Origin of the sequence: Rhizobium sp. BR 249 (assembly GCF_047445895.1) — a bacterium.
GTDB lineage: Bacteria > Pseudomonadota > Alphaproteobacteria > Rhizobiales > Rhizobiaceae > Rhizobium.
Map to the genome: position 1 here is coordinate 114934 of NZ_JARWKX010000004.1, position 56376 is coordinate 171309.

At 62.6% G+C, this 56376-nt stretch carries 56 protein-coding genes (2 of these 56 cut by a window edge); 31 read left to right on the top strand and 25 right to left on the bottom strand.

The annotated features are described in order from the left end of the window. The 12 genes from QD408_RS05795 to QD408_RS05850 form a co-directional block, all read right to left on the bottom strand. Positions 1 to 916: the 5' portion of a flagellar motor protein MotA gene (locus tag QD408_RS05795; protein WP_414138635.1), read on the bottom strand. The gene continues 182 nt to the left of window position 1, outside the view; the window shows 916 of its 1098 coding nt (coding positions 1-916); it begins with the start codon at positions 914 to 916; its stop codon lies beyond the left edge, outside the window. Positions 917 to 1028: 112 nt separating this feature from the next. Beyond that, on the bottom strand, positions 1029 to 1829 hold the full coding sequence (locus QD408_RS05800; protein WP_414138636.1) for an inositol monophosphatase family protein: 801 nt from the start codon (positions 1827 to 1829) through the stop codon (positions 1029 to 1031). A 196-nt stretch (positions 1830 to 2025) separates the two neighbouring features. Further along, positions 2026 to 3123, bottom strand: a complete 1098-nt coding sequence (locus tag QD408_RS05805; RefSeq protein ID WP_414138637.1) for a protein-glutamate methylesterase/protein-glutamine glutaminase — start codon at positions 3121 to 3123, stop codon at positions 2026 to 2028. An 8-nt stretch (positions 3124 to 3131) separates the two neighbouring features. Next, entirely contained in the window at positions 3132 to 3986 is an 855-nt protein-coding gene (locus tag QD408_RS05810; RefSeq protein ID WP_088683133.1) for a CheR family methyltransferase, read from the bottom strand. Between the two features lie 29 nt (positions 3987 to 4015). Continuing rightward, positions 4016 to 4492 carry a chemotaxis protein CheW gene (locus QD408_RS05815; protein ID WP_088683134.1) on the bottom strand — a complete coding sequence of 159 codons (477 nt, stop codon included), beginning with the start codon at positions 4490 to 4492 and terminating at the stop codon, positions 4016 to 4018. Positions 4493 to 4494: 2 nt separating this feature from the next. After that, a complete protein-coding gene (locus tag QD408_RS05820) occupies positions 4495 to 6303 on the bottom strand; it encodes a methyl-accepting chemotaxis protein (RefSeq protein WP_414138639.1) in 1809 nt (602 codons plus the stop codon). Between the two features lie 223 nt (positions 6304 to 6526). Beyond that, entirely contained in the window at positions 6527 to 8449 is a 1923-nt protein-coding gene (locus QD408_RS05825) for a methyl-accepting chemotaxis protein (protein WP_088683136.1), read from the bottom strand. 270 nt (positions 8450 to 8719) lie between these two features. Beyond that, a complete protein-coding gene (locus tag QD408_RS05830) occupies positions 8720 to 10429 on the bottom strand; it encodes a methyl-accepting chemotaxis protein (RefSeq protein WP_414138640.1) in 1710 nt (569 codons plus the stop codon). A 31-nt stretch (positions 10430 to 10460) separates the two neighbouring features. Then, positions 10461 to 10970, bottom strand: a complete 510-nt coding sequence (locus QD408_RS05835; RefSeq protein WP_414138641.1) for a chemotaxis protein CheW — start codon at positions 10968 to 10970, stop codon at positions 10461 to 10463. Next, the gene (locus tag QD408_RS05840) at positions 10967 to 13018 is read right to left on the bottom strand and encodes a chemotaxis protein CheA (protein ID WP_414138642.1); all 2052 of its coding nucleotides are present in this window, start codon (positions 13016 to 13018) and stop codon (positions 10967 to 10969) included. The genes QD408_RS05835 and QD408_RS05840 overlap by 4 nt, the downstream gene beginning before the upstream one ends. Continuing rightward, positions 13015 to 13383, bottom strand: coding sequence for a response regulator (locus tag QD408_RS05845; protein WP_088683140.1), 369 nt, complete (start codon positions 13381 to 13383; stop codon positions 13015 to 13017). The genes QD408_RS05840 and QD408_RS05845 overlap by 4 nt, the downstream gene beginning before the upstream one ends. Further along, positions 13380 to 13709 (bottom strand): STAS domain-containing protein, encoded by a 330-nt coding sequence (locus QD408_RS05850; protein ID WP_088683141.1) that lies wholly within the window; start codon positions 13707 to 13709, stop codon positions 13380 to 13382. Before QD408_RS05850 ends, QD408_RS05845 begins: the two co-directional genes overlap by 4 nt. Before the next feature lie 340 nt (positions 13710 to 14049). Here QD408_RS05850 and QD408_RS05855 point away from each other — a divergent pair, with 340 nt between their 5' ends. Beyond that, entirely contained in the window at positions 14050 to 15792 is a 1743-nt protein-coding gene (locus QD408_RS05855; RefSeq protein WP_088683142.1) for a methyl-accepting chemotaxis protein, read from the top strand. Between the two features lie 80 nt (positions 15793 to 15872). On the opposite strand, the gene QD408_RS05860 is transcribed toward QD408_RS05855, so the two are convergent. Continuing rightward, positions 15873 to 16955: a tetratricopeptide repeat protein gene (locus QD408_RS05860; protein WP_088683143.1), complete on the bottom strand. Its 1083-nt coding sequence runs from the start codon at positions 16953 to 16955 to the stop codon at positions 15873 to 15875. Between the two features lie 10 nt (positions 16956 to 16965). Continuing rightward, a complete protein-coding gene (locus tag QD408_RS05865; RefSeq protein WP_088683144.1) occupies positions 16966 to 17619 on the bottom strand; it encodes a thiamine phosphate synthase in 654 nt (217 codons plus the stop codon). 106 nt (positions 17620 to 17725) lie between these two features. On the opposite strand from QD408_RS05865, the gene QD408_RS05870 reads away from it, so the two are divergent. Together QD408_RS05870 and QD408_RS05875 are read left to right on the top strand one after the other, a co-directional pair. Continuing rightward, positions 17726 to 18493 (top strand): sulfite exporter TauE/SafE family protein, encoded by a 768-nt coding sequence (locus QD408_RS05870; protein ID WP_414138643.1) that lies wholly within the window; start codon positions 17726 to 17728, stop codon positions 18491 to 18493. Positions 18494 to 18560: 67 nt separating this feature from the next. Beyond that, complete coding sequence (locus QD408_RS05875; RefSeq protein WP_003542830.1) at positions 18561 to 18821, top strand: ArsR/SmtB family transcription factor; 261 nt, start codon at positions 18561 to 18563, stop codon at positions 18819 to 18821. Between the two features lie 203 nt (positions 18822 to 19024). Here the strand turns inward: QD408_RS05875 and QD408_RS05880 are convergent, their stop codons facing one another. After that, positions 19025 to 19198, bottom strand: coding sequence for a YdcH family protein (locus QD408_RS05880; RefSeq protein ID WP_008533139.1), 174 nt, complete (start codon positions 19196 to 19198; stop codon positions 19025 to 19027). Positions 19199 to 19426: 228 nt separating this feature from the next. Between QD408_RS05880 and QD408_RS05885 the strand changes: the two genes are divergently transcribed. From QD408_RS05885 to QD408_RS05920, 8 genes are all read left to right on the top strand, one after another. Next, on the top strand, positions 19427 to 19630 hold the full coding sequence (locus QD408_RS05885; RefSeq protein ID WP_010028538.1) for a YdcH family protein: 204 nt from the start codon (positions 19427 to 19429) through the stop codon (positions 19628 to 19630). A gap of 16 nt (positions 19631 to 19646) precedes the next feature. Beyond that, complete coding sequence (purE, locus tag QD408_RS05890; protein WP_088683145.1) at positions 19647 to 20141, top strand: 5-(carboxyamino)imidazole ribonucleotide mutase; 495 nt, start codon at positions 19647 to 19649, stop codon at positions 20139 to 20141. Next, positions 20138 to 21214 (top strand): 5-(carboxyamino)imidazole ribonucleotide synthase, encoded by a 1077-nt coding sequence (locus QD408_RS05895; RefSeq protein ID WP_414138644.1) that lies wholly within the window; start codon positions 20138 to 20140, stop codon positions 21212 to 21214. The genes purE and QD408_RS05895 overlap by 4 nt, the downstream gene beginning before the upstream one ends. A 140-nt stretch (positions 21215 to 21354) precedes the next feature. Next, positions 21355 to 21480 (top strand): type B 50S ribosomal protein L36, encoded by a 126-nt coding sequence (gene ykgO / locus QD408_RS05900; protein ID WP_003582204.1) that lies wholly within the window; start codon positions 21355 to 21357, stop codon positions 21478 to 21480. A gap of 111 nt (positions 21481 to 21591) precedes the next feature. Further along, the gene (locus QD408_RS05905) at positions 21592 to 22206 is read left to right on the top strand and encodes a tetratricopeptide repeat protein (protein ID WP_088683147.1); all 615 of its coding nucleotides are present in this window, start codon (positions 21592 to 21594) and stop codon (positions 22204 to 22206) included. A gap of 68 nt (positions 22207 to 22274) precedes the next feature. Continuing rightward, complete coding sequence (locus QD408_RS05910; RefSeq protein ID WP_414138645.1) at positions 22275 to 23330, top strand: alpha/beta fold hydrolase; 1056 nt, start codon at positions 22275 to 22277, stop codon at positions 23328 to 23330. A gap of 103 nt (positions 23331 to 23433) precedes the next feature. After that, the gene (ggt, locus tag QD408_RS05915) at positions 23434 to 25170 is read left to right on the top strand and encodes a gamma-glutamyltransferase (protein WP_088683149.1); all 1737 of its coding nucleotides are present in this window, start codon (positions 23434 to 23436) and stop codon (positions 25168 to 25170) included. A 113-nt stretch (positions 25171 to 25283) separates the two neighbouring features. Beyond that, a complete protein-coding gene (locus tag QD408_RS05920; protein WP_414138646.1) occupies positions 25284 to 26258 on the top strand; it encodes a threonine ammonia-lyase in 975 nt (324 codons plus the stop codon). A gap of 107 nt (positions 26259 to 26365) precedes the next feature. Here QD408_RS05920 and QD408_RS05925 read toward each other — a convergent pair whose 3' ends face one another. Continuing rightward, complete coding sequence (locus QD408_RS05925) at positions 26366 to 27253, bottom strand: LysR substrate-binding domain-containing protein (protein WP_414138647.1); 888 nt, start codon at positions 27251 to 27253, stop codon at positions 26366 to 26368. Between the two features lie 116 nt (positions 27254 to 27369). Here QD408_RS05925 and QD408_RS05930 point away from each other — a divergent pair, with 116 nt between their 5' ends. The 3 genes from QD408_RS05930 to QD408_RS05940 are packed head-to-tail and all read left to right on the top strand — an operon-like array spanning position 27370 to position 28738. Continuing rightward, positions 27370 to 27789, top strand: a complete 420-nt coding sequence (locus QD408_RS05930) for a tautomerase family protein (RefSeq protein WP_414138648.1) — start codon at positions 27370 to 27372, stop codon at positions 27787 to 27789. Further along, complete coding sequence (locus QD408_RS05935) at positions 27786 to 28187, top strand: cupin domain-containing protein (RefSeq protein ID WP_414138649.1); 402 nt, start codon at positions 27786 to 27788, stop codon at positions 28185 to 28187. Before QD408_RS05930 ends, QD408_RS05935 begins: the two co-directional genes overlap by 4 nt. Next, positions 28184 to 28738, top strand: a complete 555-nt coding sequence (locus QD408_RS05940; protein WP_414138650.1) for a DUF4865 family protein — start codon at positions 28184 to 28186, stop codon at positions 28736 to 28738. Before QD408_RS05935 ends, QD408_RS05940 begins: the two co-directional genes overlap by 4 nt. A gap of 2 nt (positions 28739 to 28740) precedes the next feature. On the opposite strand, the gene QD408_RS05945 is transcribed toward QD408_RS05940, so the two are convergent. From QD408_RS05945 to QD408_RS05955, 3 genes are all read right to left on the bottom strand, one after another. Beyond that, positions 28741 to 29376, bottom strand: coding sequence for a LysE family translocator (locus QD408_RS05945; protein WP_414138651.1), 636 nt, complete (start codon positions 29374 to 29376; stop codon positions 28741 to 28743). A gap of 121 nt (positions 29377 to 29497) precedes the next feature. Beyond that, positions 29498 to 30937: a pyruvate kinase gene (gene pyk / locus QD408_RS05950; protein ID WP_414138652.1), complete on the bottom strand. Its 1440-nt coding sequence runs from the start codon at positions 30935 to 30937 to the stop codon at positions 29498 to 29500. After that, entirely contained in the window at positions 30937 to 31422 is a 486-nt protein-coding gene (locus QD408_RS05955) for a DUF1036 domain-containing protein (RefSeq protein ID WP_088683157.1), read from the bottom strand. Before QD408_RS05955 ends, pyk begins: the two co-directional genes overlap by 1 nt. 202 nt (positions 31423 to 31624) lie before the next feature. Here QD408_RS05955 and QD408_RS05960 point away from each other — a divergent pair, with 202 nt between their 5' ends. From QD408_RS05960 to QD408_RS05970, 3 genes are all read left to right on the top strand, one after another. Then, positions 31625 to 32413, top strand: coding sequence for an N-formylglutamate amidohydrolase (locus QD408_RS05960; RefSeq protein WP_414138710.1), 789 nt, complete (start codon positions 31625 to 31627; stop codon positions 32411 to 32413). Positions 32414 to 32447: 34 nt separating this feature from the next. Then, positions 32448 to 32753, top strand: coding sequence for a DUF1244 domain-containing protein (locus QD408_RS05965; RefSeq protein ID WP_088683159.1), 306 nt, complete (start codon positions 32448 to 32450; stop codon positions 32751 to 32753). 88 nt (positions 32754 to 32841) lie between these two features. Further along, positions 32842 to 33105 carry a DUF2312 domain-containing protein gene (locus QD408_RS05970; RefSeq protein ID WP_003585771.1) on the top strand — a complete coding sequence of 88 codons (264 nt, stop codon included), beginning with the start codon at positions 32842 to 32844 and terminating at the stop codon, positions 33103 to 33105. 159 nt (positions 33106 to 33264) lie between these two features. Here the strand turns inward: QD408_RS05970 and QD408_RS05975 are convergent, their stop codons facing one another. Continuing rightward, positions 33265 to 35109, bottom strand: coding sequence for a DUF882 domain-containing protein (locus QD408_RS05975; protein WP_414138653.1), 1845 nt, complete (start codon positions 35107 to 35109; stop codon positions 33265 to 33267). A gap of 178 nt (positions 35110 to 35287) precedes the next feature. Further along, positions 35288 to 36832, bottom strand: a complete 1545-nt coding sequence (locus QD408_RS05980) for a sigma-54-dependent transcriptional regulator (protein ID WP_414138654.1) — start codon at positions 36830 to 36832, stop codon at positions 35288 to 35290. Between the two features lie 310 nt (positions 36833 to 37142). Between QD408_RS05980 and QD408_RS05985 the strand changes: the two genes are divergently transcribed. The 11 genes from QD408_RS05985 to QD408_RS06035 all read left to right on the top strand — a co-directional run bounded on the left by QD408_RS05985 (position 37143) and on the right by QD408_RS06035 (position 48862). Then, positions 37143 to 38996 (top strand): M3 family oligoendopeptidase, encoded by a 1854-nt coding sequence (locus QD408_RS05985; RefSeq protein ID WP_414138655.1) that lies wholly within the window; start codon positions 37143 to 37145, stop codon positions 38994 to 38996. 216 nt (positions 38997 to 39212) lie between these two features. Further along, a complete protein-coding gene (locus QD408_RS05990) occupies positions 39213 to 40400 on the top strand; it encodes an aminodeoxychorismate synthase component I (RefSeq protein WP_414138656.1) in 1188 nt (395 codons plus the stop codon). Then, a complete protein-coding gene (locus QD408_RS05995; protein ID WP_414138657.1) occupies positions 40397 to 41026 on the top strand; it encodes an aminotransferase class IV family protein in 630 nt (209 codons plus the stop codon). Before QD408_RS05990 ends, QD408_RS05995 begins: the two co-directional genes overlap by 4 nt. Before the next feature lie 2 nt (positions 41027 to 41028). Next, positions 41029 to 41313 (top strand): YciI family protein, encoded by a 285-nt coding sequence (locus QD408_RS06000; RefSeq protein ID WP_414138658.1) that lies wholly within the window; start codon positions 41029 to 41031, stop codon positions 41311 to 41313. Between the two features lie 167 nt (positions 41314 to 41480). Beyond that, positions 41481 to 42932, top strand: a complete 1452-nt coding sequence (locus QD408_RS06005) for a homospermidine synthase (RefSeq protein WP_414138659.1) — start codon at positions 41481 to 41483, stop codon at positions 42930 to 42932. A gap of 169 nt (positions 42933 to 43101) precedes the next feature. Further along, a complete protein-coding gene (gene omp10 / locus QD408_RS06010; RefSeq protein ID WP_414138660.1) occupies positions 43102 to 43470 on the top strand; it encodes an outer membrane lipoprotein Omp10 in 369 nt (122 codons plus the stop codon). Between the two features lie 39 nt (positions 43471 to 43509). Then, the gene (locus tag QD408_RS06015) at positions 43510 to 43830 is read left to right on the top strand and encodes a hypothetical protein (RefSeq protein WP_088683169.1); all 321 of its coding nucleotides are present in this window, start codon (positions 43510 to 43512) and stop codon (positions 43828 to 43830) included. Between the two features lie 276 nt (positions 43831 to 44106). Then, entirely contained in the window at positions 44107 to 46062 is a 1956-nt protein-coding gene (locus QD408_RS06020) for a 5'-nucleotidase C-terminal domain-containing protein (protein ID WP_414138661.1), read from the top strand. A gap of 125 nt (positions 46063 to 46187) precedes the next feature. Beyond that, positions 46188 to 47222 carry a ferrochelatase gene (hemH, locus tag QD408_RS06025; protein WP_414138662.1) on the top strand — a complete coding sequence of 345 codons (1035 nt, stop codon included), beginning with the start codon at positions 46188 to 46190 and terminating at the stop codon, positions 47220 to 47222. 146 nt (positions 47223 to 47368) lie between these two features. Next, complete coding sequence (locus tag QD408_RS06030; RefSeq protein WP_414138663.1) at positions 47369 to 48403, top strand: SPFH domain-containing protein; 1035 nt, start codon at positions 47369 to 47371, stop codon at positions 48401 to 48403. 3 nt (positions 48404 to 48406) lie between these two features. Continuing rightward, a complete protein-coding gene (locus tag QD408_RS06035; RefSeq protein ID WP_414138664.1) occupies positions 48407 to 48862 on the top strand; it encodes an NfeD family protein in 456 nt (151 codons plus the stop codon). Here QD408_RS06035 and QD408_RS06040 read toward each other — a convergent pair whose 3' ends face one another. Further along, on the bottom strand, positions 48863 to 49858 hold the full coding sequence (locus tag QD408_RS06040) for a KpsF/GutQ family sugar-phosphate isomerase (RefSeq protein WP_414138665.1): 996 nt from the start codon (positions 49856 to 49858) through the stop codon (positions 48863 to 48865). Positions 49859 to 50000: 142 nt separating this feature from the next. Between QD408_RS06040 and QD408_RS06045 the strand changes: the two genes are divergently transcribed. Beyond that, on the top strand, positions 50001 to 51539 hold the full coding sequence (locus QD408_RS06045) for an outer membrane beta-barrel protein (protein ID WP_414138666.1): 1539 nt from the start codon (positions 50001 to 50003) through the stop codon (positions 51537 to 51539). 58 nt (positions 51540 to 51597) lie between these two features. Here the strand turns inward: QD408_RS06045 and galU are convergent, their stop codons facing one another. Beyond that, the gene (galU, locus tag QD408_RS06050) at positions 51598 to 52485 is read right to left on the bottom strand and encodes a UTP--glucose-1-phosphate uridylyltransferase GalU (RefSeq protein ID WP_088683175.1); all 888 of its coding nucleotides are present in this window, start codon (positions 52483 to 52485) and stop codon (positions 51598 to 51600) included. A 203-nt stretch (positions 52486 to 52688) separates the two neighbouring features. Between galU and QD408_RS06055 the strand changes: the two genes are divergently transcribed. Both QD408_RS06055 and QD408_RS06060 read left to right on the top strand, forming a co-directional pair. Continuing rightward, a complete protein-coding gene (locus tag QD408_RS06055; protein WP_414138667.1) occupies positions 52689 to 53912 on the top strand; it encodes a lytic murein transglycosylase in 1224 nt (407 codons plus the stop codon). 61 nt (positions 53913 to 53973) lie between these two features. Continuing rightward, complete coding sequence (locus QD408_RS06060; protein ID WP_414138668.1) at positions 53974 to 55212, top strand: SGNH family hydrolase; 1239 nt, start codon at positions 53974 to 53976, stop codon at positions 55210 to 55212. A 31-nt stretch (positions 55213 to 55243) separates the two neighbouring features. Here the strand turns inward: QD408_RS06060 and QD408_RS06065 are convergent, their stop codons facing one another. Then, positions 55244 to 55867 carry a hypothetical protein gene (locus QD408_RS06065; protein ID WP_414138669.1) on the bottom strand — a complete coding sequence of 208 codons (624 nt, stop codon included), beginning with the start codon at positions 55865 to 55867 and terminating at the stop codon, positions 55244 to 55246. Positions 55868 to 56147: 280 nt separating this feature from the next. Next, on the bottom strand, positions 56148 to 56376 hold the 3' portion of the coding sequence (locus tag QD408_RS06070; RefSeq protein WP_414138670.1) for a glutamate synthase subunit beta. Its footprint extends 1226 nt past the window's final position; the window shows 229 of its 1455 coding nt (coding positions 1227-1455); the start codon falls outside the window, past its right edge; its stop codon occupies positions 56148 to 56150.

The window sequence follows — 56376 nt, forward strand, 5'->3', positions numbered from 1 at the left end:
TCTTGACGAGCCCCTGAATGCCTTCGGCAAGGCTCGCCATGGCGGCGACGGAACGCTGGCTGCCGACGCCGCCCTCTTCGGAGGCCTTGCGCAGATAATCGGAGAGCGCACGCATATCCTCCGAGCCGGAAACGGCGTCGAGGGCTGGCGCGAGATCGGAGCCGACATCGGTGACCGAAGAGAGCCAGTTTTCCAGCTCCATGTAGAAGCGGTTCTGCGCGCGGCCGGCCTGCAGGTCGAGGAAGCCGAGAATGAGCGAACCGGAAAGGCCGAGCAACGAGGAGGAGAAGGCTTGGCCCATGCCCGAAAGCGGCATGGAAAGCCCTTCCTTCAAAGCCGAGAGCACGTCCCCCGTGCCGTTCGAGCCGGCATCGAGCGACTGGATGACGGTGCTGATCGAGCCGATCGTGCCGATGAGGCCCCAGAAGGTGCCGAGCAGGCCGAGGAAGACCAGAAGGCCGATCAGGTAGCGCGAGACGTCGCGCGATTCGTCGAGGCGGGTGGCGATCGAATCGAGGATCGAACGCAGTGCCGTCGTCGACAGCGCCACCGAGCTCTTACGGCTGCCGATCAGGGCCCGCATCGGCGCAAGCAGCCGCGGATTGCGGTTGACCTTGTCGGCACTGCCGGCGGCACGGAAGGAATTGAACCAGCGCACTTCGGGGCGAAGCGCCAGCACATGGTTGAAAACAAGGATGATTCCGACCGCGAGAACGCCGAGAATCAGGCCGTTGAGGCCCGGATTGTGCATGAAGGCGGTCTGCGTCTGCCGGAAGAGGATGGCGGCGATGAAACCGACGATGACGAGGAAAAGAAGCATCGTCCAGAGGAAAGGCATGGGGCTCGAAAGCCTGTGGGCATAGCCGCCCGTCGTCTTTTCGGTGGAGCCGATCTCCGCCACATTCACATTTTCCATAGGTTCAGCAGCCTCCGAACTCATCGCTGGCGGAGACTAGAGCAACATTGTGCCGAATTGAAGTATGCCGGGGCGAAAAGCGTGACTTTACAACAGCCGGTTTTTCATTCGCTCACTTGGCGGGGATCGGCCGCTTGATGACTTCGATCAGCGCCTTGTGGATGGCTTCGTTGCCGGCAACGATCGCGCCGCTCTCCAGAATGGCCGTCCCGCCGTCCCAATCGGTGGCAAAACCGCCGGCTTCGCGGATGAGCAGGATGCCGGCCGCCATATCCCAGGGCGCAAGCTCCGCCTCCCAGAAACCGTCGAACCGACCGGCCGCGACATAAGCGAGATCGAGCGTCGGTGAGCCCAGGCGGCGGATGCCCGCCACTTCGCCCATCACGTGGCGAAGCTCCACCAGGAACTTGCCGTGATTGCGCTTGCCGAGCGCCGGCACGCCGCAGCCGATGACGCAATCCGACAGCACCCGGCGCGCGGCGACACGCAGGCGCCGGTCGTTGAGGAAGGCGCCGCCGCCGCGTTCGGCGGTATAGAGTTCGTCGGTCGCCGGATTGAAGACGACCGCGGCGACGATCTCGCCATTGCGTTCGAGCGCGATCGAAACGGCGAAGGCCGGGATGCCGTGCAGGAAGTTCGTCGTGCCGTCGAGCGGATCGACGATCCAGCGATGCGCGCCGTCCGTGCCCTTGATCTCTTCGCTTTCCTCGCCGAGGAAGCCATAGGTCGGGCGGGCCTTCATCAACTCTTCGCGGACGATCTTCTCGGCCTTGCGGTCGGCGGTGGAAACGAAATCGCCCGGTCCCTTCACGGAAACCTGCAGGTTCTGCACTTCGCCGAAATCACGCCCCAGCGATTTTCCTGCCTTGAGGGCAGCCTGAACCATGACATTGAGAAGAGCTGAACGGGCCATCTGCGCATTTTCCTTGGGACTGATACGGGGCGCGCGCTGCCAGGGCCGGGAAATGTCCCTGAACATGCATGACAGGCAGCGCTGCAAAGATTGGCGGCCTCAAGACCACAAAATCGCGGAAATTTCAAGGGGAGGCGCGCATGGCTGCCCTGCAGCATCGCAAATCGCTCGCTTTGCCGGCCGGTGGGCGCCGATCTCAGAATTTCTGCTGCGTTATCAGCACTTCGCGGGCGATCTGATCGAGCGGCAGGACGCGGTCGACGCCGCCCTTGGCGATCGCCTCCTTCGGCATGCCGAAAACGACGGATGTCGCCTCGTCCTGCGCCACCGTATAGGCGCCGGCCTGATGCATTTCCAGCATGCCGCGCGCGCCGTCGTCGCCCATGCCGGTCATGATGATCCCCATGGCGTTCGAGCCGGCCGAACGCGCCGCCGAACGGAAGAGCACGTCAACGGAAGGCCGGTGGCGGGAGACCAGCGGCCCGGTCTTCACGCTCACATGATAGCGCGCGCCCTGGCGTTCGAGCAGCGTGTGCCTGTCGCCGGGCGCGATCAAGACATGGCCGCGCAGCACCGGATCGCCGTCGGCGGCCTCCTTGACCTCGACCTCGCAGAGCCCGTTCAGCCGGTTGGCGAAGGCGGCGGTGAATTTCTCCGGCATATGCTGGACGATGACCATGCCGGGCGCATTGGCCGGCAGTTCCTCCAGGAACTCGCGCAGTGCTTCGGTTCCGCCGGTGGAGGCGCCGACGCAGACGACCATCTCCGTCGTCTTCGCCATGGCCTGCCCTGTCGGCGGCGGCAGCATGGCATCGGCCGTCAGCTTCTTGGCCGGCCCCTCGGCGGAAGCGGAGCGAATGGTCCCGGCCGCGCGGCGGACTGTGGAAAGCCGCGCCTGCGAGGCGCTCTTGACGACTTCGCGAATGCGCATGGCGTCATCGGCAAGGCTGTCGGCGGCGCCGATCTTCGACTTCAGAATGACGTCGACGGCGCCCGCCTCCAAAGCCTGAATCAGCGTTTCCGAACCCGCCTCGGTCAGCGACGAGCACATCACGACCGGGATCGGCCGCTGCGCCATCAGCTTGCGCAAGAAGGTGATGCCATCCATGCGCGGCATCTCCACGTCGAGCGTGATGACATCGGGGACCTCGTCCAGCAGCCTGCGCGCCGCCACGAAGGGATCGGACGCCACTGCCATGATCTCGATATCGGGATCCTGCTCCAGCACGTGGGCCAGCGTCTGCCGGACGCTGGCGGAATCGTCGATGATGAGGACGCGGATTTTCTTGCGCATGAACGCCTCTAGATACGCTGGAACACCGTGTTCGAGACCTGTTTCAGCGGCAGGTCGAAACCGGTGATCGACTCGGAGTGGCCGATGAACATGTAGCCACCCTTCGCCAGGCAATCGCAGAGGCGGTTGAGCACGCCGGCCTGAGTCTGCTTGTCGAAGTAGATCAGCACGTTGCGGCAGAAGATGATATTCATCAAGTCGCCGACCGGATATTTGTCGTCCATCAGGTTCATCCGGGCAAACCCCACCCTGCTGCGCAGCTTCGGGTTTATGCGCACCTCCTTGCGGCCTTGCTGCTTGGCGACCAGCACATATTTGCGCTGCAGATCGCGCGGCACGGGCGCGATCAGGTCTTCCGGATAGATGCCCCGGCGCGCCGTCTGCAAGACGTCGGTGGAAAGATCGGTGGCAAGCACGCTGTAGGAAACGTCGTTGCGACCTTCCGCGAATTCCGCCAGCACCATCGCCATCGTATAGGGTTCGGCCCCTGTCGAGCAGGCCGAACTCCAGGTGCGGATGGTGCGCACGCCGCTATTGGCGATCGTCGGCAGCGCCACGGTCTGCATATATTCGAAATGCTTGGCTTCCCGAAAGAAGTCGGTCTTGTTGGTCGTCACCACGTCGATCAGATAGACGGTTTCCTGGGCAAGCCCGTCGTGATTGAACAGGAAGTCGCAATAATCGTCGAAGGTCGAATGGTTGGTTGCGCGAAGGCGGCGCCGCAGCCGCCCTTCGAGCATCGTCAGCTTGGTCGGCGGCATCTTGATGCCGCTGTAGTCGTAGATGAACCGGGCAAGCTTTTCGAAATTGCGCTTGCTGATCCGATCACCCGGCAATTGGGTTTCCACCGCTGCCATACTCATAGAAAGCAGTACTCCGGGTTGATGCGCGCTCAGGCGGCCGATTGCAGTGCCGAGGTATCCTCGCGCGACAAGAGCCGCGCGAGATCGATGATGACGACGAAGCCGTTTTCACGGCGAACGACGCCTGCAATATAGTCCGAGCGCCAGCGCACGCCGATGTCGGGCGCCGTCTCGATCTGGTCGTGCCGGAACGGCGTGACTTCGAAGACGCGGTCGGCGACGAGGCCGAGCGTCAGCAGCCGGCTTTCCATCGGCACGTCGAGGACGAGCACCCGCGTATGCGGCGTCGGCACGGTCTTCGTCATGCCGAGCTTCAATCGAAGATCGATCGTCGGCACGCCCTGCCCGCGCACGTCGCGCAGGCCGAGCAGATAGTCGGGACCGTTCGGAATCTTGAACGCTTCCGCATAGTCGAGGATTTCCCGCACGACCTCGACCGGCACGGCGAAGATCTCCTCGCCGAGGCTGAAGGTCACGAATTGCGCTTCCAGAGATGTCGGAGCCATGATCACGCGCTTTCCTTGAATTCGGCGTCCCCATCATCGGGACCGCCCATGGAGAGATCGAGAGCGAAACCCTTCGCCCGCGCTTGCTGGCCGGCGACGCTGTTGGCGGCGGGGGTCCTGACACCGAGCTTGCGGCCGGTGAGGGGAGCCGAACTGCGGACAGTGACCTTCGCAGCCGGCGTCCGGGATTGGCGGTCGCCTGCCGCATCGATCTTGAAGAAGGCGATCGACGCCTGCAGTTCTTCGGCTTGGGAGGCGAGTTCCTCGGAAGTTGCAGACATCTCCTCGGAAGCGCCGGCATTCTGCTGCGTCACCCGGTCGAGCTGCTGGATCGCTTCATTGATCTGCGACGCGCCGATATCCTGCTCGCGGCAAGCGGCGCTGATTTCGGAAACCAGTTCGGCCGTCTTGCGGATGTCGGGCACCAGCCGGCCGAGCATGTCGCCGGCGTCCTGGGCAGCCTTGACCGTATCGCCCGACATCGAGCTGATTTCGGCAGCGGCCGACTGGCTGCGTTCGGCAAGCTTGCGCACCTCGGAGGCGACAACCGCAAACCCCTTGCCGTGTTCGCCGGCACGCGCCGCTTCGACGGCGGCGTTGAGCGCCAGAAGATCGGTCTGGCGGGCGATTTCCTGAACGATGCTGATCTTCTCGGCGATGGTCCGCATCGCCTGGACGGCGCGCGACACCGCTTCGCCGCTCATCTCGGCATCCTTGGCCGACTGGCGGGCGATCTTTTCGGTCTGCGCGGCGTTGTCGGCGTTCTGCTTGATGTTGGCGGCCATCTGCTCCATTGAAGCGGAAGCCTCCTCGGCGGAAGCCGCCTGTTCGCTGGCGCCCTGCGACACCTGCTCGGAGCTCGAGGACAGTTCCTGGCTGCCGGCCGAAACATTTTCTGCGGCAGCAGCCGCATCGGCGACGACGCCACGCAGGCGCTCGACCATCTGCTCGAGCGCAATGCCGAGCGTATCCTTCTCCGAAAGCGGCTTCGGTGCGACAGTCAGATCGCCGTCGGCGATCTGCGCCGCAATGTTCGCGGTGATGCGAAGGTTCTCCGTCATGGTGTTGATCATGTTGACCAGATCCTTGATCTCGTCATTGCTTCTGATCTCGACCTTCTGGTTCAGGTCACCGATCGCGACAGCGCTGGCAACGTTCATGATCTTGCGCAAGCCGCTGTTGACGCCGAGCGCAATCCAAAGGGCAGCGGCGAAAGCAATGACGGAAGCCCCGATCGCTACACCGATCAGCGTATTCTTCGTCGAGCTGTAAAGGATGTCTGTGTCGTTATCGGCTTGAGCCATCGCTTTTTGCTGAAGCGTGACGAGCGTCTCGAAAACATCTTCCAACTCCAGGACGAGGCCGCGAACCTCCCCTGAGGAAAGCGCCACGGCCCCTGCCCTGTCGCCGCCTTCCTGGGTAGAGGCGACTCTGTTGGAGCCTTCGTCGAAGCGTTTGGCGAGATCGAGCAGCCTGTCCCAACTGGGCTTGCCCTCGGGAGTTGCGAGCTGTTGGCCGGTTGTCACCAAAGCGATCATTTCATCCACACTCTTTGCGGCATTCTGATAGTGCTTCCTGACCATTTCAGGATCCATCTCCAGAAGGGCGTTCTTCTGCCAACGAACGGCATCGAGCTCGGCGGTCTTCGCTTCCATTGCCAGTTCCAGTCTTTTCGCGGGACCTGCAACAAGGTTGCTGACGGCGTCGTTCAGTGAACTAAGGCTCAAGATTCCATAGACCGCGCTGCCGGCCAGCAAGACTATGACAAAGCCGAAGGCGGCTGCGAGTTTAAGTTTGATCGTAATACGCATCTCAATATTCCTCTCTGAGAGCGAGGCAATAAATATGGTCCAGGCGGCGCGGCATCATGCAGCAAAGAAATTCCGTCAGGCGAAAACCTGTTACAGGGAGAAGTACCGGCACCCCCAAGCGCCGGAAGCGTGTGTCATGGGCCATGTGGCTGGCCCACGACAGTTTCGAACGGAGATAGCGCTCATGCACGTCTCCAGAGGAGCATTCTCCCCAAGGAGAGCGCTAGGCGCTCTCCCTAAACTCGTCGTCAACGGTGTCGGGACCGCCCATTGACATGTCGAGGGCAAACCCTTTCACTCGCGCCTGTTGAGCAGCGACGCTGCCGGCGGCCGGTTTCCTGGCCGCAGGCTTGCGGGCGGCGGGAGCGGGGCTCCGCACCGTCGTCCTGGCCGCCGGCGCGCGATCACGGCGGCTGCCTGCCGTATCGACCTTGAAGAAGGCGATCGACGTCTGCAGTTCTTCAGCCTGGCTCGCGAGCTCTTCCGAGGTAGCGGACATCTGCTCGGAGGCGCCGGCATTCTGCTGCGTTACCTTGTCGAGCTGCTGGATCGCCTCGTTGATCTGCGCCGCGCCGATATCCTGCTCGCGGCAGGCCGCACTGATCTCCGAAACCAGCTCGGCCGTCTTGCGGATGTCGGGCACCAGGCGGCCGAGCATTTCGCCCGCTTCCTGGGCTGCCGTCACGGTGTCGCTCGACATCGAGCTGATTTCGGCCGCCGCCGACTGGCTGCGCTCGGCAAGCTTGCGCACTTCCGAGGCCACGACCGCAAAGCCCTTGCCGTGCTCGCCGGCGCGGGCCGCTTCGACGGCCGCGTTGAGGGCGAGCAGGTCGGTTTGGCGGGCGATTTCCTGGACGATGCCGATCTTCTGGGCGATCGTGCGCATGGCATCGACCGCGCGGGAGACGGCCTCGCCGCTCGCTTCCGCATCCTTGGCGGACTGGCGGGCGATCTTTTCCGTCTGGGCCGCATTGTCGGCATTCTGCTTGATGTTCGAGGCCATCTCTTCCATCGAGGCGGAAGCTTCTTCGGCGGAAGCCGCCTGTTCCGTGGCGCCCTGCGATACCTGCTCGGAGCTTGCCGAAAGCTCCTGGCTGCCGGCCGAAACATTTTCGGCGGCCGAGATCGCGTCGGCGACGACGCCGCGCAACCGCTCGACCATCTGCTCCAGCGCAAGGCCCAAGGCATCCTTGTCGGAGAGGGGCTTCGGGGACACCGTCAGGTCGCCATTGGCGATCTGGTCGGCGATCCCTGCCGTGGTCCTGAGGTTGGCGATCATGCTCTGCATCGCGATGCCGAGCGTATCCTTGTCCGAGAGCGGCTTGGCATCGGTCGTCAGGTCGCCCATGGCGATCTGGTCGGCAAGGGCCGCCGTCGCGCGCAGGTTGGCGGTCATGGTGTTGACGGTATCGATGAGATCCTTGATCTCGTCATTGGTCCTGACGTCGACCTTCTGATTGAGATCGCCGATAGCCACGGCGTTTGCGACGCTCGTGATCTTCCGCAGGCCATTGTTGATTCCGAGCGTGATCCACAAGGCGGCGCCGAGAGCCACGAGCACGGCGATACCCGATGCCGTGGTGAGGATGAGCTTGGTCGAATCGTAAAGCTCGGTATTGGCATGGTCGGTCGCCTGCATGCTCTTGCGCTGGATCTCGATCAGGGAAGTGATCGCGCCAGCCATATCGTCGGTCATCACCCTGAGATCGCCGAGCGAAAGCGCAAGCGCGCCTGCCTTGTCGCCTCTGGCGTCGAGCTGCTGCAGTTCGGCGGATTTTTCGCGGAATTTTCCGCCGATCGCCCGCAGCTTCTCCCAATGGACCTTGCCTTCTGTCGTGGCGATGGCAAGGCCGGCATCGACGGTGTCGAACATGGCCTGCAGGTTCTGGTCGGCTTCCTTGTAAAAGCCGGCGGCGGTCTCGGGATCGGTGGAGAGCAGCGCGTTCTTCTGCGCGCGGATCGCGTTGACTTCGGCAATATTGGCATTCAGCGCCAGCTCCAGGCGGCGCACCGGCCCATCGATCATATCGCCGCTCGCCTCGTTCAAGGTGCCGAGGCTCAGGCTTCCGTAAACTGCGATGCCGATCAGAAGCAGCGTCATGACTGAGAAGGCAAGGCCGAGTTTGAGCTTAATGGTGAAACGCATGTGATACCCCGTTCTATGCGCAAAACGATTGGATAGAGAGACGTTCCGGTCCAAGGAACGCCGAACTTCAGAGTGATGTGTCTGAAAGGGGGAAAGCGACTACATTCACTTCCCGGCGGCCGGACATCTATCGGTCGCAGCGCCAACGCCTACACGCGTTGGGATATTTCCCGCCTCGGGCCACCAGGGCAGCCCGAGGGATCACATGAAGGCGAAGGCTGAGGCGCTTCACCCGGGAGAATGCTCGGCACTCTCCTCCAAGAGGCGCATTTATGCGCTCTCTCTGAAATCGTCGTCGCCGTCGTCAGGACCGCCCATCGACATGTCGAGAGCGAAGCCCTTGAGGCGCTGCTGCTGGGCCGAAACCGTCTGGCCGCGGCCCTGGCTTTGGGCGTGCGGAGCAGGCTTGCGGGCAACGGCCGGAGCCTTGATCACCTTGGCCGGGCCTTTCGGCTGCGTCTTCTGGGCACCGGGCCGTGCGCTGCCTGCCGTATCGACCTTGAAGAAGGCGATCGACGTCTGCAGTTCTTCGGCCTGGCTCGCGAGTTCTTCCGAGGTAGCGGACATCTGCTCGGAAGCACCGGCATTCTGCTGCGTCACCTTGTCGAGTTGCTGGATCGCCTCGTTGATCTGGGAGGCGCCGATATCCTGCTCGCGGCAGGCGGCGCTGATCTCGGAGACGAGTTCCGCCGTCTTGCGGATGTCGGGCACCAGACGGCCGAGCATCTCACCGGCATCGGCGGCGGCCTTGACGGTATCACCCGACATCGAGCTGATTTCGGCGGCGGCCGACTGGCTGCGTTCGGCAAGCTTGCGCACTTCCGAAGCGACGACCGCAAAACCCTTGCCGTGCTCGCCGGCGCGTGCTGCTTCCACAGCCGCGTTGAGTGCGAGAAGGTCGGTCTGGCGGGCGATTTCCTGGACGATGCTGATCTTCTGGGCGATCGTACGCATGGCATCGACAGCGCGCGTGACGGCTTCGCCACTGGCTTCCGCATCCTTGGCGGACTGGCGGGCGATCTTTTCGGTCTGCGCGGCGTTGTCGGCGTTCTGCTTGATGTTGGCGGCCATCTGCTCCATTGAAGCGGAAGCCTCCTCGGCGGAAGCCGCCTGTTCCGTGGCGCCCTGCGATACCTGCTCGGAGCTTGCCGAGAGCTGCTGGCTGCCGGACGAGACGTTTTCGGCGGCCGAAAGCGCGTCGGCGACGACGCCACGCAGGCGTTCGATCATGATGTTGACGTTGCCCAGAAGTTCGCCGATTTCGTCATGGCTGGTGATGTCGGCCATCTTCGTCAGATTGCCTTCCGCCACTTCGCGAACCACGGTGTTGGCGCGGCTGAGACCCTTGCTGATCGTGCTGGCAATCCAGAAGGCCGTAATCGCGGCAATCAGCAGTGCAACGGCAGCGACGGCGATCATCGTCGTGCGTGTCGTCGCATACTGCTGGTCGGCCTCGGCGTCGGCACTCTTCATGCGCTGCTTTTCAAGAGCCAGAATTTCGGCGAGCGTCGAGTCGATATCGTTGGCCGCGGCACGCGCCGCCGTGATGGAGACGGTGTTTGCCCCCTCGGCATTGCCGGCCTTCAGATAGTCGCGGATCTGGTCGTCGGCTGCATTGAAAGCCTTGGAAAGCTCGGCGATGCGCGCCCAACGAGCCTTGCCTTCTTCCGTCGCGAGCCCCAGCACATGGTTGAAGGCCTCGCTGAAATCCTTGCGAGCCTGGTTGCCCTTGTCGATCGCACCGGCGCTTTCTTCGGGTGTGCGGGCGGTCAGCAGGTTCTTCTGCTGGCGGATGGCTTCGAGCTGCGCGATGTTGATCTGCTGCGCAAGGTCGAGGCGGGCCGCCGGGCCGGCAAGAAGATTGCCGATCGTATCGTTCAGCGACCCCAGGCTAAAGATACCGTAAGCGGCGGTGCCCAAAAGCATGAGGATGATAAAGGTGAACGCAGTCACCAGTTTCGTCTTGATTGTCAGTCGCATGGTCCAAAACCCCCGTTGAATTCATCCGGCGTCAATTGACGGCCCCCGCCGCGTCATGCCTGGATGAAAAAATCGCCTGCAGGTTCGGGAGAATGATGAACTCTCCGCCCCTCTTCACCAGGCAGTTGATGTAGTCGGCGCGCCAGCGCATGCCGACGCTCGGCGGAGCCTCGCTCGCCGTCTTGGCAAGCGTCGTCACCTCGTTCACCTTGTCGGTTCTGAGGCCGACGAGCGTCGGCTCACCGTGCAGATCGATCTCGATGACGATGAAACGGCTGTCGATCGTGGCCTCTGCCGCCTCCATCCCGAAGGCGAGGCGCAGGTCGGCGAGTGGAATGACCTTGCCGCGAAAGTTGATGACGCTCGCGACGAAGGGCTGGCTGCCCGGCACCGCGGTTTCCGGAAGCAGGTCCAGGATTTCCTGGACGATGACCGCTTCCAGCGCGAAGGTCTCGCCGTTGAGATCGAAGGTCAGGACCTCGACTTCCTCGGCATAGCTCCAGTGATTGTCAAATCGTTCGACTGTTGCTGCTGCGCTCATCCTGCTACCCGCAATTGCGCCTCCTGTTGCTGACCCGCGGCAACCAGGTGCCCGACGTCGAGAATGAGGGCGACGCTGCCGTCGCCGAGAATGGTCGCGCCCGAGAAGGTCGCCACGTTGTCGTGCAGTTTCGACATCGACTTGATGACCGTCTGGTGGTCGCCGATGATCTGGTCGACGACGAGGCCGACGCGCTCCGTGCCGGTCGAGATCACCACGACCTTCTGATGCACGTCGGGTTTCGTGCCGGTGCGGAAGAGATCGCGCAGGCGCAGGAACGGCACCAGGCTGTCACGCAGCGAGATGAAGCTGCGGCCGCGCGAGCGGAGATCTTCCTCGAGCGACAGTTCGAGGCATTCCTCGACCGCCGAGAGCGGAATGACGTAGCGGCCGGAACCGACACGCACCAGCAGGCCGTCGATGATGGCAAGCGTCAGCGGTATGCGCAGCGACACTTCCGAACCCTGACCCGGCACGCTGACGATATCGATTGCGCCGCGCAGCGCCTCGACCGTCTTCTTGACGACGTCCATGCCGACGCCGCGCCCGGACAGATTGGTGATCGCCGCGGCCGTCGAGAAGCCGGGAGCGAAGATCAGTTGCAGCAGCTCCGAGTCCGAAAGCGGCTGACCGGGATGGATCAGCCCTGAGGATTCGGCCTTGGCGCGGACCCGTTCACGATTGATGCCCCGGCCGTCGTCCTTGATCGAAATGATTACCTCGCCGCCGGCTTGGCGGGCCGAAAGCGTCACGGTGCCCGCTTTGGCCTTGCCGGCAGCCAGGCGATCGGCAGGCATTTCCAAGCCATGATCGATCGAGTTGCGCACCAGATGCACCAGGGGATCGGCCAGGCGCTCGATGACCGTCTTGTCGACCTCGGTCGTTTCGCCCTCCGTCACCAGTTCGATCACCTTGCCGGTCTCGCGGGCGAGATCGTGGACGAGGCGGCGGAAGCGCGAGAAGAGGGTTGCGACCGGCACCATGCGCAGCACCATCATCGTGTCGCGCAGTTCGCCGGAAAGGCGTTCGATTTCTTCCGAGACGGAGCGCAGCGCGATATCGGTGCTGGCGCTCGCAAGCTGGCTGAGGCGCGATTGCGCGATGACGAGCTCGCCGACGCGGTCCATCAGTTCGTCCAGGCGTTCGGCCGGAACGCGTACGTTCTCGGCGGCCTTCGCCTGGCTTGCGGCAGCGGGCGCCTCGCGCCTGACCGGAACCGCCTCGACCGGGCGGAACTCCGGCACCACAGCCGGCGGAACCGGGATCGTCATTGCTGCAGCGACAGGAGCAGCCGCCGGCTTTGCTTCGACAGCAGCGGCGGTTGCCGTTGCCGCGCCGTCGATCTCCTCGACGCTGAGTTCCATGTCGTCGAGCACGAAGATGAAGACGTCGTCGATCGCCGACCGGTCCTGCTCGCTGGTCAGCGTCACATCCCAGGAAACGTAGAGTTCCGTCGGAGTGAGCCCGTCGAGAGGCGGAATGGCCGAAGTGTCGGCGCGCACGGTGCATTCGCCGAGATCACGCAGCTCGTCCAGAAGGCCGAGAGGATTGGTGCCGTTGGCCATCGAATTGGCCGGCAGGCTGAAGCGAATGCGCCAGCTGTTCCTCTTCTTTGCCGGAACTTCGCGCACCGATGCGGGAGCGGCAGCAGCCGCTGCTGCGGGTGCCGCAGCCTTGCCGCCGACGGCAGCCTGCAGCTGCGCCAGAAGCTTATGCCCGATATCCCCGTGATCGGCGTCCGGCTGATCGACGAGGGCTCGCATGTGGTCCTGGGCGGCAAGAACCGCGGCGACGAGTTCACTGGTCGCCCCGACCTCGCCCTTGCGGACGCGGTCGAAGGCTGTTTCGCAATGATGGGTGAAGGCGGCGAGCGCCTCGAAGCCGAACATCGCGCCCGAGCCCTTGAGCGTGTGAAGCCCACGGAACACGGCGTCGACGAGATCCTTGTTGTCGAGATCGTGAGTGAGGTCGAGAAGGCCGGTCTCGATCGCTTCGAGGCATTCGGCAGCTTCCATGCGGAAGACGGCGACGGGATCGAGCGTGCTCATCTTCCTAAGACCTTCTTGACGATCTTGACGAGGCTTTCCGGATCGAACGGCTTGGTCAGCCAGCCGGTCGCGCCGGCCGCCTTGGCGCGGGCCTTGAGATCGGCATCCGATTCCGTCGTCAGGAAGATGATCGGGACGCCTGCCTGGCCCGGCAGCTTGCGCAGCTCCTCGATCATCGTCAGCCCGTCCATGACGGGCATGTTGAGATCAGTCACGATCAGATCGAAGCTGCCGCCCTTGGCCGCGGCAAGGCCCTCTGCCCCGTTGACCGCCTCGGTGACGCTGTAGCCGGCATTCGTCAGCGTGACCTTGGTGGTCAGGCGGATGCTGGCGGAATCATCTACGGTCAGGATATTTGCACTCATAACGTCACCTCTTTATGCAACCAGAAATTTAAGTCTTCTTGATCGAAGGATTCTATAAAACCTGCGCGCTCAAGTACCTTCAGGACCGAGCCGCTGGCCGGCGAAGAAAGTTTGAACGTCTTTCCCTTGGCCTTTGCTTGACGACGCGAGGATTCGAGGAGTTGAACGAAACTCAGATCCGCTTCCGCGCCTTCGGGAATGCTGAGAGTAACTGCATCTCGACTGCGAAATTCATCAGTAATCTTGGAATATAATTCGGACGAATTGCGAATACTCAGCGCCTCCGGCAAATTTATAGATTCGTAATATTGTTTTGGAGTACCCAACGCAGCCCCCTCGGCCAGAGAAATACTTGATGACCCTAAGAGGACTCTCACGGCAGCGTTAATGGCGGGTAAACAGCGGTTGTATGAAACTGTCGTATAACGAGTCCCATGACTCCCAATTCTCATCGGGGATAAGTTGTATTTCCCCCTCAGCAATGGGAATTAAGCAAAGAAAAACAGCAAGTTGGACAATAATTGCCGGCTATGTGGTCTCGCACGGAGCGTCGTCCACATCTTTCGTTAATCACAACGCAGGCGAGTCTGGCGCGTTTACCGGTCGTTTCCATCCTGCCCGTAAAAATAGAGTCAAATTGCCTGTGTTTTAAGAAAAGGTATAAAGTTGGCACACGCTCAGGTATCACCGCACGCTGCAGCCTACACACCGGGACGGGACGTCAGCCAGAGCCTTGAATCCGCCCGCAGTCAGGTCGAGGAACGTTTTCTTGAAGGCGGAACGGTGCTGCTGTCGGTGATGGATGTTCTCAACCGGCTATTGAATTCTCTCGAAAGCGTCACCACGGCGCTCGACAACAAGGAGTCGAGCGATACCGGTGCCGATCTCCGCGCAACGGTGGAAAGCCTGACGGCACTGCCGGTCACCGAGGAAAACCGCCAGCAGGCGCTCGTCTCGCTTGCGCAGACCGGCAGGGATCTGCGCAAGCACGTCGCCGACATGCAGGAGACGATGCGTTATCTCAGAACCTTCGCCGTGACCGTAAAGATAACGGGCGCGGGCCTTCCCGAATTCGCCGGCTTCGCCCAGGAAATTCTGGAGCGCATCTATTCCGGCACCGATGAGGTCAACCGTTTCGCCACCCATCTCGACAGCCTCGAGAAAGAGGTCAAGCTCGCCGCCTCGCTCGGCGCCAGCGTTTCCCGAGGTTATGCCGATACCGTTCCGGCTGTCGCCGCGGCGCTGCGCGACGATGCCGCCAAGATCGCCGGGCACCGCAAGGATCTGGGCGTCGTTGCCCGCGAAGTCGGTGCGATTGCCCGCGGCGTCCAGGCCAAGGTCGCCTCGACATTATCCGCCCTGCAGATCGGCGACATCACCCGCCAGCGCATCGAGCATGTACAGGCGACGTTTTCGCTGCTCGAGGATTTCTTTGCCGGCGAGGAGGGCTCCAGGCTCGACGCCGGCGCGCGCCGGCGCCTCCAGAACGTCATTCATCATCTGACCGCGGCGCAGATGAGCGAGATGTGCGCCGATTTCCAGCGGGATTCGGAAAACGTCGTGAAGACGATCGCAAGCTTCGACCACGACATGCGGGAAATTCTCAAGCTGCGCGATCAGATGAGCGGCGCGGGCGGCGAGGCCGACGGCAACTTCATGCGTGCGCTCGAATCGAGCGTTTCCGCCGCCCATGAGATCGTCAAGCAGGTCGACACGGCGAGCCGGCAGGCCGACACGGTGAGCCAGTCGACAATCGGCACGGCCGCCAAGCTCTTCGAAGCGATCGGCAACATCCGCGCCGTCAAGACCGATATCCACTATATGGCTTTGAACACCAACCTGCGTTGCAGCCGCTTGGGCGAGGAAGGCAAGTCGATCAACGTCGTCACCGCCGAACTGCGCATCTTCGCCGGCAAGCTCGACGATTCCGCCGACGCCATCGTCAACGGCCTGCCGGCGCTCGAAGCCGCGGCCGGCCGCGTCGCCCCCGCCACCGATGCCGGAGCCGGCGGCCTGGACGAGAGCCTGACGGCGGCCGTCGACAACATCCGCTCAGCCGCCAACGTGATGGAAAATGAGCTGAAGGCGCTTGCCGAGAACGGCCGCGAGGTCGCCACCAAGATCAGCCTGCTGATCGGCAAGCTCGATTTCCAGCATGATCTCGGCGACGTCCTTGCCCGCTCTGCCAATCTGCTCGAAAACGTCGCCGGTGCGGAGGTCGCCGATATCTCCGATCTCGCGGAGACGATCGCGCCGCTCGACCGCAAGATCTTCAAGCTCTACACGATGGTCCAGGAGCGCAACACCCATCGCGGCATCATCCCGGCGGGCAACGACGATACCCCGGCTCCCGTCGAGACCGCCAAAACCGAAGACGACGAGGACCTTTTCGCCGACGCGCTTTTCTGATTCACGCCGCCTGGGAGCGGCAAGCGCTTTAAACTGACAGGCGAGGCCGCTTGCCTGTCGTCAGAGGCGAAGAACGATCGCTATCGCCGCCGGAACTTGTTGGCCGCGTCGATCGCCGCCTTCTGCTGATCGTCCTCGATGCCGAGATAGAAGTCCTCGAGCGAGGGATCGGAAAGCCCGGCACGGCGCGACAGCACGTACCATTTCGCCGCCTCGATCGGATTGGGCGGCGTGCCGATGGCGTTGATGTAGAGATGGGCGAGCTTGTTCTGCGCGACGACGTTACCGCCATTGGCGGCAAGCTTCAGCCATTCGAAACCCTTGACGTAATCCTTCGGCCCGCCGACGCCGTTAACCAGCCAGATGCCGAGATCGAGCTGGGCCGTGTCGAAGCCGGCACGCGCGGCGCGCACCATCCACTCGCGGGCGAGTTGCTTCTTTTCCTCCGGCAGGTCTTTTAGCGTCGCATAGATCTGCGCCACGGCATATTGCGAATCGGCAATGCCCTGCTCGGCCGATTTCTCGTAGAAGGGCAGCGCGAGCTTCAGGCCTTTTTCACCGGGATTGTCGGCGACGAGAAGCTGCGCCCAGTTGAATTCCGCCGATGGATTGCCGGCCTCGGCCGCCTTGTGCATGTAGCCGTCCGCCTTGGCCTTGTCACGCGGCACACCCTGGCCTTCCATCAGCATCAACGCATATTTGAACATGGCCGCCGCATCGCCGCCCTCGGCCGCCTTGCCATACCAGAAGGCGGCGTTCTTCACGTCCTTCTTGACGCCGAGGCCTTGCGACAGGATCTCGCCGATCAGCGTCTGCGCCGCCGGATCGCCGAGCTGGGCGCGCGGCAGCGCCTTATCCATCGCGGTCAGGTAATAGCCGCGCTGATAGGCACCGTAAGCCTCGTCGACCGGCCCCTTGTAATCCTTCTCGGGCGGCAGATCGGGCAGCTTTGCCCCCATGCGGTCGAATACGCCGACGCCATCGGAAGGCTTTACCTCCCCGCCGTCGAGCCGGTCGGTGCGGAAGGTCGACGCCGGTGCCGTGCCCGGCTGGCTGATGACGCTGTCGGGCGCCTGCGCCAGGACGATATCCGGCCCGGCCGCCGTGAAGGCGACCATGCTGGCGAGGGAATATTTCAAAAGGCGGGCGGGCGGGATCGGCATGAGCGGGATTTCAATCCTCAAACCGTGGCGCTTTTTCGTCAAGCAGGGCGTTGATCTCGGCAACGATGGACGGCGCCCGGCCGGCTTCGCCGAAAACCGCCAGCCGCAGCGCCACGAACTCCGCCCCGGTTTCGGCGACCGCGAGCGCCGATGCGGGATCGGTGCCGCCCATGACGATGCAGGGGATCTCGATCATCGAGGCCCACCATTCGCCGAGCGCGAGGTTTTTCGGATGCGCTTCCGGCTTGATATCCCCGTCGAGCTTGCCGAAAAAGATATAGTCCGGCCTGGCCTCGCCGATCTCCAGCGCCGTATGCCGGTCGGCCGCATTGCCGCCGCCGACGATCAGCTTCGGCGCATGCTTGTCGATCGCCTCCGAAAGCGCCTCCGCATTGGCAGAAAGGTGCAGGCCGTCCGCCTTTGCCCGCCCCGCCACACGGCTGTCGCCAGCAATCAGCGCCGCAGCACCTGCATCCTGGATCACCGGCACCAGCTTCTCGGCATGTTTCTGGAAGGTCCCGTCGTCGAGCCCGTATTGCGGCACGATCACGGAAGCGACGTCGCCGCCCTTCAGCGCGTCGGCGACGATCTTTGCCTGTTCATCGGCATCGGCGATATCAGGCACGATGAGCACAAGGCGGCAGCGATTTTCCGGTTCGGTCATGAGGTCTTCCCGTTTCCTGCGAATTCCCTTTGAAAGGGCGGATCCGCACTCGTTTTGTGTGAGTAGTTCCGTTAGAGGAGGCTTGCAAGAGGAGGACGTCGAAAGCATGCCGCAGGATCTGTCATTCTACTACGCCGCCGTGCCCGCCGTTCTGCTGGTAGGGCTCGCGAAAGGCGGCATGGGCGACGCTTTGTCGCTGATCGGCCTGCCTTTTCTCGCCCTCGTCGTCTCGCCGGTCGAGGCAGCGGCGATCCTGCTGCCGATCCTGGTCTTCATGGACATGATCTCGCTCGTCATCTGGCGCAAGCACGGCGACTGGGCGACGCTGAAAATCATGCTGCCCGGGGCCATCTTCGGCATCGGCCTCGGCTGGGCGACATCGGCGCTCGTTCCGGGCAATATTCTGCGCATCGTCATCGGCGCGGTGACCATCCTCTTCTGCCTGCGCTATTTCTGGAACAATTTCGGGCCCGGCGTCGGCAAGGTGATCCCGCCGCGCGGCCAGCGGCCGGTCGCGGCCGGCTTCTGGGGCGCGTTTTCAGGTTACGGCAGCTTCGTCGCCCATGCCGGCGGCCCGCCCTTCCAGATCTATGCCCTGCCGCTCAAACTACAGCCGCGCGAATATACCGGCACCAGCGTCCGCTTCTTCGCGATCCTCAATGCCATCAAGCTCATTCCCTATTTCGCGCTCGGCCAGCTCGGCACGCAGAACCTTGCGACCTCGGCGACCCTTCTGCCCTTTGCTCCGCTCGCCACCCTTGCCGGCGCCTGGTGCGTGCGGCGCATGAAGCCGGAGATCTTCTATCCCTTCATGTATGCGATGGCCTTGATCGCCGCTTTCCTGATCGTGCGTGAAGGCCTTGCCGGCTGGTAAAGGCCGCAGCTCGCTGCAATGCACAATTTCCTTGCTGGAACGGCTGGTTTGACGTAGCTTTCCCGGCATGTCGAACACGGACCCTTTCTCTGCGATTGCCGATCCGAACCGGCGGTTTCTGCTGGAGGAGTTGCGCCGTGCGCCACGCACGGTCAACGAGCTCGCCGAAGGCCTGCCGATCAGCCGACCGGCCGTGTCGCAGCATCTGAAGGCGCTGCTCGACAGCAACCTCGTCTCGGTGACGTCGGAAGGCACGAAGCGCATCTACACGGTCAACAACCGCGGCTTCGACAAGCTCAATTTATGGCTGGATCAGTTCTGGGCCTGATACGCACCCCGCAACCTGTGGGCACAATGCGAATTGCGTGAACCATTATGAGGCGCATCTCGCAAAAGCGCCAGCCGCGATACCCCAAGCATCGGACTGGCGCAATTCTGGTGTCAAATCACCGGGTCTTGCAGATTTTAGGCGGAATGGATTGGTTTTACCTCTTCTAACGCAAGATGATCGCCCGGCGACTCTTGGGAAGATTAATGGACGGATGACTTGAGACGCTGAATCTCGTCCTTGATGCGCAGCTTACGGCGCTTGCATTCGGCAATTTCGGTATCAGAAATAGAGGGAGCTGTCCTGAGCGCGTGCAACTCCTCCTCGAGTGCTACATGCTTCTTCTGGAGTGATTCAAGATGAGCTTCAACTGTCATTTGACCCTTCCTTCCTCTTACCTTTCCCCGACCATCTTCGTTGGGGACCAAGGTGTCAACCGCCGGACTGTGACACATTTTTGAAGGCTTGTCGAAGGCCAAAAGATGGAGATGAGATGGCAAATTCATGATCAAGACTAACTAGCCGTTACCCGTATTTGATGATAGGAGCTTGCGGAAATCATCGGCAGATCGGACAAGATCCGAGGACGATAACGGGGAATGCATATGGCCGATCAGGAACAGGCGGAAATCAGGCTCATGGTGGCGCGTCTGCGTCAGGAGCACGAGGATTTCGACGCCGCGATCAATGCCATGATCGAAACCGGATGCGACGCTCTGCGAATCCAGCGCATGAAGAAGAAGAAGCTGGTCATCAAGGACAAGCTCTCGAAACTGGAAGACCAGATCGTCCCTGACATCATCGCCTGAGAGGAACGGCCTAGAGATGACAGACAGACCGCCCGTCGCCATTATCATGGGCAGCCAATCGGATTGGGAGACCATGAAGAATGCGGCCGACACGCTGGAAGCCCTAGAGATCCCTTATGATGCGCGCATCATGTCAGCGCACCGCACGCCCGAGCGCATGATGAATTTCGCCAAGGGCGCGCGCGCGGAGGGCTTCAAGGTCATCATCGCCGGCGCCGGCGGCGCAGCACACCTACCGGGCATGACGGCATCGATGACGCCGCTGCCGGTCTTCGGCGTGCCGGTCCAGTCGAAAACCATGTCCGGCCAGGACAGCCTTCTTTCCATCGTGCAGATGCCGGCCGGCATTCCTGTGGGAACGCTCGCCATCGGCAGGGCGGGCGCGGTCAACGCCGCCCTTCTCGCCGCAGCCGTGCTTGCCCTCTCCGACGAGGAAATCGCCGAGCGTCTCGACGAATGGCGCGAGCGCCAGAGTGCCGCCGTCGCCGAATATCCAATGGACGACCAATGACCATAGCAACGATCGGCATTATCGGCGGCGGCCAGCTCGGCCGCATGCTGGCGATTGCCGCCGCGAGACTGAATTTCCGCACGATCATCCTTGAGCCGCAGGCCCATTGCCCGGCCGCCCAGCTCGCCAACCGGCAGATCGTCGCCGCCTATGACGACCCGGCGGCGCTCGCCGAACTGGCGGAAGCCTGCGATGTCGTCACCTACGAATTCGAGAACGTGCCCGTCGCAGCCGCCGAAGCGCTCTCGGCAAGCATTGCCGTCTATCCGCCTGCGAAAGCGCTGGAAGCCGCCCAGGATCGGCTCGTCGAAAAGCGCTTCCTCAACGGCTGCGGCATATCGACCGCCCGCTTTCATGCGGTCGACAGCCAGGCCGATCTCCAAGCCGCGCTGAAAGATTTCGGCGGCCAGGGTGTCTTGAAGACGCGCCGCCTCGGTTATGACGGCAAGGGTCAGAAGGTTTTCCGCTCGCCGGCCGATAGTCCCGACGGCGCCTATGCCGCTCTCGGCTCCGTGCCGCTGATCCTCGAAAGCTTCGTCGCCTTCGAGCGCGAGGTCTCGATCATCGCCGCGCGCGCTGCCGATGGGACGGTCGTCTGCTTCGATCCTGCCGAGAATGTCCACCGCAACGGCATCCTCCACACCTCGACGGTTCCCGCAACGCTCTCTGCACAAACGGCGGACGCCGCCCGCCAGGCGGCCGAAAAGATCCTTGCCGCCTTGAACTATGTCGGCGTCATCGGCATCGAATTCTTCGTGCTCGCCGATGGCGGCCTGATCGCCAACGAGATGGCCCCGCGCGTGCACAATTCCGGCCACTGGACGGAAGCCGCCTGCGTCGTCAGCCAGTTCGAGCAGCATATCCGCGCCGTCGCCGGCCTGCCGCTCGGCAATGCCGACCGCCATTCCGACTGCGTCATGCAGAACCTGATCGGCGACGATATCCTTGCCGTTCCCGACTGGCTGCGCCGCCCCGATACGCTGGTTCATCTCTACGGAAAGACGGAGTGGCGCACCGGCCGCAAGATGGGGCATGTCACCACCTTGACGCCTAAATCGCCGATTTCCCGGTGAGAAAACGCGGCCAAGTCCCGGGAAAAACACCGTCACGCGGTTGACATGGTGGAGGTGACGGGGTATCTGCTCCCCCACCTAAGAGCGCGCCCCGACGGCGCGCTTTTCATTGTTAAAGATCAACATCGCGGATCACAAAAATGAAGATCAAGAATTCGCTCAAGTCGCTCAAGGCGCGTCACCGTGACAACCGTCTGGTTCGCCGCAAGGGCCGCATCTACATCATCAACAAGCTGAACCCGCGTTACAAGGCTCGCCAGGGCTGAGTTCGCGCGTCCGGATCGCCTTGCCGCGCAAACCGCGCCTGCAACCATATCCGGTGGGTCGCTACGGTGATCACGTCAAATTTGTTTGATCTTCGGCGTTGGCGGACTAATATGTCCGCCATGCGCTTTTTTGCTTTGACATCAGCGGCGCTGCCGCTCGCCCTCATTCTGCTCACCTCCGTCTTTCCGGCCGCAGCCGCGGAAAAGGACGTCATTGTCGAGCAGACGAATGTCAACAGCTCGCCGAAACAACGCCTCGACCAGCTCTTCAGCCAGCTGAAGCGCGAACGCGACCCTGAAAAGGCCAGCGGCATCGCCAACGAGATCCGTCTGGAATGGAGCGATTCCGGCAGCGCCACCATCAATCTCTTGATGCAGTGGGCCGACAAGGCGATCGAGGAAAAACGCAATCCCGCCGCCCTCGATTTCCTCGACGAGGCGATTGCGCTGAAGCCCGATTACGCCGAGAGCTGGAATCGCCGCGCCACGCTGAATTACGCCATGGGTAACTATCGCAAGTCGATGTCCGACATCGAGCGGGTCTTGGATCTCGAGCCTCGCCATTTCGGAGCGCTCGCCGGCCTCGCGGCGATTCTCAGCAATGCCGGCAACGACCAGCTGGCATTGAAGGCCTGGCAGCAATTCCTCAATGTCTATCCCGCCGAACGCACGGCGCAGGAACAGGTCAACACGCTGTCAGAAAAACTCGCCGGCAACCGCACCTGATTCCGGCTCACCGCGCTTGACCTCGGGTCGGGCCGCGCAGGTACCACCGTTGCTCATCCGTTAAGATCATGCTTGCAGAAATTTCCGCTCTTCTCGCCCCGCTCGCCGCCGCCATCGGCTACTCCTCCTACAAGGCGCGGCAATTCGAACAGACCTATCCCAACATCGGCGAGTTGACTGATGTCGGCGGCTTCCGCATGAATGCTCTCCACATCAAACGCCCTGAAAATGCGGATCTGCCGGCGCTGGTCTTCATTCATGGCGCGAGCGGCAATCTGCTCGATCAAGCCGGCGCCTTCCGCGCCGCACTCGAAGGACGGGCGGAAATGCTCTTCGTCGATCGCCCCGGCCATGGCTATTCCGAGCGTGGCGGGCCGGAAAACGCAATTCCTTCCGGCCAGGCCGATGCGATCGCCACGCTGATGGAGAAGCGAGGGATTGAGAGGGCGATCATCGTCGGCCATTCCTTCGGCGGCGCGATCGCCGCCGCCTTCGGCGTGCGCCACCCGGAGAAGACGGCCGGGCTGCTCTTCCTCGCACCCGCCACCCATCCCTGGCCGGGCGCCATCGACTGGTATTATCACGTCGCGACGGCGCCACTCGTCGGCTGGCTCTTCAACCACGTAGTCGTCGTGCCGCTCGGGCTCAGCCGCGTGGAGCGCGGCACGCTGAACGTCTTCCGCCCCAATTCGCGGCCATCCGATTACATCGAGAAAACCGGTCCCTCGCTGGTGCTGAGGCCGCGGACCTTCCGCAACAATGCCGTCGACTTCAAAAGGCTGCTCGCTTACGTGAAGGAGCAGTCGCCGCTTTATTCGCGTATCACCGCTCCGACCGTCATCATAACAGGCGACAAGGACGAGATCGTCTGGGAACACCTGCATTCGCGCGGCCTTGCCCGCGACATAGAAGGCTCCGAACTCGTCACCATCAGCGGCGTCGGCCATAAGCCGGATTATCTCGCCACCGATGTCGCCATCGCCGCCATGGAAAAGATCGCCGGCGCGTCGCGCGACCTCCAGGCTGCCGCCCGCCGGGCCGAGGAAAGGCTCGCCTCCTCTCTCGGCGATCAAACGATCGCAATCCAGCCGCCGCTGATGCCGGGCGCCCTGCACGGCATTTGATCCTTCCGGCTGCACCCTCCTCACACAAAGCCAATTTCCCGCATTGCCGCGAGCCGCGGCAGCCCCATATGTCTTTGCGGTATTGTCCATAGGAGGGGAAATCATGGGCCGTCTGCATATCGGGGCGATCTCCGTCTTTACAGCACTGTCGCTGAGCCTGACCACGGCTTTCGCCGCGTCACCGGCGCCGGTTGAAGCCGAGCACGGCATGGTCGTCACCGCCCAGCATCTGGCGACCGATGTCGGCGTCGAGGTGCTGAAGAGCGGCGGCAATGCCGTCGATGCTGCGGTTGCCGTCGGTTATGCGCTGGCGGTGGTCTATCCCTCGGCCGGCAATCTCGGCGGTGGCGGCTTCATGACCATCCGGCTGAAAGACGGCACGAAGACCTTCCTCGATTTCCGCGAACGCGCGCCGCTCGCCGCGACGAAGACCATGTATCTCGATGCCAAGGGCGATATCGTGCCCCGCGCCAGCCTCGACGGCTATCTCGCCATCGGCGTTCCCGGCTCCGTCATGGGCCTGGAGACCGCGCGCGAGAAATACGGCACCCGGCCCCGCGAGGATCTGATCGCGCCGGCGCTCCGCTTCGCCAGGGAAGGTTTCACGCTGGAACAGGGTGACGCGGCAATTCTCGCCGGCAGCGCCAAGCGCCTCGCCAAGGATGAAACGGCCGCAAAGATCTTCCTGAAACCGGACGGCAAGCCCTATGCTTCGGGCGAAAAACTGCAGCAGCCGGATCTCGCCGCTGTGCTCGCGGCCATTTCCGAAAAAGGCCCCGACGCCTTCTATAAGGCCGCGCCCGCCGAGGCGATCGTCAAGGCGAGCCAGGCCAAGGGCGGCATCCTCGCCAAGGAGGATTTCGAACAATATGCCGTACGCGAATTGAAGCCGATCGAGTGCAACTATCGCGGCTACGACATCATCTCCTCGCCGCCGCCCTCCTCCGGCGGCGTCATCATCTGCGAAATCCTCAATGTTCTGGAGGGATACCCGCTCTCCTATCTCGGCTACAACTCGGCCGAAACGGTCCACGTGATGACCGAGGCGATGCGCTACGCCTATGTCGACCGAAACGCGGCGCTCGGCGACCCCGATTTCGTCGAGAACCCGGTCGAAAAGCTTTTGGACAAGACCTATGCCAAGGAGATTGCCGCGAAGATCGATCCCTACAAGGCCGGCGTGTCCGCGAACCTGAAACCGCTCGGCGGCAAGGAAAGCACCGAGACGACGCATTATTCGATCATCGACGATGAGGGAAATGCGGTTGCCGTCACCTATACACTGAACGGCTCCTTCGGCGCTGCCGTCGTGGCGCCCGGCACCGGCGTGCTCCTCAACAACGAGATGGACGACTTCACCTCCAAACCCGGCGTGCCGAACCTCTACGGCCTCGTGCAGGGCGAGGCGAACGCCATCGCGCCGAAGAAGACGCCGCTCTCCTCGATGAGCCCGACGATCGTCACCCGCGACGGCAAACCCTTCATGGTGATCGGCAGCCCCGGCGGCTCGCGCATCATCACCATCACGCTGGAGGCGATCCTCAATGTCGTCGATTTCGGCATGGATATCAGCCAGGCGGTCAACGCCCCGCGCTTCCACCACCAATGGCAGCCCGACAAGATTTATCTCGAACCCTATGCGCTTTCGCCGGATACGGAAAAGGCGCTCGCCGCCATGGGCTACAGCTTCGACGGCGGCAATGACGGGCCGGTCTGGGGCCAGGCCGCCGGCATCCTCGTCGGCGGCAAAAGCCTCGCGGCCATCGAAAAGGGGGGCGGCGCCCGCTACAACGGCGCCATGGACAGCCGCGCGGTGGAAGGCTCGGCCAACGGCTATTGATGGCCGGCGGCAGGCGCGATGTTCCATTCATGTCACGGTGACAAAGTCGCCGTTCACAAACCGTCTGCCGCATCCTATGCATGAGCGTAGCCCGCAAGCAGGACGATTTCCGAATGGCCAGCATTGAAATGATTGTCGCCGCCCGCGCCCGTCTGCGCGGCCATATCAGACGCACGCCGCTTCTCTCCTCCCCCTTCCTGAACGAGATCGCCGGCCGGCGCCTGTTCGTCAAGGCGGAATGCCTCCAGCATACCGGCTCGTTCAAGTTCCGCGGCGGCTGGTCTGCCGTCTCCGGCCTCGATCCGTCCGTGCGCGCGAGCGGCGTCATCGCCTTCTCCTCCGGCAACCATGCCCAGGGCGTCGCTCTTGCCGCCAAGCTGCACGGCGTACCCTCCGTCATCATCATGCCGGGCGATGCGCCGAAGCTGAAGATCGACAATACCCGCGCCTTCGGCGCGGACGTCGTGCTCTATGACCGCGCCAATGAGGATCGCGACGAGATCGGCGCGAAGCTCTCGGCCGAGCGCGGCCTGACGCTGATCAAGCCTTTCGACGAGCCGTTTGTGATCGCCGGCCAAGGCACGACCGGCCTCGAAATCTCCGAGCAGGCTGCAGATGAAGGCATCGCATCAGCCGAAGTCCTCGTTCCCTGCGGCGGCGGCGGCTTGACATCCGGTATCGCGCTCGCCCTCGAAGCCAGCGCTCCGGGCTTTCGCGTGCGTCCCTGCGAGCCCGAGAATTTCGACGACACCACCCGTTCGCTCGCCTCCGGCAGGATCGAACGCAATGCTTCGATGTCGGGTTCGATCTGCGATGCGATCGTCACGCCGCAGCCCGGCAACATCACCTTCCCCATCCTCAAGCGCCTCGTCGGCGCCGGCATCGTCGTCACCGACGAGGAGGCATTGCGCGCCATGGCGCTCGCCTTCGTCAGGCTGAAAATCGTCGTCGAGCCCGGCGGCGCAGTAGCGCTCGCCGCCGCCCTCTTCCACGGCGACGCACTGGAAAGCGACACGGTCGTCGCCGTCACCTCAGGCGGCAACGTCGATGCCCATATCTTCGCCATGGCGCTCGAACGCTTCGGCTGAGACCTGGGTCGGCGCGGCCTTGGGAAGGCCGAGACGAAGCCGACAACATGATCTTCCTGTTGTTCGCGGCCAGTGCACGCGCCGGAGCGGTCAACAGTGATATCAGCTTACGCGCGCAGGGTGTCATGCACGGACTGAAGCACGAGTTCGGCAAGCCGCGCTCCCGCCGGCTGCAATTCGGCTTCCGCCCGGTGCAGGACCAGGCCGAGCTTCGGCAACTCAGGCAGGCCGATCGCCGCGGGCTCGAGTGCGCGGACCTTCGCCGGCAGGCCTACCGGGGTACGGATGGTCAGACCGAGACCTGCCGCTGTCGCGGCCCAGAGGCCGCCGAGACTGGGGCTGACGAAGGCGAGCCGCCAGGAGATGCCCGCCTCATCGAGTGCCCGCGTCGCCGCCGTTCGCAGCAGGCAAGGCGCTTCCAGCGAGGCGAGCGGCATCGGTTCGCCGCTTACCGCATGCCAGCCGGGCAATCCCTCGGCAGGGCCGATCCAGCGCATCGGCGCCTCGCCGATCACCTCGCAATGCGCCGTCAGCGTGCCGTTGCTCCACGCGAGCGCCAGATCGAGCTTGCCCGACGTCACGCGCTCCAGCAATTCGGCGTTGCGCACCACCCGCGCCTCGATACGCACCTTCGGGTGAGCCCGGGCGAAACGGCCAAGCACCTCGGGCAACAGGGTTTCTCCGAAATCCTCCTGCAGGCCGAGCCGCACCCAGCCTTCCAGTTCGACGCTGTGGACAGCCGCCGCCGCCTCGTCGTTGAGTTCCAGCAATCGCCTGGCATAACCGAGCATCGTCTCGCCGGCATCGGTCAGCGCCAGCCCGCGCCCCGCCTTGCGGAAGATCGGCGTGCCCGCCTGCTCCTCCAGCTTCTTCAACTGCGCGCTGACGGCCGAGGTCGAACGCCCGAGCTTTTCCGCCGCCTTGGCAAAATTGCCGAGCTCCATACCGGTCGAAAAAGTCCGAAGCACATCGAGATCGAAGATCGTCCGCCGCATCCCATAGTCCTTATTTTCGGGATCGTTAGTCCATAAAATTCTGGTTTTCAGCATCATCCTGTGCTGCGATGATGCTGTTGTCAAGGCCGCCGGACGGTCCAACCATGGAGATCCCAATGCCCTTCGTTCGCATCTCTCTTCGCAAAGGCAAATCCGCAGATTATCTCGCAACGCTTGCCGACACCATCCAGCGCGCCCTCGTCGAGACCTTCGACGTGCCCGCAAACGATCGCTTCCAGGCCATCCACCAGCACGATGAGAACGAGCTGATCTTCGACCGCAGCTATCTCGCCGGCCCGCGCTCCGACGATTTCGTCTACATCTCCATCACCATAGGCAGGCCACGCTCGGCGGAGATGAAAGCGGCACTCTATCGCCGCCTCGCCGATCTCCTGGCGCAGTCGCCGGGCCTTCGGCCCGAGGACCTGATGATCGTCATCAGCACCAGCGCGCCCGAGGACTGGTCCTTCGGCGCCGGCATCGCCCAGATGACCGATCCCGACTGGCGGCTGCGGGCGCTCGGAGGCCGGCAATGAGCGCGTCGAACCCAAAAACGATGACCGTCAGGCGACCGGGCAAGGTGGTTCGCTCGCCGGAGGACGTAGCCACCGCCCCCTTCTGGGTAGAGATGCTGCTCGACGGCGCCGACGGCGAGAACACTGCGATGCGCGCCACGCTCGATCCCGGCACCATCACCCGCTGGCACACCCACCCGCAGGGCCAGTTGCTCTATGTGCTTTCGGGACAGGGGCTGGCGCAGAACGAGAGTGGCCCGGTCGAAGAACTGCGTGCTGGCGACGCGATCTGGTTTGCACCCGGCGAGCGCCACTGGCATGGCGCGACCGATGATAGCCCCTTCAGCTATATCAGCATCCAGCCGAGCGAAAACGGCAGCGTTGTCGAATGGCTGGATCATGTGGAGAGACGCTCATGATCGCCATGCAATACGGCTTCACCCTGCCCGCCGATTACGACATGTCGATCATCGACCGCCGCATCCGCGACAAGGGACCGCTGCTCGACGGCTTCCCCAATCTCGGCTTCAAGGCCTATCTCAGTGTCCATAAAGGCGAATTCGGCAGCCGCGACAATCTCTATGCACCCTTCTATCTCTGGCAAAAGCCGGAAGGGGCAAGCGACTTCCTCTGCGACCCGGGTTTCCAAGCGCTCACCGGCGCCTTCGGCTGGCCGCGGGTGAACACTTGGATCGTATGGCAGGCAGCTATCTCGCCCGAGATCGTCGCGGCCGCCTTTGCGACCCGCGACATCCTGCAGACGGAACCCTATGCGCCGCTCGCCGATCTCCGCCGGGCGGAAAGCGCAGAGGCCGAAGCCGATCTGGCAGCAGGCGTGCTTGCTTCCGTCTCCGGCTTCGAACCGACGACATGGACACGCGTTCGCTTCAGGTTATGGAAAGACATGCCTGAGATCGGCCGCCACACGCAGGCCTATCGCGTCGGCCACCTATCCCTCGCCCAGCCCTGATCTCAGGCCGTTGCCCGGCGGTAAAAGGCAAGCGATCCCGCAAGAGCCAGCAGCGCCCCGCCGCAGGCCCGCTCCAGCCACAAGGCGCCCGACGTCTTCAGGAAACGCACCGCTTGCGAGCCGAAGAAGGCGTAGCCGAACATGATGATGAAATCGAGCGCGGCAAAGACGAGTGCGAGCAGCGCGTATTGCGCCACCTGCGGCTCGCTCGGGTTAATGAACTGCGGCAGGAAGGCCGAGAAGAACAGATAGCCTTTCGGATTGGTCGCCGCGACCATGAAGCTCTTCAGCCCGATCGAAAAGGCCGATTTCGCGCCCGCCGCCTCGCCCGATTTCAGCGCCGCATCGATCGTGCCCTTCGAGCGCAGCAGCATGATGCCGAGAAAGGCGAGATAGGCTGCACCCGCCCATTTCAGCATCGAGAACCAGAATTCCGATGCCGCAAGCAGCGCACCGAGCCCAACCGCCACGGCGCCGATCAGCACGAAATCGGAGAGCACCGCGCCGATCATGCCGGAGACCGCGCGGCGCAGGCCATGCCGTGAACCGTTGGTCAGCGCCAGCAGCACCGTTGGTCCCGGCGTCGCGATGCCGACGAAGGAAACCGCTGCAAATGCGATAAGCGTGACGACGTCCATGATGATCCCTCCAAACCCGGATCGAGACTTGCACGCGCCGAAACCCTTGGCAATGCCGATCCCGCCAAGAAAAAGCCCGCCGCCTCTTCAGGCAGCGGGCTCGATCAAGGATGCGGTCGGATCAGACGCCGCTCTGACCGTCGGAGCCGATATAGGCGATGCGGATCATGTTGGTGGCGCCGGGTGTGCCGAGCGGCACGCCGGCGGATATGATGATGCGGTCGCCCGGCTTGCCGAAGCCTTCGTCCGCGACGATGCGGCAGGCGCGGTTGACCATGTCGTCGAGATCGGTCGCGTCATGGGTGACGACGCAATGCAGGCCCCAGACGATGGCAAGGCGGCGGGCGGTCTTGATGATCGGCGACAGCGCCAGGATCGGCACCTGCGGACGCTCGCGCGAGGCGCGAAGGCCTGTGGTGCCCGACGAGGTGTAACAGACGATCGCCGACAGCTTCAGCGTCTCGGCGATCTGGCGGGCTGCGAGCGAAATCGCATCGGCGCCGGTCGCTTCCGGCTGGGCGCGCTGGGCGTAGATGATGCCGGGATAATGCGGCTCGCGCTCGATGGCGCTGGCGATCGACGCCATGGTCGAAACGGCTTCGACCGGGTAATCGCCAGAGGCCGATTCGGCCGAGAGCATGACGGCATCGGCGCCTTCGAAGACGGCGGTCGCGACGTCGGAGACTTCGGCGCGCGTCGGCACCGGCGCGGAGATCATCGATTCCAGCATCTGTGTGGCGACGACCACCGGCTTGCCGGAACGGCGGCAGGCGCGGATCAGCTGCTTCTGGATGCCCGGAACCGATTCGAGCGGCATTTCGACGCCGAGATCGCCGCGGGCGACCATCAAGGCGTCGGAGAGCTCGATGATTTCCTCGATGCGCTCGATAGCCTGCGGCTTTTCGATCTTCGACATCAGGCCAACGCGGCCGCGGGCGATCTTGCGCACTTCGGCAAGGTCGTCGGGCCGCTGGACGAAGGAAAGCGCCACCCAGTCGACATCATCGGTGGCAAGCACGGCGTCGAGGTCGGCGCGGTCCTTGTCCGTCAGTACGCCGACGCCGAGCAGCGTGTCGGGAAGGCTGACGCCCTTTCGGTCGGAAATGCGCGTGCCCGAAATCACCGTCGTGACGATGCTCTTGCCGTCGCACTTTTCGGCGCGCAGAGCGAGCTTGCCGTCGTCGATCAGCAGGCGATGGCCGGGCTGCACCGATTCCAGAATTTCCGGATGCGGCAGATAGACGCGCGTGGCGTCGCCGAGCGCTTCATTGTTGTCGAGCGTGAAGGTCTGGCCGGGTTTCAGGTCGATTTTGCTGTCGACGAACTTGCCGACGCGCAGTTTCGGTCCCTGCAGGTCGGCAAGAATGCCGATCGGCCGGCCGGAACGCGCCTCCACCGTGCGGATGCGCTGGACGAGCGTACGCATCAGATCGTGGCTTGCATGGCTCATATTGATGCGGAAGACGTCGGCACCGGCCTGGTGCAGCTTCTCGATCATCGATTCCTCGGCGGAGGCGGGCCCGAGGGTGGCGAGGATTTTAATTTTGCGATTACGCTTCATCAATTCTGGCTTTCTTGCGTCCCTGGGGTGTCGGAGAGTTGAACCATCCAGCTGCCCTGGCGGCCCGTGTCGTATTCCTTGAATCCCATCTTCTGATAACCCCGGGCATAACAATCCTGCACACCCGTGATCTTGAATTCGTTTTCCGCCACGCACATCTGCACGTCACCCGTCCATCGTCCTCCCCGGGCGGCGTCCTCTGCGTAAAGGTAATAATAGCGCGACTGCAACTCTCCCTCGATCAGCGTGGCGCAGGTCGTTGCCGGCACCTGCCACCAGCCTTCCGTGATCCAGCCGTCCTTGGCCCGGTAGCCGATGGCCACGCCGACGAGATTCTGCGTTCCGTTGCAGACACGGAAATCCGCGCGTGCGGCATCTGCGATGAAGAACGGCATGGCGGCTGCAAGAGCGAACAATGCGAGACGGACCAGCGGCCCGGACCGCGTGAGGAAACTTGGCGCGGCTTGGATCAACACGGCTCCCAAATAGCTCCACGGTTATTCGTTGTCCGTGTCTTCTTGCGCCGCCATCATGCGAAAGTCAACGCAATGCTAATCGATTATATTTCCTTTCATAAGCTGTTCATCGAGGTTCATATCCGCCCGTCCCCGCCTGCTGCGCTTGAACCGGTCGCAGGCACATGCGATCACTGAGCCCGACTGCGCAATGACGAACGGCAATTCCTTCATGGACGACTTCCAATCCTTCGAAATCCTACCCGGAAAACATGACAAAGGCATGGTGATCCTCGCGGACCACGCGATGAACCGCCTTCCCGCCCGATATGGGAGGCTCGGACTGCCCGAATCTGCCTTTGCCCGCCACATCGCCTATGACATCGGCATCGAAGGCCTGACGCGGCAGCTTTCCACAAAGCTCGGCGTGCCCGCCGTTCTCGGCGGCTTCTCGCGCCTGCTGATCGACCCGAACCGCGGCGAGGACGATCCGACGCTGATCATGAAAATATCGGACGGCGCCGTCATATCCGGCAATCATCCGATCGCGCAGGAGGAATGGGATTACCGCATCGAAACCTTCCATCGCCCCTATCACGCCGCGGTGGCCGAAACGATAAACGCCGTGGCGAACGCCACCGGCAAAGCGCCGCTGGTGCTGTCGCTGCATTCCTATACGCCCGCCTGGAAGGGCATTCCGCGCCCCTGGCAGGCCGCGGTCCTCTGGGACAGCGACCGCCGCGCCGTCGGCCCGCTGCTCGATATGCTGCGCACCGACCCCGATCTTGTCGTCGGCGATAACGAACCCTATGACGGCGCGCTCAAGGGCGATACCATGTACCGCCACTGCATGGTGACCGGCATTCCTCACGCGCTGCTCGAGGTGCGCCAGGACCTGATCGCGGACGAAGCCGGCATATCGGCATGGGCCGAGCGCCTTGCGCCGATCTTTGCGGCAATGAATGCCGATCCCGCCATGCACGAATACGATGTCCACGTCTCGCGCACCGGTCCTTATTGAACGATAGGCCCCCATTGACGGAAAGGAGAGCGAGATGACCACGCTCAGCAAGGAACAGCAGACCGAATTCGAGGCCGCCGCCTTCCGCCGCCTCGTCGCGCATCTGCGCGAACGCAGCGACGTCCAGAATATCGATCTGATGAATCTGGCCGGCTTCTGCCGCAACTGCCTGTCGAACTGGTATCGCGAAGCCGCCGAGGCCGAAGGCGTCGCGGTCACCAGGGACGAATCACGCGAGATCGTCTATGGCATGCCTTACGAGGATTGGAAGAAACTCCACCAGAACGAGGCCTCGCCTGTGCAAAAGGCTGCTTTTGAACTGAACAACCCGCACAAATAGCTCGGGCGGCCGCGAACAGACTTGACCGTGACGCCGCTTTCGCGGCAGTCACTGGCATCCAAAATCGATCACCAATCAGGAGAACACGATGTCTGATGCTCATGGCGTCGCCCGCGACCAGCTTCGCGCTTTCATCGAGCGCATTGAACGGCTGGAAGAAGAAAAGAAGACCATCGCCGACGACATCAAGGACGTCTACGGCGAAGCCAAGGGAATGGGCTTCGACACCAAGATCCTGAAGAAGGTCGTGGCGCTGCGCAAGAAGGACGAGCAGGAACGCATGGAAGAGGAAGCGATCCTCGACACCTACCTGCACGCGCTCGGCATGATCGAGTCTCCGCCGGAAGGCTGATCCTTCGCATCGCCGATCTCGATAAAGCCGTCGGGCCTCCCGGCGGCTTTTCTTTTTGCGCGGGATATTGCTGGCCAAGCACCATTCGGCCGCTCGAACAGCCAAAAGAAAAACCGCCGGATCGCTCCAGCGGTTTGGGTATTTCGACGATCGGCAGGCTCAGTTCGTGTTGAACTTGCGCACTTCCATGAAGTTGACGGCCGTGCCGCTGAAGCGGGCCGGATCGACCGAGGCGGTCTTCACGTTGAAGCCCTCGGCATAGACTGATGTCGGCTGGGCACGCATCGACTGGCTGACGAAGCGCGGCGCCTTGACCTGCTTGGAAGCCATTTCGAGCCGCGCATTGGTCAGCGCCCACTGCGAAATCATCTTCTGCGTCAGCTTCGGCTCGGTGCGAACGGTCGCGCGGCTGGCGTCGGCTGCGGCGGCTTGCTTCTGTGTCGGGCGGCCGCCCTTGGTGGGAAGGCCTGGTGCTACGGCGCCTTCGGCGGCCGGCGCGTCGAAACCGTCGCCGAAGCTTGCCGACTTCGTCACCGGCGCCAATGCGGCAAGCTGCAGCGTCGGCTTTGCGGCAGGCGCCTGTTGCGGCATCGCGGCGGCGATTGCCTGCTCCACGCTCATCTCAGGCTGATGCAAAGCAACGTCGCTTTCGGCAGCCTTGTCGTTCTGCTGCTCCAGCGCCGCTGCGACGGCAGGCGAGAGCGTATCCTGATCGGCCTCGTCGGCCTCTGCTTCCGGATCGGCATCGGCCGCGGCAAGCAGGTTTTCCGCAACGGCCGGCCGTTCGACCGGCGTGGGAACCGGCATTCCGTTCTGCATGTTCGGATCGACCGACGCCACTTCGGCGTCACCAGGCGCGCGGCGCTGGCCGAGAAGCGAGGGAACCGGAATGCTGTAGGCGCTGAGATCGGCGAACTGCTGCGGCTGGGCCTGATCGGTCGGAAGCGCTGCGGCAAGGGCCTGCTGTGCGGCATTACCCGAAGACGGCGCCACCAGCGCACTCGCCATTTCGCTGCCGGCCGGCTGGTTGCTGAATGCCGGGCGAACCTGCGGCACCGGCGCGTTCAGGTCGGCGACTTCAGTCTGCTGCGGCTCGGCAGGAGCAGCGGGCTCGGCCTTCGGCGGCGTCGCCTTGGCGACGGCGGCCGGAGCCGAATCATCCGTATCGTCTTCCTGCTCGTCCGCCCCGCCGCCGAAGAGCGCGGCAAACAGCGTCTTGTGCTTCGGCGCCGATTCGGAAGCGCTGGCGATCTCGATCTGCGTGCCGCTGGCGCGGCGCTTGTAGTCGGCCATTGCCTGCTGGTAGCCCGGCAGCGGCTTGCCATCGGCCGGAATATGGATGGTGTTGCCGTTAGGGAAAAGCCGGACGAGCTCATCGCGGCTCATGCGCGGCCAGGCGCGAACACCGCCGACATCCATGTGCACGAAGGGCGAGCCCGACTTCGGATAGAAGCCGACGCCGCCGACCTGCATCTTCATGCCGATGCCGCGCAGCGTCGCGAGCTTGACGTCGGGAATGAAGAAGTCCATCGCCTTGCCGAGCATATGCTGGCTCTTTTCGGCGACGCCGGATTGGCGCGAGCGGCCGCGCAGCATTTCATTGGTCGCCGGCGAGCGGAAGCCGCAGACGACGTTGATATAGTCCCTCGATCCGCTCTGGCGGTAGACTTCCCAGATCAGGTCGAACAGGCGCGGGTCCATCTTCGTCGGCTGGTTCTTGCGCCAGTCGCGCAGGAAGCGGTTCAGCTGCTCCAGACCCTTGGGATCGAACTTGCCGTTGCGCTTATAGGTGATGACGGCCTTTTCACCGGTGTGGATGAAATAGAGCTTGAGGCTGCGTGTTTCGCCCGCTGCCTGGGAAGGCGTACTGACGAATACCGGCGAGGAAACCGCAAGCGCAAGAAGGGCGGCCGCTGCCGTCCTCACTGCCTTTCCGCAGATGTCGGCGCACAACGAACGCCAGCTCAAGCGCGAAGGCTTGGAATTCCCATTCAGATTCGGCAACTCGATCCCCGTCAGACAGACAATGTCCCGTACTGTCTCAGATGACTGTCAAATGCGGTCACACGATGGCAAAAATGCCACACATGATCAACCTTTTCTTTACATAGTGAACGAGCCACTAACAAGTGGTTTATGATCAGTAACAAATCGTGGTTGCCCGAGTCTTAACAAATGGTGCTTAAGCCGCATCTTTCTGGGGATTATCCGGATCTATGCCGTAATCTTTGAGCTTGCGATAAAGTGTGGATCGCCCGATCCCGAGCTTGCGCGCCACTTGACTCATCTGCCCGCGATAGAATTTGAGTGCGAATCGGATGAGTTCCTCCTCGACGTCGGCAAGCTTGCGCACGTCGCCTGAGGGGTTGACGCTGGCGATCGCATTGTCGGAAGTCTCCGACAGGCGGTGATGCACATCCCCCGGCGTCGGCGCCCGGTAATCCTCGCCATAGGACTCATCCGGGTCGAGTCCGGTATTGTCAGCAACGAGCGCCAGATGATCCACCACTTCATATTCCGGAAGCTGGGCGGCAATCTGCGGGAAGTCCGCCTCCGTCAGCTCCGGTCCCTCGGCCAGAACGACCGCGCGGAAGATCGCGTTTTCGAGCTGGCGGATATTGCCCGGCCAGTCATAGGCGGTCAGCAGCGCCAGCGCGCCTGAATTCACCGTCATGCGGCGGCCGTTCTTCTGCTCGCTGGAGAAGCGGTCGGCAAAGACGCGCACCAGATGCGGAATGTCTTCCTTGCGCTTGCGCAGCGCCGGAATGGTGATCGGGAAGACATTGAGGCGGTAATAGAGGTCCTCGCGGAAATGGCCGTTCTTGACCTCTTCGATCAAGTCCTTGTTGGTCGCCGAAATCAGCCGGACATTGACCTTGTGCGCGGTGCGTGCACCGACGGTCTCGATCTCGCCCTGCTGCACGGCGCGCAGCAGCTTCACCTGCACCTCGAGCGGCAGGTCGCCGATTTCGTCGAGGAAGATGGTGCCGCCGTCGGCTTCCATGAACTTGCCGATGTGACGTTCGGTCGCGCCGGTGAAGGCGCCCTTTTCATGGCCGAAGAGAATGCTTTCGACCAGGTTGTGCGGGATCGCCCCGCAATTGACGGTGACGAACGGCTTGTTCGAGCGCTCGCCGCCAGACTGGATGGCGCGCGCCACCAACTCCTTGCCGACGCCGGATTCGCCTTCGAGCACGACGGGGATGTTGGACTGCGCCGCCCGCTGGGCGAGATCGATGACGCGGATCATCGCCGGGCTTGCCGAGACGATGTCGTCGAAACCGACGGAGCCTGAGCGCGACCGGCGTCCAGCCCGCGCCTTCACCTCACGCTGGTCGAGCTTCATCGCATTCGAAATCGAGGTGGCGATCCGCTCGGGCGAAACCGGCTTGACGACGAAATCGAAGGCGCCGGCGCGCATCGCCTGCACCACGGTCTCGATGCCGCCCTGCCCCGTCTGCACGATGACGGGGATCTGCGTGCCGAATTCGTGAAGCGCGTCGAGAAATTCGAGGCCGGTCATCTCCGGCATCATCAGGTCGAGCACGATGACGTTGAAAAGGCCGCTGTCGCGCTTGACCATTTCAAGGCCGATACGGCCGTTTTCCGCCTGGTGCACGACATGGCCGTGACGCTCGATTGCGTTCTTGAGCAGGCGGCGCTGCACCGGGTCGTCTTCGACCACGAGGATTTGCCCTGCTCCCTTGAGCTCATTGTAACCGGTCATTGTCGCTCCACTTCATGCGAAACCCTGGAGCGCACTCTGGCAGAAAGGCTTGAACATCCAGTTTTGAGAAACAATTGCATTTTAACGATTGTGACGACCGTTTTTCGTGCCGAAGCGAGGCCTTTCATGCGCTGAAAAGCCCTTGATACCGGGCCTTGTCGCGCTTGCTGCACCGCAGCTCCCTTCAGACGGGCATGGGTCGCTGTAGCAGTTTGAACCTTCGCGTCGCACTTTCCGAAAATCGATTCCGATTTTCGGGCCGATGCGCTAGACAAGCAAACCTGTTATAAAGTGGAGAGGAATTGCGCCCATGAAAATCAAGCTCCCGCACGCACGCCTTCTCTTGTCGGCAGCAGCGCCGGGTGGGGCCGCCGATCCCGCGCTCGGCGATCTGCCGGTCTGGAAGCTGCAGGATCTCTATCCCTCCGCCACGTCAACCGCTTTCGTCGCCGACATGGAAAAAGCCGGCAAGGCTGCGATCGCCTTTGAAGAGAAGTGGAAGGGCAAGCTGGCCGAAGCGGCGGCCAAGACCGGCGGCGAAGGCATCGGCGCGGCGCTGCAGGAATATGAGGCGCTCGACGATCTCATGGGCCGCCTCGGCTCCTTTGCCGGCCTCACCTATTTCTCCGACACCACCAATCCGGCCAATGGCAAGCTTTATGGCGACGTGCAGGCCAAGATTACCGAATTCTCAGGTCATCTGCTGTTCTTCGCGCTGGAACTGAACCGCATCGACGATGCGGTGATCGACGCCAGCATGGCGAACGATCCCGATGCCGGCCATTACCGTCCCTGGCTCATCGACCTTAGGAAAGACAAGCCCTACCAGCTCGACGACAGGCTGGAACAGCTCTTCCTCGAAAAGTCGATGACGTCGGCCGCCGCCTTCAACCGCCTGTTCGACGAAACCATGGCGGAACTGCGCTATGAGATCGATGGCAACAAAGTGCCGCTCGAAGTGGCGTTGAACATGCTGCAGGAGAAGGATCCGGAAGCGCGGCGCAAGGCGGCCATGGCGCTTGCCGAAACCTTCAAGGCGAATATCCGCATCTTCACGCTGATCACCAACACGCTTGCCAAGGACAAGGATATCGCCGACCGCTGGCGCGGGTTCGAGGACATCGCCGACTCCAGGCATCTGGCCAACCGCGTCGAGCGCGAGGTTGTCGATGCGCTGGCTGCGGCCGTGCGCGAAGCCTATCCCCGCCTTTCGCACCGCTATTATAAAATGAAGGCGAAATGGCTCGGCATGGAGCAGATGAATTTCTGGGACCGCAACGCGCCGCTTCCGGAAACCTCGAGCGCCATCATCTCCTGGCCCGAAGCAAGGGAAACGGTGCTTTCGGCCTACGGCAACTTCGCCCCCGAGATGGCCGATATCGCCAGGCGCTTCTTCGACGAACAGTGGATCGACGCTCCGGTCCGCCCCGGCAAGGCGCCCGGCGCCTTCGCCCATCCGACGGTTCCCTCTGCCCATCCCTATGTGCTCGTCAATTACATGGGCAAGCCGCGCGACGTGATGACGCTTGCCCATGAGCTCGGCCATGGCGTGCACCAGGTTCTCGCCGGCGCGCAGGGTGCGCTGATGTGCCAGACGCCGCTGACGCTTGCCGAAACCGCATCGGTCTTCGGCGAGATGCTGACCTTCCGCGCGCTCCTGGAAGAGACCACCGACAAGCGCGAGCGCAAGGCGATGCTCGCCCAAAAGGTCGAGGACATGATCAATACGGTCGTGCGCCAGATCGCCTTCTATGAATTCGAGCGCAAGCTGCACACCGCCCGCAAGGCAGGCGAACTCACCGCCGACGACATTGGCGAGCTCTGGCTCTCCGTCCAGTCGGAAAGCCTCGGGCCTGCGATCAACATTTCCGAGGGCTACGAGACCTATTGGGCCTATATCCCCCACTTCATCCATTCACCCTTCTATGTCTACGCCTATGCCTTTGGCGATTGCCTGGTGAATTCGCTCTACGCCGTCTACCAGAAGGCCGAGAAGGACTTTCAGGAAAAGTATTTCGAGCTCTTGAAGGCCGGCGGCACCAAGCATCACTCGGAACTCCTGAAGCCTTTCGGCCTCGACGCCACCAATCCGTCGTTCTGGAGCCAGGGCCTGTCGATGATCGAAGGGCTGATCGATGAGCTGGAAGCGTTAGATAAAGCGTGAATTCTCGTCGCCAGGAGCGGGAAGGCGGCAACAAGTCCCTTCTCCCCACAGGGGAGAAGGTGCCGGCAGGCGGATGAGGGGGCGACATAGCAGAACCTGTCCTTCGCATATGCTCAGGACGTCGCTTCGTTCCTCCCCCTCATCTGCCCTTCGGGCATCTTCTCCCCCGTGGGGAGAAGAGAAAAATACCTCGCCCTCCCAATCGCATCTTGAGTGATGAGGAGCAGAAAAAACCGAAAGCGTTGCGTGACTGACAAACCCTATATTCTCTTCCGCGACGACACTTCAGGCCAGGTGATGCTTTTCGCCGAGCCGGCTGAGATCATCATTGCCAGGACACGCAGCGAATTCTTCGCCGGCCTCGCCCGCTTGGAAGAAGCCAGGTTCGAGGGCAAATGGCTTGCCGGCTACATGGCCTACGAGGCCGGATATCTCTTCGAGGAAAAACTCGCGTCCTTTGCCGGAGAGGGCCGCGAAACGCCGCTCCTCTGTTTCGGCGCCTTCGACGCGCCGCAGCCGGACACGCACCCGCTCGCCCAGCCGAAACAGCGTCTCGAAAATGAGGAGTTCCTGACCGCCCCGAAAGCCGGATGGGATTTCCCTATATATAAAGAGCGTTTCGACCGCCTTCACGAGCACCTGCGGCTCGGCGACGCCTATCAAGCGAACCTTACCATGCCGGTCGAAGCCCGCTGGACCGGCGATCCCCGTGCCGCCTTCTGGTCGCTGATCGAACGCCAACCGGTCAAATACGGCGCACTGGTCGATCTCGGCGGCCCGGTCATCCTGTCGCGTTCGCCCGAACTCTTCTTCCGCACCGACGAAGAGGGCTGGATCGAGACCCATCCGATGAAGGGTACGGCAAAACGCGGCGCCAGCCCCGCCGAAGATGCCGAAATCATCGCGGCCATGCGGGCCGATATCAAGACGCAGGCGGAAAACCGCATGATCGTCGACCTGCTGCGCAACGACATCTCCCGCATCACCGAGGTCGGCACGCTCGACGTGCCGAAACTCTTCGACGTCGAGACCTATCCGACCGTCCACCAGATGGTGAGCCATGTCCAGGCAAGGCTGCGTCCCGGCCTTTCGATCCGCGATATCTTTGCAGCCCTCTTCCCCTGCGGGTCGATCACCGGCGCCCCGAAGATCCGGGCGATGGAAATTCTCCACGCGCTCGAAGATACCCCGCGCGACGCCTATTGCGGCGCGATCGGCATGATCTCGCCCAGCGGCGCCATGCGTTTTTCCGTCGCCATCCGCACCGTCACGCTTTTCGATGATGGGAAAGCAGTCTTCAATGTCGGCGGCGGCATCGTCTTCGATTCCACTGCCGAGGCCGAATATGAGGAATGCCTGCTCAAGGCCCGCTTCGCCATCGGCGACCAATGGATCGCGCGATGACCGATTTCTCGCTGATCGAGACGCTGCGCTGGCAGCCCGGCGATGGCTTCATCCGCCGGCGCCTGCACCTCGCCCGGCTCTCCCGCTCCGCCCGTCGCCTCAGCTTCCCGAAACCGGTCGGCGCGGCGGCAAAGCTCGATGAAGCCGTCGCGGAGGCCACAGGCCCATTGCGCATCCGCCTGACCTTCGATCCGCAAGGCAAAATCGAAGTAACGAGCGCGCCCTTTGTCCCGCTGGCCCCGGAGACCGTCTGGAGCGTTCGCATCGCCAAGACCCGTCTCGACTCCGCCGACAGGCTGCTGCACGTCAAGACCACGCGCCGCGCCGTCTACGAGACCGCCCGTGCCGAATATGCACCTGCGGAGGCCGATGAAGTCATCCTTTTGAACGAGCGCGGCGAAGTCTGCGAAGGCACCATCACCTCCGTCTTCCTGGACGACGGAACCGGCATCCTGCGCACCCCGCCGATTTCATGCGGCCTGCTCGCCGGTGTGCTGCGCACCGAACTCATCTGCGGGCGCAAGGCCCGCGTCGGTCGTCTGACACTTGCCGATCTCGATGCCGGCACGCTCTATGTCGGTAACTCGCTGCGCGGACTGATCCGCGCAAACCTCCTCAGGAATTGACCATGTTCATTCTCTCCCTCACCTACGTAAAATCCAACGATGAAGCCGATAGGCACATGGAGCCGCACATGGCCTGGGTGAAGGAGGGTTACGCCAAAGGCTGGTTCCTCGCCTCCGGCCGCAAGGTGCCGCGCACCGGCGGCGCGATCCTCGCCATCGGCGACCGCGCCGCGATCGAAGCCTATGTCGCCGCCGATCCCTTCACTATCCACGGCGTTGCCGTATACGACATCACCGAACTTGCGATAACGACGACGGTTGAAGGACTGGAAATCCTGAAGCGCTGATTTTCGGTCAGATGATCTCGCCGCGCCCGATATTTGCCCTTTCCCCGTCAACGCTCTTTATTGTGACGCCGTTTTGTGGTTAGAGCCGGTCACTTCGCAATTTCTGCGGCAATCTCACAAGAATTCTTCGGGCTTCCCGCCTTCGTCGCCTTCCACAGGAGAAAAGAATGACGGAACAGAACTATCCGGTATACGCCGAAATTACCGGTCCGATCGTGATGATCGGCTTTGGCTCCATCGGCCGCGGCACCCTGCCCCTGATCGAGCGCCACTTCAAATTCGACAAGAGCCGGATGGTCGTTATCGACCCGCGCGAAGAGCCCTCCGACATGGAGATCCTGAAGAAGCACGGCGTCCGCCATATCAAGGAATATGTCACCAAGGACAATTACAAGGAACTGCTGAAGCCGCTGCTGACGGAAGGCGAAGGCCAGGGTTTCTGCGTCAACCTCTCGGTCGACACCTCCTCGCTCGACCTCATCAAGCTCTGCCGCAAGCATGACGTGCTCTATGTCGACACCGTCGTCGAACCCTGGCTCGGCTTCTATTTCGACAAGGGCATGAGCAATGCCGACCGCACCAACTATGCGCTGCGCGAAACCGTGCGCAAGGAAAAGGCGAAGAATCCGGGCGGCGCCACGGCCGTTTCCACCTGCGGCGCCAATCCGGGCATGGTTTCCTGGTTCGTCAAGCAGGCGCTCGTCAACCTCGCCAACGACACCGGCCTGAAGTTCGACGAGCCTGACCAGCATGACCGTGAAGGCTGGGCCAAGCTCATGAAGAAGCTCGGCGTCAAGGGCGTCCACATCGCCGAGCGCGACACCCAGCGCACCAAGCACCCGAAGCCGCTCAACGTCTTCTGGAACACCTGGTCCGTCGAAGGCTTCATCTCCGAAGGCATGCAGCCGGCCGAACTCGGCTGGGGCACGCATGAGCAGTGGATGCCGAAGAACGCCAAGAAGCACAAGAAGAGCAACAAGGCCGCCATCTATCTGGAGCAGCCCGGCGCCAACACTCGCGTGCGTACCTGGTGCCCGACCCCTGGCCCGCAATACGGCTTCCTCGTCACCCACAACGAGTCGATCTCGATCGCCGACTACTTCACGGTCCGCGACAAGGACGGCGAAGTAACCTTCCGCCCGACCTGCCATTATGCCTATCATCCGGCCAACGACGCCGTGCTCTCGCTGCATGAGATGTTCGGCAACGGCGGCACGCCGCAGCCGGTTCATCACGTTCTCGACGAGGACGAACTGGAGGACGGCATCGACGAACTCGGCGTGCTGCTCTACGGCCATGAGAAGAACGCCTATTGGTATGGTTCGCGCCTGTCGCTGGAAGAAACCCGCCGCATCGCGCCCTATCAGAACGCCACCGGCCTGCAGGTCACGTCAGCCGTTCTCGCCGGCATGGTCTGGGCGCTCGAGAACCCGAAGGCCGGCATCGTCGAAGCCGACGAGATCGATTACAAGCGCTGCCTCGAAGTGCAGATGCCCTATCTCGGCCCGGTCGAAGGCCACTATACCGACTGGACCCCGCTCGACGGCCGTCCCGGTCTCTTCCCCGAGGATATCGACACCAAGGATCCCTGGCAGTTCAGGAACATTCTCGTTCGCTGAGATCGTCAGTGCAACTTGAAGATGCCCGCCGCAAGGCGGGCATTTTTGTAACGCCGGCTGTATAAATTCTGCCCGCCGCCTTCCAAGGCTTGCCATCCTGGCGGGTGCACGCCATGTTTTGCCCGAACTACAGCGGGGTCCGCCGCGTCGATTCGCCGGGAGAAGCCTTATGAAAATCAAAACTGGTCTCGTTCTTGTCGGTGCAGCAGCCGCGCTTGCCGCCTGCGTTTCATCAGGACCGCGCCCCCTGCCGGTTGCAAACACGCCCGCGCCCACCGGCGTCGAAGGCAGCTGGAGCGATCCGAACGGTATCGTTTCCACCTTCCAGGGCGGTACGTTCACCACCCGCACCACCGACAGCAACCAGTTGCTCGCCTCCGGCACCTATATCAACACCTCGCCGACGCTGGTCGAGATCAACATGACCTCGCTGGTGCGCAAGACCCAGTCCAAGGTCAATTGCGCCCTCGTCAATCCGAGCCAGCTGAATTGCACCTCGGATTCCGGCGCGCAGTTCACGCTTTCCCGCCGCGGCTGACAAGGACGGATGGGCGATAGGCTTGTGGGGATAAGCACCATGCGAGCCTTCGCCGGTTACCTCGTCCTGCTGCTCGCACTGCCGCTTGCGGCACTTGCCGTCGTCCTGCCGGCCAATGTCTACCGCGCCCAGGGCATCGCCGCCCCCGATTGCGACGGGCCGCTGCAGGTTTTGATCTTCGCCCTGCCGGCCCTCTTGATCTACGGCGCCGGCGCATTCCTTGCCTACCGGAGCGGTAGACGCTTTCACCGCATCCTTTCCCTTCTCTGCCTGCTCGTCGCACTGGCCACTCTTCCCAACATTGCGGAAGCTGCGCGCGAACTCTACCGAAACGCCGTCGACGGCGAATGCTTGGGCTAGAGCATGTCGCGCAAAAGTGTGCAGCGGTTTTGCGTGAACGACATGCATAAAACAAAGACCTAAAGCGCGAAGAGCGAATCTGAAAGATCGCGACGCGCTTTAGTCACCCGGCTTTTTTGTCTGCCGCCTCTTGGAAAGAATCCCTTCTGATCCAGCTTTCCCTTGCGGTCGCGCATCGTCTCGTGGAACATCTGCGCGCCGGGAAACCGACCCGGCGGACTATGGAAGGGATCGGCGAGGATCGGGGAATCTCTCGCCTCAATCAGGAGAACAGGGATGACGAAGTCTTTCAGCTTCGGTCTTTTGACCGCGTCCATGCTGGCGCTGAGCGCGGGTGCCGCCTTTGCGGATTACGAACTCAATATTCTTCATATCAACGATTTCCATTCACGCATCGAATCGATCAACAAGTTCGACTCCACCTGCTCGGCCGAAGAGGAAGGCAAGAAGGAATGCTTCGGCGGCGCGGCCCGCCTGAAGACCGCGATCGACCAGCGCCGCCAAGCTCTGTCGGGCAAGAACGTTCTCCTGCTGAACGCCGGCGACAATTTCCAGGGCTCGCTGTTTTACACGACCTACAAGGGCGCGGCCGAAGCCGAATTCCTGAACATGATGAAGTTCGACGCCATGACCGTCGGCAACCATGAATTCGACGACAGCGAGGACGGGCTCGCGACCTTCCTCGACAAGGTGCAATTCCCTGTCGTGACGGCGAACGTCAAGGCGGCAGCCGCCTCCAAGCTCGGCGACCGCATCAAGCCCTCGCTGGTGCTCGATGTCGGCGGCCAGAAGATCGGCATCGTCGGCGCTGTCACCAACGATACGCCCGAGCTTTCCTCACCCGGCCCGAACGTCACGATCGCCGACGACGTTGAGACCATTACATCAGCCGTTCAGGAGCTGAAGGGCCAGGGTGTCAACAAGATCATCGCGCTGACCCATGTCGGCTACCCCCGCGACCTCGCCGTGATCGCCAAGATCCCAGACGTCGATGTCGTCGTGGGCGGCCATTCGCATAGCCTGCTCTCGAATACCGATCCGAAGGCCGAAGGCCCGTATCCGACGATGGTCGACAACCCCGGCGGCTACAAGGTGCCGGTCGTCCAGGCCGCCTCCTACAGCAAATATCTCGGCGATCTCGTCGTCAATTTCGACGATAACGGCGTCGTCAAGGACGCCAAGGGCGATCCGATCCTGGTCGACTCTTCCTTCACACCTGATCCTGCCGTCGTCACCCGCGTTGCCGAACTGGCAAAGCCGATCGAGGAACTGCGCAAGAAGGTGATCGGCTCCTCCGAAGGCCCGATCGAGGGCGACCGCAAGGTCTGCCGCGTCAAGGAATGCTCGATGGGCAATCTGGTGGCCGACGCCATGCTCGACCGCACGAAGAACCAGGGCGTCACCATCGCCTTCCAGAACGGCGGCGGCCTGCGCGCCTCGATCGACGGCGGCGACGTCACCCAGGGCGAGGTCATCACCGTCCTGCCTTTCCAGAACACCCTCGCCACTTTTGAAACGACCGGTGCCGATGTCGTCAAGGCGCTCGAAAACGGCGTGAGTCAGATCGATCAGGGCGCCGGACGCTTCCCGCAGGTCGCCGGCCTGAAGTTCTCGTTCGACCAATCGAAGCCTGTCGGCAGCCGCGTCAGCGATGTCCAGGTGAAGGAGGGCGACAACTTCGCGCCGATCGACCCGGCCAAGTCCTACAAAGTCGCTACCAACAACTTCATGCGATCAGGCGGCGATGGCTATTCTATCTTCAAGGACGGCAAGAACGCCTATGATTACGGCCCGGACCTTGCCGACGTGACCGCCGGATATCTGGCCGCTCATTCGCCTTATAAGCCCTATACCGATGGCCGCGTCACCGAAACCGGCGCGACTGTGGCACAGGCGCCCGCTGCCGAACCGGCGGCTCCTGCTCCCGCGCCGGCAGCACCTGCGCCGGCCACCGAGCCCGCTCCTGCCCCTGCGGCGCCGGCGGCACCCGCCCCGGCCACCGAGCCGGCCCCGGCAACTCCCGCGCCTGCTACGGAACCGGCTCCGGCAGCCTCCGCACCCGCCGCAACGACGCCCTCCACCCACGTCATCGCGGCGGGCGACACCTTCTGGGATCTCGCCGTCACCTTCTATGGCGATGGTACGTTGTGGCGGAAGCTTTCGGAGGCCAACGGCAAGCCGAACCCACGTCACCTGACGGTCGGCAAGGAGATCGAGGTTCCTGCCAAGTAAGACGATTTGTCCCGATTGTCGTGGCCGGTCCGGGCTTTCCCGGGCCGGCTTTTCTTTCTATAGGGTGAACCGTGATCTCGCGGCTGCGTATGAGCCAACGAGATAAAAAGAGCGTTGGGGCCAGAATGACCGCAGATATTTCACTCCGCCCGGCGGACCATCCGGCCGTCAAATCAGGCAAGGTCGGCGTCCTGCTGGTTAATCTCGGCACACCCGACGGCACCGATTACATCTCGATGCGCCGCTATCTCAGGGAATTCCTGACCGATCGCCGTGTCATCGAATGGTCGCCCTGGAAGTGGTATCCGATCCTCTTCGGCGTGGTACTCAACAGGCGCCCGCAGAAGGTCGGCAAGGCTTATGAGCTGATCTGGAACAAGGAGAAGAACGAAAGTTATCTCCGCACCTATACGCGCAACCAGTCGGATCTAATGGCCGAGCGCCTCAAGGATCTTGCCAATGTCAAGGTCGACTGGGCGATGCGTTACGGCACGCCATCGATCGCCTCGCGCATCGAGGCGCTGAAGGAGGACGGTTGCGACCGTATCGTGCTCTTCCCGCTCTATCCGCAATATGCGGCGGCGACGACCGCGACCGTCAACGACAAGGCCTTCCAGAAGCTGCTCACCATGCGCTGGCAGCCGGCGCTGCGCACCGTGCCCGACTATCATGACGACGAGACCTATATCGAGGCACTCGCCCAATCCGTCGAAAAGCACCTTTCGACGCTGGACTGGAAGCCGGAAATGCTGCTTGCTTCCTTCCACGGCATTCCGATGTCCTATTTCAAAAAGGGCGATCCCTATTACTGCCAATGCCAGAAGACCGGCCGGCTGCTGCGCGAACGGCTCGGGCTGACCAAGGAAAATTTCATGGTCACCTTCCAGTCCCGCTTCGGGCCGGAGGAATGGTTGCAGCCCTATACCGACAAGACGGTGGAGAAGCTCGCCCAGGACGGCGTCAAGCGCATCGCCGTCATCAATCCCGGCTTCGTCTCCGACTGTCTGGAAACGCTGGAAGAGATCGCCGAACAGGCCGCCCACTCCTTCCATGAGAATGGCGGCGACAAGTTCACGCATATTCCCTGCCTCAACGACGGCGAGGACGGCATGAAGGTGCTGGAAAAGGTCGTTCGCCGCGAATTGCAGGGCTGGGCCTGAGAATAGGTCCAAGGACCTTGCCGAGACGAGCCTCCTTTCACCGGGAGGCCGTGCATTCGCGTGTCATTTCTTCCTCGCAAAGAACATGCTAACTCACCACATCAGTTGTGAGGCGCTTGCGCATGCGCCGATGGGAGGAATTTTTCATGCTGTTCGGCGGCTTCGACATCGTCGTGATCGTGCTCGTCATCTTCGTCATCCTCGTGCTTTTTGCCGGGATCAAGACCGTGCCGCAGGGCTATCGCTACACCATCGAGCGCTTCGGCCGCTATACCCGCACGCTGGAGCCGGGCCTCAACCTCATCACCCCTTTCATCGAGCGTGTCGGCGCGCGGATGAACGTAATGGAGCAGGTGCTGAATGTGCCGACCCAGGAAGTGATCACCAAGGACAATGCCTCGGTTTCAGCCGATGCCGTCGCCTTCTTTCAGGTTCTGAATGCCGCCCAGGCCGCCTATCAGGTCTCCCACCTCGAAAATGCCATCCTCAATCTCACCATGACCAATATCCGCTCGGTCATGGGATCGATGGATCTCGACGAACTGCTTTCCAACCGCGATGCGATCAACGACCGGCTGCTGCGCGTCGTCGACGAGGCAGTGCAGCCCTGGGGCATCAAGGTCACCCGCGTCGAAATCAAGGATATCCAGCCGCCGCGCGACCTCGTCGACGCGATGGCCCGCCAGATGAAGGCCGAGCGCGAAAAGCGCGCCCAGGTGCTGGAGGCGGAAGGCTCACGCAATGCCCAGATCCTCAGGGCCGAGGGCGCCAAGCAATCCGCCATCCTGCAGGCCGAAGGCCAGCGCGAAGCCGCCTTCCGCAACGCCGAAGCCCGCGAGCGACTGGCAGAGGCCGAGGCCAAGGCGACGAAGATGGTTTCCGAAGCGATCGCCGCCGGCGACGTCCAGGCGATCAACTATTTCGTTGCGCAAAAATACACCGAAGCGCTCGCCTCGGTCGGTTCGGCGCCCAATTCCAAGATCGTGCTGATGCCGATGGAAGCCTCTTCCATCCTGAGTTCGCTCGGCGGCATCGGCGCCATCGCCCGCGAAGTCTTCGGTGACGCCGGCAATCCGCCGCCGCCTCCCCCGCCGCGTCCGCGCCCCGCCCCGGCCCGCTCGACACCGGCGATCAATCCGCCGCTTCCCAACAATCCCTTCAATCCCGATCAGGAGCGATGAGCCATGCTGGCGAAGATCATCGCCGAACTCGGTCCGTGGAGCTGGTGGGTCGCAGGCTTGGTGCTGCTCGCCGCCGAAATGATCGTGCCCGGCTTCTTCCTGGTGTGGATCGGCCTTGCCGCCTTGATCGTCGGCGCGCTGTCGCTGCTCTTCTGGGACAGCGCCTTCTGGGCCTGGGAGCTGCAGGCGATCCTTTTTGCGCTTCTCGCTGTCGCCACCACCTTTGCCGGCCGCCGGCTGACGCTGCGCAATGCCGCGACCGACGAGCCCTTCCTCAATCAGCGCGGCGCGAGCCTCGTCGGGCGCACGGCAACGCTGCACGAACCGATCCGCGAGGGCCGCGGCCGCATCCGCCTCGACGATACGCTATGGCAGGTCATGGGGCCTGATTTGCCCGCGGGAACACAGGTGAAGGTGATCTCGTGTCACGGCCGCGACCTGCGGGTCGAACCAGTCTGATCAGGCGACGCCGATCCGCAGCAGGTCGTGGAAATGCACCAGCCCGACCGGACGGTTGTCCTCGTCGATGACGATCAGCGCGCCGATGTGATGCTGGTTGAGCAGTGCCAGTGCAGCGGTGGCCAGCATCGTCGGCTTCACCGTCTTCGGCGTCTTCGTCATGATGTCGTCGACGGCAAGATCGGCAAGATTGCGCGTCAGGTTACGCGCCATGTCGCCTTCGGTGACGATGCCGCAGAGCCGGCCATCCCCGTCAAGCACGCCGACGCAGCCGAAATGCTTGCGCGACAGCACGGTGATCGCCTCCGGCATCGGCGTGCCCTTGGCAACCAGCGGCAGCTTCTCGCCGGTATGCATGATATCGGCGACATGCATCAGGCTCGCACCGAGCTTGCCGCCGGGATGGAAGACGTGGAAATCGGTGGCGGTAAAGCCCCGCGCCTCCAGGAGCGCCACCGCCAGCGCGTCGCCGAGCGCAAGCTGCATCAGCGTCGAGGTCGTCGGGGCCAGGCCGTTGGGGCAGGCCTCCTGCTCGTTCGGCACCAGAAGGACGATATCGGCGGCCGTAGCAAGCGAGGAACGTTCGCTGCAGGTGATCGCGATCAGCGGAATGGAGAAGCGCCGCGTGTAGGAGATGATGCTCTTAAGCTCGGCGCTCTCACCGCCCTTGGAAATCGCCAGGACGACGTCATCGCGCGCGATCATGCCGAGATCGCCATGATTGGCTTCGGCCGCATGCACGAAAAAGGCGGGCGTTCCCGTCGAAGCGAACGTCGCCGCGATCTTCGCGCCGATATGGCCGCTCTTGCCGACGCCGGTGACGATCACGCGCCCGGAGATGTCGCCGATGGTCTCCACCGCCTTTGTGAAAGGACCGGCCAACCCATCGTCAAAAGCTCGTTCGAGCGCCTCGAGACCACGTTTTTCGGTCTCTATCGTGCGTTTTGCCGATTCGAGCACGCTGTTTTCAACGAGTTTGATCGCTCTCTTGTTCATGGAGATGCGTTAGACCTTTTCACTTTCCAAGTCCACCCCGCACCATTTCCGAAATGTGAACGGCGCCTGCCGGCGGCAACGAATGATTAACCACAAGGCTTTACCTTTGGGTAAGAACCGAAAGCATGTCAGGCACGAATTGATGGGCCAGCCAAAACAGACGAGCAGTGTGACGCCGCTCCGCGCCATGAGCCGTGTCGTCTGCTTTACTGCGTTCGGCGGCCTGCTTCTCGGCCAGACGCCGGCTTTCGCGCAGTCCGCCTCATTGCAGTCGGCGACCAGCCGCGCAGCGTCCTCCGAGAACAATCGCGCGACGACCGACGCGGCATCCGAAGCCGGTTTCGATGACGAGAGCGACGGCTTGACCACGCCGGCGGCAAACGGCGCTGCCGCAAACACGGACGATGCCCAGAGGCCCGCCATACCGGACGCGCAATCCGGCGACGACATCACCGGCTCCATTCTTGATGAGGACATGCGCCGGCTGAACACCCGCGAGGCCTTGGTCGATGAGACGCTGCCGCGCCGCAAGGCCACCGAAAGCGCCTCGACGGCGGAAACGCCGGGCATTCCGATCGGCACGTTCGTACTCCGCCCGAGCGTGACCCAAAGCATCAACACCGAGACCACCAAGGACGGCGATACCAGGCAGCATCGCGCCTTCCTCGAAACCGACGCGGCCGCGACACTTACTTCCGACTGGGGACGTCACCAGCTGACCGTCACCTCGGAAGGCGCATGGCAGAAGAATATCAGCGGCGAGGGTGAAGAGCAGCCGTCTTTCAAGGTCAACGGCGATCTCCGGCTGGATCTTCCCGACGATACGGTCGCGCACCTGACGGCCGGGTACAATTTCTACCGCGAGGATACGGACGATCCCGACGCCATCGCCGATGCCACACAGCAGTCCGACGTGCAGGAGTTCACCGCCGGCGCTTCGGTCCAGCGCGATTTCGGCATCCTGCGCGGCACGACGGCGCTGGGGCTCAGCCGTTCGATCTATTCCGACGCCACGCTTGCAAACGGCACGACCGTGACCCTGAGCGACCGCAATCAGACGACCGGCACGCTGCGCGGGCGCGTCGGCTATGAGCTGTCGCCCGCACTCATCCCCTTCATCGAAGCCACGGTTGGCCGCACGATCTATGACGAAACGCGCGACTCCGCCGGTTACGAACGTTCGGGCCACAGCTATGGCGCCAAGGCGGGCGTCGAGGTCGATCTCGGCGAAAAGCTGAAGGGTGAAGTCGGCATCGGCTACGCGATGGCGGATTTCGAAGACAGCCGGCTGTCCTCGATCGATACGGCCACGCTCGATGCGAGCCTGCTCTGGTCGCCGATCCGCGGCACCGATGTCAATCTCGACCTGCAGACGAGCATCCAGCCCTCGACGACGGCAGGCGAGAGCGGCTACGTCTCGCACGCGCTGACGACGACGGTCACCCACCAGCTGCGCGACAATCTCGTCGGGACGATGATCGGCGGCGTCATATGGCGCGATTATCCCACGGACAGCACCATCAACGACGAGCTCGTTTATACCACGGCGACCGGCCTGACCTGGAACATCAACCGCTATCTCGATCTGACCAGCACGCTCGGCTACGAGCTGACCACGCGCAAGGACGGCGACGACTCCCAGCAATGGCGCGCCGGCGTCGGCCTCAAGCTGAAAAGATAAACGCCGCGCGTCCGATGGGAGGCGCGGCGTTTATCATCGATAGGCTTGAGCGGAAGCCCTACTTCAGCCCTGCAAGCAATTCCTTGAAACCGCCTTCGACGGACGGACGGATGTCGGCACGTTCGAGGGCATAGGCGACGTTCGCCAGGATGAAGCCGTCCTTGGCGCCGCAGTCGTAGGTCGTGCCGCGGAAGTGGTAACCGGCGAAATCCTGTTCCTTCAGCAGCTTCAGCATGCCGTCGGTGAGCTGGATCTCGTTGCCGGCGCCGCGTTCCTGGGTTTCGAGGATCTTGAAGATCTCCGGCTGCAGGATGTAGCGGCCGTTGATGAAGAAGTTGGAAGGCGCCGTTCCCTTGGCGGGCTTTTCCACCATGCCGGTGATGCGGAAGCCCTCGCCGATCGCTTCGCCGACGCCGACGATACCGTATTTATGCGCCTGGTCGGGCGCGCATTCCTCGACGGCGATGATATTGCCGCCGCTCTGGCCGTAAAGGTCGATCATGCCCTTCATGCAGCCCTTGTCGCCCTTCATGATCATATCGGGCAGCAGCAGTGCGAAGGGCTCGTCGCCGACGATCTCGCGGGCGCACCAGACGGCATGACCGAGGCCGAGCGGCTCCTGCTGGCGGGTGAAGCTCACCGTGCCGGCTTTCGGCAGCTGCTGGGCGAGAAGGGTGATCTCAGCCTTCTTGGCGCGTTCGCGCAGCGTCTGTTCCAGCTCGAAATGAATATCGAAATAATCTTCGATGACGTGCTTGTTGCGTCCGGTGACGAAGACCAGATGCTCGATCCCTGCTTCGATCGCCTCGTCGACGACATATTGAATGATTGGCTTGTCGACGACGGTCAACATTTCCTTAGGAACAGCCTTCGTTGCCGGCAGGAATCGCGTCCCCAATCCGGCAACCGGAAATACTGCTTTACGAACTTTGCTGTGCTGAGCCACACCGGCCTCCTGCTTCGATCATATCGCTTTGGAAATAGAGCTTTTTAGCTTCAACTAGTATAGAATTGCTACTGTTTTGCAACTGATGACCGCCGCGGGCCGTCATGGTAAAGAATTTGTTGACTCCGTTCCTGTAGTCTCGGGTTTGGGCGGACATTATGCCCCGCTGCACCGGAAATTGAAGATGTGGGATACGACTGTCGATGACCCAGAATCACAAAAACTCCCTTCGTGGTCTTGCTCTCGCCTTCGTTGTCGCCGCCCAGGTTGGGCTGGTCCCCGACAACGCGAAAGCTGATTCCCGGTTCCAGAAATGGATCGCGGATTTTTACCAAACAGCCGCTCAGAGTGGCATCAGTAAGGCAACCTATCAAAAGGCCTTTTCCGGGGTGAGCGAGCCCGATCCCACAGTGCTCGAAAAGGCGGCCTATCAGCCGGAATTCACCTCGAAGATCTGGGACTACGTCGATTCGCGCGTCAATCCCTACACCGTCAAGATCGGCCGCGAGATGGCGGTCAAGCACGCAAGGACGCTCGCTGCGATCCAACAGCGATTCGGCGTCGACAAGACCATTCTTCTCGCCATCTGGTCGATGGAATCGAATTACGGCGCGATCCTCGACAAGGACGACCGGCTGCATTACGTGCCGCGCGCTTTGGCAACGCTTGGCTATGCCGATCCGAGCCGCGCCAAATTCGCCAAGAAGCAGTTGATTGCCGCGCTGAAGATCCTGCAGAACGGTGACGTGCCCGCGCGGGAGATGACCGGCTCCTGGGCCGGCGCCATGGGCCACACCCAGTTCATCCCGACGAGCTATCTGCTCTATGCCGTCGACGCCGACGGCAATGGTCATCGTGACATCTGGAACTCGGTGCCGGATGCGCTGGCGACCTCGGCCAACCTGCTGATGAAGAACGGCTGGGATACCGGCAAGACCTGGGGCTACGAAGTCGTCGTTCCCGCGGCCGCGGCCAAGCAGGCCGGCAAGACCCATACGCTGGCCCAATGGGCCGAGCTCGGCCTGAAACGCCCGAACGGCAAGGCCTTCCGCGAAGGCGGCACCAAGGCCGTGCTGAAGATGCCGGCCGGGCCCGGTGGCCCGGGCTTCCTGATGACGGCCAACTTCTTCACCATCAAGAACTACAATGCGTCGGACAGCTACGCCCTTGCCGTCGGCCTGCTGGCCGACCAGATCGCCGGTTACGGCGGCATGCAGCAGCGCTGGCCGCGCCCGGACGGCGCGCTCGACATCACCGAGAAATTCGAGCTGCAGACCCGTCTCAAGACGCTCGGCTATTACAATGGCGAGGTCGACGGCAATTTCGGATCGGGTTCGAAGGCGGCGATATCGGCCGTGCAGGAGCGCATCGGCATGCAGCCGGACGGCGAGCCGTCGCTGCCGCTTCTGAACGCGCTTCGCCGCTAGAACCGGTGTAACCGTGACCTACATAAAGCGGGAGTAGACGCTGGCCTGCCCTCAGTGCAAGATGCCGGCAGATGCGGAACTGCCCATGACCAAGAAAACTGACCGGACCCCTCAAATCCGCTGGCTCATGCTCGCCTTGATGGCGGCTTCGCTGGGTCTCGGCGCGCTTGCGCCGGTGGCTGTCGCGCAAGCCCAGGAGCAGCGCTACCAGCGCCGGTCGATTCTCGATTTCTTCCTCGGCCGGCGCTATCTCGACGACGGGCCGCAGGCCCCTGACGTCCAGCAGCCGAGACGCCAGCAGCGCAAGCGCCCACCGGCGCAGAAAGCCGTGGTCAGCCCCCGCACCGCGCCGCCGATCCGCGCTCCCGTACAGGAGGAGCCGGTCGTGCAGAAACTCGCCGACGCCCGCAAGATCCTGATCGTCGGCGATTTCCTTGCCAGCGGCCTCGGCGACGGCCTGACCGCCGCCTTCGAGACGTCGCCCGGCGTCATCGTCGAAGCCCGTGGCAATGTTTCTTCGGGTCTCGTCCGCGACGATTATTACGACTGGCCGGAACAATTGCCGAAGATGATCGACGAGCTGAAGCCGGCCATGGTCGTCGTCATGATCGGCGCCAACGACCGCCAGCAGATGGTGACCGACACCGCCAAGGAAAAATTCCGCACCGACGGCTGGTTCGCCGAATATCGCCGGCGTGTCCTCTCCTTCGGCAAGGAAGTCGCCGATCGCAAGATCCCGCTGCTCTGGGTCGGCCTTCCCGCCTTCGAATCCGATCAGATGACGGCCGATGCCGTCCAGATGAACCAGCTCTACCGCAACCAGGTCGAGAGCATCGGCGGCGAATTCGTCGATATCTGGGATGGCTTCGTCGACGAAAACGGCAACTTCATCGTCACCGGATCGGATGTGAACGGCCAGCAGGTACGCCTGCGCACGTCCGACGGCATCAACCTGACCCAGGCCGGCCGACGCAAGCTCGCCTTCTACGTGGAAAAGCCCGCCCGCCGCATTCTCGGCACCCAGGCAAGCCCGGATCTGGTGCGCCTGGACGAAAGCAACCTGCCGGGTCTCGGCCTTCCCACCAACCCGGTCGAGCACACCGTACCGATCAGCCTCTCCGATCCCAATCTCGACGGCGGCGCCGAGCTTCTCGGCGCAAGACCGCCCCCTGTGACGCTGACGAAATCGCCGCGCGATCTCCTGGTCGAGCAAGGTGAGATGACGCCGGCACCCGTCGGGCGCGTCGACGACTACCGCATGCCGGCGGCCAAGACGCCGGCCGAAGTCTCGGTGAAATGAGAAGTCCGCGCGAGACGCGCCTTCTTTTCGTTTACGCCGCCTGCGGCCAGCTCAGATAATAATAGTTCGAACCGATCAGACCGAAGAAGGCGTTGCTGTCGTTCGTCTGGTCGACATAGCTGCCGTTCTCCTTGACGAAGGCGCCGTCGGAGCCGCGCTCCAGATGCGCATCGAGGAAGTCGCTCCAGCCGCTGACATCGATTTCCTTGCCCGTCTTGTTTTCCCCTGCCTCATCGGGATCGTCGACGTCCCAGGCGGCGATCGAGACGCCCTGCGTCGGATCGGAGATGGTGAGCGTGCCGGCTTCGAGTGCCGCCAGCATGTCGTGAGCCTTGCCGCTTTCGCCTTCGGCCGCGGCCGCTTCCTGCAGCTGCTGCTTCAGCATCGACATGAAGGAGGCGCTGGTCACATCGGCGCTGTCGCCGGTCGTGTCCGTCTCGTCTGATGTGTCGTCCTTGGACGAAAGCGTGTCGAGCAGCCCAGACAGCGCCTGATTGGAAAGAAGCGACGCGGAGCTCGAATCGAGCCCGTAGCTGCTCAGAATGCTTGCCGCCGACGAACTCTGCGTATCCTCCGCGCTTTCATCGGCGCTGCGAAGATTCTTCAGGGCGTATTGGGCCGAAACCATCCTGGTATTGTCGAGTGCAGAAACCATGTGAATAATCCTTGTCGATCATTCGCGGCGGTCATATTCCTTGGCGCCGCGGCCGATGGTGAAATGCCTTGGCCGGCACGGCGGGCACATCCGCTCCGGTCGCCGCCGGCTCCTCCTGAGCCCGCGTCAGGCATCAGCGTCACCGCCCGGCATTGCTTGAGGCTTGCGTCCCACCCCGGCGCGTCAAGCGGTCGCACCGGCAAAAGAGCGCCTTGCCGGACATAAAAAACTCCGCCGGAAGGGCGGAGTTCGTGTCTTTGCCAGCCTGTATGAGCCGAGATCAGTTCGGCAGGACGCTCGAGCCCATCAATGCCTCGTCGATGGCGCGTGCCGCCTGGCGGCCTTCGCGGATCGCCCAGACCACCAGCGACTGGCCGCGGCGCACGTCGCCCGCCGTCCAGAACTTTTCGACCGAGGTCTTGTAGTCGCGGTCGTTGGCGACGACGTTGGTCGAGCCGCGCTTGTCGGTGTTGAGCGTCAGCTTGCCTTCGAGCTCCTTCAGCACGCTT

Excerpts from the sequence above, each read along its gene's own strand:
- QD408_RS05800 (WP_414138636.1), bottom strand. The coding sequence starts at position 1,829 with ATGGCCCGTTCAGCTCTTCTCAATGTCATGGTTCAGGCTGCCCTCAAG.
- QD408_RS05805 (WP_414138637.1), bottom strand. The coding sequence starts at position 3,123 with ATGCGCAAGAAAATCCGCGTCCTCATCATCGACGATTCCGCCAGCGTC.
- QD408_RS05810 (WP_088683133.1), bottom strand. The coding sequence starts at position 3,986 with ATGAGTATGGCAGCGGTGGAAACCCAATTGCCGGGTGATCGGATCAGC.
- QD408_RS05815 (WP_088683134.1), bottom strand. The coding sequence starts at position 4,492 with ATGGCTCCGACATCTCTGGAAGCGCAATTCGTGACCTTCAGCCTCGGC.
- QD408_RS05820 (WP_414138639.1), bottom strand. The coding sequence starts at position 6,303 with ATGCGTATTACGATCAAACTTAAACTCGCAGCCGCCTTCGGCTTTGTC.
- QD408_RS05825 (WP_088683136.1), bottom strand. The coding sequence starts at position 8,449 with ATGCGTTTCACCATTAAGCTCAAACTCGGCCTTGCCTTCTCAGTCATG.
- QD408_RS05830 (WP_414138640.1), bottom strand. The coding sequence starts at position 10,429 with ATGCGACTGACAATCAAGACGAAACTGGTGACTGCGTTCACCTTTATC.
- QD408_RS05835 (WP_414138641.1), bottom strand. The coding sequence starts at position 10,970 with ATGAGCGCAGCAGCAACAGTCGAACGATTTGACAATCACTGGAGCTAT.
- QD408_RS05840 (WP_414138642.1), bottom strand. The coding sequence starts at position 13,018 with ATGAGCACGCTCGATCCCGTCGCCGTCTTCCGCATGGAAGCTGCCGAA.
- QD408_RS05845 (WP_088683140.1), bottom strand. The coding sequence starts at position 13,383 with ATGAGTGCAAATATCCTGACCGTAGATGATTCCGCCAGCATCCGCCTG.
- QD408_RS05860 (WP_088683143.1), bottom strand. The coding sequence starts at position 16,955 with ATGCCGATCCCGCCCGCCCGCCTTTTGAAATATTCCCTCGCCAGCATG.
- QD408_RS05865 (WP_088683144.1), bottom strand. The coding sequence starts at position 17,619 with ATGACCGAACCGGAAAATCGCTGCCGCCTTGTGCTCATCGTGCCTGAT.
- QD408_RS05870 (WP_414138643.1), top strand. The coding sequence starts at position 17,726 with ATGCCGCAGGATCTGTCATTCTACTACGCCGCCGTGCCCGCCGTTCTG.
- QD408_RS05875 (WP_003542830.1), top strand. The coding sequence starts at position 18,561 with ATGTCGAACACGGACCCTTTCTCTGCGATTGCCGATCCGAACCGGCGG.
- QD408_RS05880 (WP_008533139.1), bottom strand. The coding sequence starts at position 19,198 with ATGACAGTTGAAGCTCATCTTGAATCACTCCAGAAGAAGCATGTAGCA.
- QD408_RS05885 (WP_010028538.1), top strand. The coding sequence starts at position 19,427 with ATGGCCGATCAGGAACAGGCGGAAATCAGGCTCATGGTGGCGCGTCTG.
- purE (WP_088683145.1), top strand. The coding sequence starts at position 19,647 with ATGACAGACAGACCGCCCGTCGCCATTATCATGGGCAGCCAATCGGAT.
- QD408_RS05895 (WP_414138644.1), top strand. The coding sequence starts at position 20,138 with ATGACCATAGCAACGATCGGCATTATCGGCGGCGGCCAGCTCGGCCGC.
- ykgO (WP_003582204.1), top strand. The coding sequence starts at position 21,355 with ATGAAGATCAAGAATTCGCTCAAGTCGCTCAAGGCGCGTCACCGTGAC.
- QD408_RS05905 (WP_088683147.1), top strand. The coding sequence starts at position 21,592 with ATGTCCGCCATGCGCTTTTTTGCTTTGACATCAGCGGCGCTGCCGCTC.
- QD408_RS05910 (WP_414138645.1), top strand. The coding sequence starts at position 22,275 with ATGCTTGCAGAAATTTCCGCTCTTCTCGCCCCGCTCGCCGCCGCCATC.
- ggt (WP_088683149.1), top strand. The coding sequence starts at position 23,434 with ATGGGCCGTCTGCATATCGGGGCGATCTCCGTCTTTACAGCACTGTCG.
- QD408_RS05920 (WP_414138646.1), top strand. The coding sequence starts at position 25,284 with ATGGCCAGCATTGAAATGATTGTCGCCGCCCGCGCCCGTCTGCGCGGC.
- QD408_RS05925 (WP_414138647.1), bottom strand. The coding sequence starts at position 27,253 with ATGCGGCGGACGATCTTCGATCTCGATGTGCTTCGGACTTTTTCGACC.
- QD408_RS05930 (WP_414138648.1), top strand. The coding sequence starts at position 27,370 with ATGCCCTTCGTTCGCATCTCTCTTCGCAAAGGCAAATCCGCAGATTAT.
- QD408_RS05935 (WP_414138649.1), top strand. The coding sequence starts at position 27,786 with ATGAGCGCGTCGAACCCAAAAACGATGACCGTCAGGCGACCGGGCAAG.
- QD408_RS05940 (WP_414138650.1), top strand. The coding sequence starts at position 28,184 with ATGATCGCCATGCAATACGGCTTCACCCTGCCCGCCGATTACGACATG.
- QD408_RS05945 (WP_414138651.1), bottom strand. The coding sequence starts at position 29,376 with ATGGACGTCGTCACGCTTATCGCATTTGCAGCGGTTTCCTTCGTCGGC.
- pyk (WP_414138652.1), bottom strand. The coding sequence starts at position 30,937 with ATGAAGCGTAATCGCAAAATTAAAATCCTCGCCACCCTCGGGCCCGCC.
- QD408_RS05960 (WP_414138710.1), top strand. The coding sequence starts at position 31,625 with ATGGACGACTTCCAATCCTTCGAAATCCTACCCGGAAAACATGACAAA.
- QD408_RS05965 (WP_088683159.1), top strand. The coding sequence starts at position 32,448 with ATGACCACGCTCAGCAAGGAACAGCAGACCGAATTCGAGGCCGCCGCC.
- QD408_RS05970 (WP_003585771.1), top strand. The coding sequence starts at position 32,842 with ATGTCTGATGCTCATGGCGTCGCCCGCGACCAGCTTCGCGCTTTCATC.
- QD408_RS05980 (WP_414138654.1), bottom strand. The coding sequence starts at position 36,832 with ATGACCGGTTACAATGAGCTCAAGGGAGCAGGGCAAATCCTCGTGGTC.
- QD408_RS05985 (WP_414138655.1), top strand. The coding sequence starts at position 37,143 with ATGAAAATCAAGCTCCCGCACGCACGCCTTCTCTTGTCGGCAGCAGCG.
- QD408_RS05990 (WP_414138656.1), top strand. The coding sequence starts at position 39,213 with ATGAGGAGCAGAAAAAACCGAAAGCGTTGCGTGACTGACAAACCCTAT.
- QD408_RS05995 (WP_414138657.1), top strand. The coding sequence starts at position 40,397 with ATGACCGATTTCTCGCTGATCGAGACGCTGCGCTGGCAGCCCGGCGAT.
- QD408_RS06000 (WP_414138658.1), top strand. The coding sequence starts at position 41,029 with ATGTTCATTCTCTCCCTCACCTACGTAAAATCCAACGATGAAGCCGAT.
- QD408_RS06005 (WP_414138659.1), top strand. The coding sequence starts at position 41,481 with ATGACGGAACAGAACTATCCGGTATACGCCGAAATTACCGGTCCGATC.
- omp10 (WP_414138660.1), top strand. The coding sequence starts at position 43,102 with ATGAAAATCAAAACTGGTCTCGTTCTTGTCGGTGCAGCAGCCGCGCTT.
- QD408_RS06015 (WP_088683169.1), top strand. The coding sequence starts at position 43,510 with ATGCGAGCCTTCGCCGGTTACCTCGTCCTGCTGCTCGCACTGCCGCTT.
- QD408_RS06020 (WP_414138661.1), top strand. The coding sequence starts at position 44,107 with ATGACGAAGTCTTTCAGCTTCGGTCTTTTGACCGCGTCCATGCTGGCG.
- hemH (WP_414138662.1), top strand. The coding sequence starts at position 46,188 with ATGACCGCAGATATTTCACTCCGCCCGGCGGACCATCCGGCCGTCAAA.
- QD408_RS06030 (WP_414138663.1), top strand. The coding sequence starts at position 47,369 with ATGCTGTTCGGCGGCTTCGACATCGTCGTGATCGTGCTCGTCATCTTC.
- QD408_RS06035 (WP_414138664.1), top strand. The coding sequence starts at position 48,407 with ATGCTGGCGAAGATCATCGCCGAACTCGGTCCGTGGAGCTGGTGGGTC.
- QD408_RS06040 (WP_414138665.1), bottom strand. The coding sequence starts at position 49,858 with ATGAACAAGAGAGCGATCAAACTCGTTGAAAACAGCGTGCTCGAATCG.
- QD408_RS06045 (WP_414138666.1), top strand. The coding sequence starts at position 50,001 with ATGGGCCAGCCAAAACAGACGAGCAGTGTGACGCCGCTCCGCGCCATG.
- QD408_RS06055 (WP_414138667.1), top strand. The coding sequence starts at position 52,689 with ATGACCCAGAATCACAAAAACTCCCTTCGTGGTCTTGCTCTCGCCTTC.
- QD408_RS06060 (WP_414138668.1), top strand. The coding sequence starts at position 53,974 with ATGCCGGCAGATGCGGAACTGCCCATGACCAAGAAAACTGACCGGACC.
- QD408_RS06065 (WP_414138669.1), bottom strand. The coding sequence starts at position 55,867 with ATGGTTTCTGCACTCGACAATACCAGGATGGTTTCGGCCCAATACGCC.